The following is a 57,671-nucleotide window of genomic DNA, read 5'->3' as shown; positions in this document are numbered from 1 at the left end:
AACAAAAGAAAATATTTGAAGAGTTTAAAAGAGATTTAGAATCTGCTAAATTATCAGATGTAGAATTGTTTATAGATGGGAGAAATATAATAACAGGTGAGCCCGAGAGATATTAAGCACTTACTAGGTAAAACAGTAGGTGCTTTTATTATGTAAAAAATTAAGGAGGAATGATGTAAATGGAATTTAGAAAAGCTTATGAGTTATTAAAACAAGGTAAGCATGTTAAGAGAAAGCATTGGGGTGGATATTGGAATTGGGAGAACAATACTATAATGATGTATTGTAAAGATGGGAAAGTATTAGATATAAGAGATACAAAAGATGTTGATTTTACAATGTCTAATATGTTAGAAGAAGATTGGGAGGTTGTAGAGTAATGCCAAAATTAAGTGAAATATTAGGAGAACATTTTAAACAGATACCAGAGGATATTCAAAAGAAGTATAAGGACATAGACTTAGTGGACAGCTCTAACTATATAGAGAAAAAAGAGCTAGATACTGCAAATGAAACAATTAAACAGTATAAGAAAGACATAGCAAAGAGGGACAAGGATTTAGTAGATTTGCAAGGCAAGATTAAAGATAATGAGGAGCTAAATGCAGAGATAGAAAATTTAAAAGCTGCTAATAAAAAAGCAAGTGAGGATTATGAATCCAAGCTCAATCAAATAACATTTGAAACTAAGCTAGAGAAAAAGCTAGGAGAGTTTAAGCCTAAGAATTTAGGAATACTTAAGAAAGCTTTAGATATAGAAAAAATAAGTCTTGATGGAGATAACTTCTTAGGACTAGAGGATCAGATTAAGAATTTAAAAGAATCTGATCCTTATTTATTCGCTGAGGAAACTCCAGGAGGTACTGGCAATATAGGAGGTGGTCAATCCTCAATAATTGACGATAACAAAGATTCTAAAAGTATAGGTGAAGTTTTAGGGAAACAACAAGCTGACCAATTTAAAATAAATGAGACTATAGACAGTTTCTTTAAATAAGGGAGGAATGAAAAATGAGACAAAGTACAACTAAAATATTAGGAACTCAAAAGAACATTTTAGCATTAGCTGGAGCATTATTTCAAAACACTAACATTAAGGTAAGTAAGACAGTAGCAACATTAAAAGAAGGAATACTTGAAGCTGGAACAATAGTAGACAAAACAGGTAAAAAAGTAACTGATGGTACTGCTTTTGGAATTGTTTATGAGGATGTAGATTTTAATAATTCCAGTGGTACAGAAGTAGTTTCAGTGACCATTTTTGGTTTTATAAAAGAAAATGTATTACCACAAAAACCAGCTACAGAAGTAAAAGCAGCATTAAAAATGATTCAATTTTTATAATTAGGGGAGGAATAACAATATGAATTTACAAGATTTTATAAACGCAAATGAAATAGCATTATATATTAAAAATTTACCACTACAAGTTACACTAGATAAGGCTTTATTTCCAAATGATAAACAACTAGGAATGGAACTAGAGGTTGCTAAGGGTGCAAAACAAAGACCAGTAGCTTTAAGAATGAGCACATTTGATGTAGCAGTTAAACCAAGAACTTTAAAAGCTGACATAAACATTGAAAAGAAAGAAATGCCTTTCTTCAAAGAATCAGTTTTAATAAAAGAAAAGGATAGACAACAAATGCTTTTAGCAATGAAAGCTAATAACCAAGAACTAGTCAATCAAATATTAAATCAAATATTCGGTAATTATAAAGCTTTAGTTGATGGTGCAGAAGTGCAAGCAACTAGAATGAGAGCTCAACTACTTCAAAGTGGAGAAATAAAGATAATTACTGATGATGGTGATGTAGTTGTAGATTATGGAATTCCATCTGACCATAAAGAAGTGCTTGCTGGCACTGCTAAATGGAGTGATAAAACAGCTAATATAGTAGGAGACATTGAAAGATGGCAAAATACTTTAGTGGCAGAAGGTTATGCAAAACCTAATAGAATGTTAATGACACAAAAAACTTTCGGATATATAAGAGCAAATGCTGCTATAGAAAGTGAAATTAAAGGCATAAGCAATGTAGTAGTTACTGATAAGCTAGTAAAGAATTACTTAAAAGAAAAATTAGAAATAGAAGTGGGTATATTAAATGGTGTATTTACAGCCGAAGATGGTAGCACAATGAACCTTTACGAGGATAATAAAGTTACTTTAATTCCTCAAGGTGCACTAGGCAAAACAATGTATGGTACTACACCAGAAGAGGCTGACAAAATGTTTGGTTCATCTAAATTAGATACTCAAATAGTTAATACTGGTGTAGCAATAACTACTATGGCAAAAGAGGATCCTGTTACAGTAGAAACTAAGGTATCACAGTTAGTTCTACCTTCATTTGAAAGGGCAGATGAATGTTTTTTTGCTACAGTAGCTGAATAAGAGGGAAGGTGAAATACCTTCTCTTTTTAAATTAAAAATAGAAAGGGTGGGTAATATGGCTAAGAAAGCAGATGAAAAATTGAAGAAAGTAAAAGCTTTAGTAAATATAAAATATGATGAAAGCTGTTTTAAAATAGGTGATGAATTTGAGGTTAGATCAGAGGATAGTGAGGAAATGACCAAGAGAGGTTATGTTGAGTCTTTAGAGAAAATAGAAAAAGGAGAAACTAAGGAAGGAGAATAAGCATGACTATACCTTTGGAAATATTAAAATTTAATCTTCAGGAGCGAGAATATCCATATTTTGAAGATAATGACCTGAGTTTGTTATTGCAATCCAATGATAATAATATTAATAAGGCTAGTTATAAAGGTTGTTTATTAAAAGCTAACGCAGATGATAGGTTAGAGGTAGCAGGTGTAAAGTTAAGTTCTAATAGGCAATATTGGTTAGGATTAGCAGAGGAATATAAAAAAGCATATGAAGAAAGTTTGCAAGGGACTATAACAGGATATAAAACATCAATGAAAAGAGTTGATGGACAATGAGTAAAATTAATAGAGGAAAAATAAGCAGGCAGATATATAAGCAATTAGAGAAAAAAGGGTTATTAAAGGAAATTAAGATATTAAGAAATGGTAAAAATGCTTATGGAGAGAAATTGGAGGATTTATATGTAACAACTATTAAGGGTTATTACTACAGGGAAAAAAGTAAGATAAATATCAGTACAGATACAGGAGCAGCCATAAATACTGATTATCGTGAGAAACTATTAGTTACCTACAATGAAGAAAGTAAAAAGATAAAGCAAGACGATTATTTAACATCAGATGGCATTAAATACAAAGTAATTGATACAGGGAATGTAGAAAATATAGTCTTCGATATGTATTTGGATAGGATGTGATATTATGAGTTTTAAGTTTGATATAGAAAGTGTTATTAATGGATTATCTGAATTTGAAGTGAAAAGCAAAGCAGCCATAGGAGTTTACGCTGATACTGCAGGTAAAAAATTAGAAGAACATGCAAAGAAAAATGCATCCTGGACTGATAGAACTGGTTTAAGTAGAAAAACTATAGAAGGTGGAAAACAGTGGGAAGGAGATAAATGTAATGTTTATGTAGCTGGTAACACAGAACATTTTCCATACTTAGAATTGGCAATGGATAAGCAGTATAGCATTCTCAACCCTACTGTAAATAAACTAGGTGCTGAAATACTAAGTGGTATGAATAATTTGTTAGGAAAGTGATTAAATGAGTAGTTTTAATTATAAAGTTCCAGGAGATAAGTTACAGGAGGATTTAATAAATAGTGCAATCCCCCAAACGTTATGGCAGAAAATATATTTACACTTAAAAAAACTAGGATATAAAGTGTATTCTCCTGGACAAAAAAGAGATAAATGCACAGAACCATATCTAGTAATAAAAGAAAATGGAACCTATGCATTGAATAGCAATGTTAATGGTTATAAGCTATTTGATATTATTATTTATCATCCTATGTCTAATTATTCTACTATGGAGTTTTATGTGGAGAATATAAAACAAGCTATGAAAGATATAACAGAATTAAGACCTACAGGTAATGAAACACCAGCAATTATTGATGAAAAAATAGAAGCTTATACTGCTAGCATAGAGTACCAACAATTCAAGAGTTTAAGGAGGTAATAATATGGATGGTAAAACATTAGTTAATGTAATTAAGGTAAATTTTATTGATGAGGTTACAAATATAAAACATACAATTGAAACTTCTGATGAAATAGATATAGAACCTATTAAATCTGACGGTAAAAGAGATATATTAAGAGTTAAAAATACTATTTATGGGATTAATGAAACAGAAGATATTGTAATTGGTTATAAATTAAAACTTAAAGACAACTTATTTAATATGAAAACTATGTCCCTTATTGATGGTGGTAGTATAGAAGGTAATAAATATTGTGGTGCAGAAGCAGGAAAGGTAGCAGAAAGACATCCATTTACAATGGAAATATTTACAGAAGAAAAAGATTATAGTAGAACTACAGGTTATGCTAAATTTACTTACAAGCATTGTAAAGGTAAACCTGCTAAATATAAAGTTAAAGATGGTGAATTCTTAGTTCCAGAATATGAAGCAGAATCAATTCCATTTAGAGGAGAGAAACCAGTTGAAATAGAATTCTTGGATACTTTACCTAGCAAACCAGAAAAACCAGATCCACCAGTTGAAGATATAGGAGTTGAAGGTGGAACTGTAAAAGATACAAATACAGATGTTGGAGTAGAAATAACTAATAGGATAGTATGGACATTTAAAGAACAAATAAACCAAGATTATGTAACTAAGACTAATTTTAGCACAAGGAGAAAATCAGATAATAGCTTGGTTCAAGGTAATGTAACTATAGATGGAACTAAGAAAATAGTAACATTTGTACCTACAAGTTTAGCTGTGGACGTAGTGTATATAGCACAAGCTAAGCCAGTTGACAAGCTTAATGGTAGTGGTAAGACTGCAGCATTATCTACAGAGTTTAAGACAATAAAAATAAAATAGTAAGGGGAATGAATGATGAGTATACAAGTAACAAGTATAGAAGATTTAAAAAAGATGGCTGAATATGATTTAATTGAATTACCAAGGTTTAAAGCAGAGATACCTTTTGTAGCTAAGGTTAAGAGGGCATCCCTTTTAAATTTAGTTCGAAAGGGTGTAATACCTAATAAATTACTTAGTGCAGCAGAGGAATTATTCTATGGCAAAAGCTCCAATAAGGGTAATGTAGATATGAAAGCGTTGACAGATGTTATGTTTATTATGGCAGAAAATGCACTTATAGAACCTTCAGCTAGGGATTTGAAAGAAGTAGAGCTTGAATTAACAGATGAACAGATAGTAGCTTTATTTAATTATACACAAGAGGGGTTAAATGAGATAGAAAAATTTCCTGAAAAGCCAGAGAATACTGTCGGTGATAACAATGAGCAAACGGTATCAAATAAGACCAAGCCAGATAATAGCATTAACAAATGATTATGAAGCGTTTTGTTTTGATGAAGCTTGTACATATATACTAGCTGAAATGAGTAAAGAAAATGGCACAGAACCTAAATTCGAAGATAATAAGAACGTAAACAAACAAAACAATAGTGATGTAATAGATTGGTTGAATTCCAATAATAAATAGGGGGAATTAATTATGGCAACTTTTAAAAATCCAGTAGTAACTTGTGATAAATGCGGAAAAGATTTTAAATTAAAACAAAATAGATTAAAGAGTGAGATAGTAAAAGAAAATATAGAAAGAACTTATTTTAAGTGTCCAAAATGTAAGCATAAATTTATAGTTATGTATAAAGATCAAGAGATTAAAGAAAATCTAAAGAAAATGGACAACATAAAAGTGCAGATACAAAAATCAATAAATGAAAAGAAAAATACAAAAAAGTTAATAGGGAGATATGAAGAGTTATATTATAACAATTTAGAAATAAGTGAGAAATACAAAAGTTTATATGGAAGATAAAACTTAAAGGCATAGAAATATGTCTTTTTTATTCCCTAAAATGGGAGGTGAGAACACATGGCAATAAACGTAGGTACAGCTGTTGCTTACCTTACACTTGATAGAAGTGGATTTAAAAACAGTTTAAAAAGTGCAGGGGCAAATCTTAAAAACTTTGTTGCTGGTACAGGTGGAGCAGAGGATAGAGTTAAATCTTTAGGAAATGCTTTAACTAATACTGGTAAAAGTTTAGCCAAACCTTCTATTGCAGCAGGTGGATTTTTAGGAATGGCAACTAAGACGGCAATGGGTTTTGAAGAGCAGATGAGTAAAGTTCAAGCAATTTCAGGTGCAAATGCTAAAGAGATGGGAAAATTAACTGCATTAAGTAGAGAATGGGGTGCAAAATCTAAATTTAGTGCAATGGAATCTGGACAAGCTCTTGAATATATGGCTATGGCAGGATGGAAAACGCAAGAAATGATGGATGGTTTACCTGGTATTCTTAATCTTGCGGCAGCTTCAGGAGAAGAGCTTGGAACTACATCTGATATAGTAACTGATGCTTTGACTGCTTTTGGACTACAAGCTAAAGATAGTGCTTACCTTGCTGATTTATTAGCAAGTACTTCAAGTAACAGTAATACTAATGTGTCTATGCTTGGAGAATCATTTAAATATGTAGCACCAGTAGCAGGAGCATTAGGTATATCTGCTAAAGATACATCCTTTGCATTAGGATTAATGGCTAATGCAGGTATAAAAGGAAGTTCAGCAGGTACATCTTTAAGATATTCTTTAACTAACTTAGCTAATCCTTCTAAGAATATGAGAAAAGAGATGGAAAGGTTAGGAATTAGTTTAACAGATAGTAATGGAAAAGTTAAATCTGGAAAAGTATTATTTGACGAACTAAGACAAAAATTTAGTAAACTAACAGATGCACAAAAAGCACAATCTGCAAGTATAATTTTTGGTAAAGAAGCTATGTCTGGGATGTTGGCAGTAATCAATGCTAGTGATAAAGATTATAACAAACTTTATGGTAATTTGAATAAGGCAGAAGGTTCAGCTAAAAAGATGGCTGATACTATGCAAAACAATTTAAAAGGACAGTTAACGACATTAAAAAGTGCATTTGAAGAATTGCAAATATCTTTAGCCCAAGCAGTAGTGCCAATATTAAGCAAAGTAGTTAAATTAGTAACTAAACTAGTTAATGGATTCAATGGATTACCACAGCCGGTTAAATCTGCAATAGGAATAATAGTAGGTGCAATAGCATTATTAAGTCCCGTATTCTTAATACTTGGGAAACTTGTAAAAACAATAGGTAGTGTAATTGGGATGTTTGGGAAACTTAAAACAGCAACAGGTGTTTTTAAATTATTACCGACATTAATTACTCCGCACACACTTATTATTTTAGGTGCTATAGCAGCAATAGGATTTATAGTATACGAGGTTATAAAGCATTGGGATAAGCTAGTTGCAGCAGGAAAGAAAATGGGGAAAATTTTAGAGAAAATATTTAAAGGTATAGGAGATACAATTAAATGGGTAATAGGTGGATGGAAATTATTAATAGGACATTTCATTAATTGGGGAAAACAAAAAGTAAAAAATATAGTAGATGGATTTATAGGTGGAATTAATAAAGTAAAAGGATTATTTAAAGGTAAAGGCAAGGAACTTGGAAAAGGTGTAAAAGAAGGATTTGAGGAAGAACTACAAATACATTCGCCAAGTAGAGTTTTTGATGGATATGGTGGTTTTATAGGCGAAGGATTAATTCAAGGTATAGATGGACAAGAAGATAACATAGATACTAAATTTAGAGGATTAGGAAATAGGATTAAATCTTTAGGCAATATCAGACCAGAATTTAATGGATTAAATAATATGGCACTTAGTGGAGCGTATAGTGCTGATAGTGGGTTTAATTCTATAAGCAATAGTAATAAACAATTAAATTTTAATCCCACAATAAATATGTATATAACTGTAGCAGATATTGAGAATAAAGGAATAGAACAACTAACACAAGAAGTAAAATCAATGGGAGAAACAGCAATAAAGAATAGTATGGTAGATTTATTTATGAAAGATGCAATTAGAAATTAGGAGGTGTTATAGCTGGATTTTAATTTACAACTTAAATACGATAATGAAACAGATACAGGAGCAGTAATAACTAACTATAAGCCTCCTGTTCCTGTTACATTAAGAAAGGGTAATAAAAGTTTAACAGGTTATACAGTATTTCAAGATGCAGTTAAATCAGATTCATCAATAAAATTTTCCGTAGCATTTGAAACACATACACCAGAGCAAATATCAAAATTTAAAGAGTTTAGAAATAGATACAATGAAAGATTTATATTTATTGATGAATTTGGCACAGAATACAGAGGATATTTCCAAGGAAATTTTGATATAGATACTCCTATTGAAGGTGATATATACTACATGAGTTGTGAATTAATATGTCCTTGTGGAATTGAAGGTTGGAATGGTGATAGCAATGAATTATAGGGTAGAAATAATTGATAAAGGTGAAAAAAAAACAACCTTAAAAAGAATTGTATTAAATATAGTTATAGATAGAAGAATAGATATGCAAACTGCAAGTGCTACAGTAGTAGTGCAAGATGTGAAGAGTAAAGTACCTAGCTTATATAATTTTGGATATACAGATGGAATAATTGCCAATGGAAATCATATTAGAATTTATATAAGTGATAAAATACAATTTACAGGGATAATAAGGAACTTTGAAATAGATGATGAAGCAAAAACTATAAATATAAATTGTCATGATGTAGGTTGCAAAATATTAAGACCCATTGATGGAGGAGTTCCTTACCATGTATTTAATAATATTAATGCTACACAATTAATAAGCAATATGGCAATTAAAGCAGGTTTAGGAACTCCTATATTCAATATAATATCAAGCAACAATTACGCGATTAAAAATTTAAAAATGCAATATGATGTACAAATGAGTGATATTATAGATGAAGTTTTAAAGACATTAGAAGCCAGAGCTAGAGTATTAAAAGATGGTACATACAAAGTAGAAAAATTATACCCAGATTACAAGGCAAGTAATGTACAAAATAAAATAAACTATGATTTTTATTACGAGGATTTTATTATAATAGGTAAGGCAAATAGAAAAAGAGGTAGTGAAACCTTATATAATAGAGTTTTAGTTAGACATGCAAATGATAAATATAATGTATTTGAAGATCCCAGTATGGTTGCTTATTTAGGATATAAAAACTTTAAAGAAATTGAAAGTCCTTTAGGTGATACAGTAGATAAAAGACAAAAGGTAGCTAGTAGATTTTTCTTAGATTGTTGGAGAGAAAACTCTAATGTAGATATAGTAGCAACCAAAGGAAATCCTGATTTAGATTTAGGTAAAATAGTAAGAATAAAATTAAATGAAATGATTGGACATTATATCGTTACAGGAATAAGAACAGAATTAACACCAGATGGAAATTACATAGACCAAATATCACTTGATGGTATGAGAGAAGTAACTAATATAGCTAAATTAGGTAAAGGTAATTACACCTTAAAAGAAGGTGATAACTAATGAAACAGAATGATTTTAGAAAGCCAGTTGTTTATATTTTAGACCAAGAGCTTAGAAGAAGGGATTTAAAAAATAAAATAAAGTTTGAAGGTGGAGAAGAGTATAAAGGTGAGTTGCCTGAATATCCAGTAAGATTAGTAAGAGATACAAATAAAAAAGTGATAAAATGTATATATGCAGAAAATACAGAGTTAGAATGGTCAGAGGAACTTATAAGAAATACAGAGGGAAAGGTATATAAAATAAAGACTATATATCCAAATAAATCAGAGAAAGCAATAGAATTATTCAAAAATCCAGATAATAGAGTAGAATTAATAGATTATGTATAAGGGGATGATGATATGGGGCTACCAAGTTATGTGATTAACTGGGATGAATTATCCGATTTAATATCAGATTATTTAAAGAATGGTGTAAATGCAGATATAGGTAATATAACATTTAATACAGAAGATATAGAAAGATTGTTAAGTGAAATTAAAGATAAAATACAAGGCGTAGACTACAATGACTTAATTCAAGCCTTAAATGATTTAGGTGCAAAATTAGATGGATTAAGTGGTAATTTAGGAATATTAGGAACACAAAAGATACATGGAAAAATGTTAGAAGTACCAGCAATAGTAGGACAGCATACAATAGAATTTACTGCACCAGCTAACAGTAAGTTAACGGGTATAACTTATTCTCAATCTAGTTGGAGGTTTGAAGATAGTTGGGATTTAGTTGTAGAAGAAGAAAAACTATTCACAGAAACAAGAACTAAAGAATATGGTGAGCATAAGTATTTTAATGTATTTTATCCTGTAGATGGTACTATAAAATTTATTTATAACAATAATAGTGGATCTTCTAAAGTGGTATGGGTAGATTTTTGTATTCTTGAAGGTGGTTCAGAATGAGTTTATCAAAATATATAATTAATTTTGAGGAATTAGCAGATGAATTAAAAAAACGAATATTAAAGTTGATTGATGATGAATTGAGGAGCAAATATTCAAAGTTAAATACAAATGATATAGAAGGACTATTAGAGGATTTAAAAGAACTATTACCAAGTCTACAGTACAATATGTTAAAGAAAAAGATAGAGAATTTTATTTATTACAATTATAATGGTATGCAAAAAGTGGATAGTAAACTATTAGATATTCCTCCAATTATACAAGAAAATAAAGAGGATTTTATATTTGATAAAGATGTATATTTGACAGGATTACATTTTAATCAAACTGGATGGAAGAAAGAAGATACTTATACCTTAGAAATAAATAAAAATAGAATAATAAATAATGCAACTATAAAAGAAATAGGAGAGCATAAATACTTTAATACATTTTATAAAGTTAATGCTAATACACCTATTTCTTTTATTTTGCATAATAACAGTGGTAATAGTAGACAAACAATGGTAGATTTAGAATATTTAATAGGAGAAATAGTAACACCACCAGAACCACCAATTGAAGAACCGGAAACACCAACAATTGATGATATTTTAAATGACTGGGATATTGCGGTAGTAATGCAATGGGAAGCTAATACAATGGCAGATATAGATTTGCATGCAGTTATTGGAGATAAATACATCTATTTTGGAAATAAAGAGGAGTGGAATTTTTTCTTGAATTTTGATTTTAGGCAACATATGACTAATCAAAATCCTGAAATATTAAGTGTTAAAGGATATAAGAATAAAAAATTAGAGATATACATACACAACTTTGATGGGATTGGACTAAATGAACCTGTAAATTTAAAGATATATGAAAAAAGACCATATGGAAATAACTTGATAAAGGAACTAAATATAGATATAAGCCCAAGTAGGGATGTAATTAGAGAAACTATACAAATAAATCTAAACACTTTAGAAATAAAAGAAATAAATAGAGATATTAACTTAGAAAAATTTTTAGGAGGTAGATAAATATGGCAGAAGAAAAATTTTATTATGCAGAAGGAAGTTGCCAGGTTAAGGATTTAGTAAAAAATCTAGTAACGGAAATAACAAAAAATGCTGGAATATACAAATGGAATTTGGTTTATCCAAAAACACTAGATGAAATAGGAACATCAGGTGAAAATAAAGAAATAAATCTTATTACAGATGATTCTACAACAGATAAGGTGGATACTAAGTTTACAGTAACAGAACAAAATGATACCTGCATTATTAAGGCTACAACAACATATGGTAAAGAATTTTATGTAAAAATAGATAGAGAAAAAGCAGATTTAACAAAAGAGGAAAAGAAAGCATTAGTTGATTTTAAAAGTTTACATAGATATTGTATACGGGAATATTGTTATGATAGAACAGATGCGCAAGTATTAGAAATAATGGCAGGTGTAAATGATGAATCAAGTAAAAGTGGAGATTACAATGCTTACGTAAGTGCCATGACAAAATCTAATTCAATTAATAATATAAGATTACAAATATCAGATAAATTAAATAAAGAAGGTAATGATTTAGATATACCTAAAAATATGCAAAAGGAATATAATTATAGACTAGCTTGGTATAGAAAGTTACAACCAGAAATTAAGGACTTTTTACCAGTTCAATATTGGATCAATGTAACTAAAGATAGTATAAATTTAGTTTTGCGTGGAGATCCTTCGGCAGATGTGCATCCATATGAAAACTATTTAACATCCTATGCTTATATGGGAGCATTAAAACCAGTTGAAGATAGTGCTACAACAGATGATAAATATAATTTTGGTATAACTGTATCTTCTGATATAGAACCTAATTATACAAAGCTCTATGGAGAAAGAACAGCTACTGGAGTAACAGATATGTGTATGATAGCTAATAAAATAGGTATGCCTTATCAGCCACATTACCCTGCTTTCTATGCTACTAATCCATTTATGGACAAGTGTAATGTAGAAGGTTCGAGATGGAATCATAAGAAACATCAATTTAGCGATATTACTTTAGTACATCCAGTAGATATGGAAAGAGGAAAGATGATCAATGTACTTGCTGGAGATGCTAGTGCAATATATGATATGGATAAATTAGCATATAAGAAAGATACAGATGAAGAAGAATATTACAAGAAATTTAAACTCACAGCACCTTTTAATTTTCTTAATAATAGTGCAAATATTAATTATTGTATAGCTATAAGGTGTTATAAAACAACAGAATAGGAGGTTCTTTATATGCCCCTACATAAAATACCCCTATGTAGTCTTAAATATGTAGGGGATACTCATTCTGGTGCAACTTTTAAATATGATATTACAAGCAAAGTGTTAAAACATAAAGAAAAACTATTTTATAAGGATAAGATAGTTGAAATAGATAAGACTAGAGGAGATAAACTCTTATATAAGTATTTTTATAATATAGAAAAGAAGAATAATGAATATTTATATAAAGAAAATCCCATTATGGTAAAAGAATTTGAAAAAGAGCTAAAGTTGCATGACAGAGAAATAAATAAAGATAAAAGTATGCCTTTAGAAGATACAAACATTATAGAATTTAATAAAAAGAAAAGTATGCAACTAGGGCAAAAGGAATGTATAAATATAAACATAGAAGTAGATACAGAACTCCAACCTAGAGATAGTATAGATATACATGTAGAAACAGACAAGAATTTACTAGAGTTTAGAAATATACAATTAAATAAAGATAATAAGTGTATAAATCTAAATATAGATAGAGAAAATTTACAATTAGATAAATTTGAAAGTATATATACAAATAAAATAACAGAAAAAGGATTATCTAAATATCAATTTATACAAAGTTTAAAATTAGAGAAAAACACAGGCATGGAAAAACATGATTATAGATTTTTAAATAGGATTTATTTTAAGGAAATTGACATGTATAAATTAAAGTTTTTTGAAAAGTATAGGGATAAGTATATAGATAAAGATAAATATAATTTTGTAGACAGAGTGAATTTTAAAAAAATAGATACTATAGAAAATCCAGATATTTTAAAAAGAATTGGTATAACTAAAATATTAAAATCTAATATTGTAAATAATTTAGATAGTATAACCATAAGAAGAATTAGTAAAGATTACAATATTAGATTAATGCATAAGATACTACTTAAGAATATAGAAAAATACAAATATATAGATTGTTTAGATAGAATAAATATAAAATCTATAGATAAAGATAAGAATAAAAAGTATTTCTATAGAGAAGGGTTAAAGACTATAGATAAATATTATAATAGATATTTAGATAGGGAGGCTATAATATCTATACATAGAGATAATGATAAATATTTAGATTATATGCCTTTAATAAATGTCTATAAACAAATAGAAAAAGATTTATTAGATTTAACTATTTGGGATATATATAAAGAACATGATGAGCAATTACAAGGTACACTCATGAAAAACATATATAAAGTAGGCAATAATAATAAATTTATTGAGGTGGCCAAAAGATGGTGGTGGCTAAATCCCACAGATCCAATGGATAAATTAATTATTCCTAATAAAGACTATGAAAAAATGAAAGAGCTATTAGAAAATCCTAACTATGAATATCTAAGATATAATGACAATCCTATTGAATGGGGTAAATATTGGGGAATAGATTATAATATCCCACCTATGCCAGTATCAATAGAAATAATGGTAGATTTAATAAATATATTAATAATGGTATGGCATAAAAATGTACAAGCTTGGATGTGTTGTAGTGGTAAAGAAGCTGTACAATTTATTATGGAATTATTATATGATTGGTATTCTTTAGATACATCCAAACCTAATAAAGACTATATTAGAGCTTACAGGTGGGTTAGATGGGAAGCTGAAAAAGTATATTTCTTAAACGCTGAAAATGGATTACAAGCTATAGGAATATTAATAGCTAACTTAATAGATTATATGAAATACCATCATTTTGATTTAGTCCCATTATGGAGAAATCCAAAAGCTATGGATATAGAAAGAAACTTTAATAGGATAGTACAAAATGGAGATATTATGAAAGATTTAGACAAACTAAAGGGCAGTAGACACTATTGCATTGAAACGCAAAATTTTGAAAGAAAAAATATATTTGGAGAGTGATAATATGTTAGAAAGCACAATAGATTTTAAAAAACCAAGACAGAAGATGTGGGGAATATTAAAAGATAAACAACTAATATCTTTACCATATGGACATGAAACTAATGAAGAAGGAAAAGAATTAACCAGTTATGCAACTAATTGTTATGAAGATGCATTAGCAGAAGCACACACATTATTAGCACAGGGTACAGGAACCAAAAATATACAAGTGGTTGAATTTGTACCATATGATTATATTATGCAGCCCAGAGTTTAATTGAGGTGGTAGTTTATGAAATTAATAAAAGTGAAGGATGGAGTATTAGAGGTAGATAATTTTTATCTTACCTCTTTTTTTAATGACTTTGCAGGGAATTCAAATATAACTAGAGATATTAAAACAGGTAAGATAAAACTAATGAGTAATAATAAGATGGAAAGAAAATTCGATTATAATGAATTTGTTATAGAGCTAGAGAAAGAAAATTTCAAGCACATGAATGACTATGATTACTCTATGATTTACTTAGGAAATAATGAGTATACCTTTGGTATTAAAGATGAAGAATTAGATCAACAGAATAAATATTGGAAAATATTGAAGCAAGATAATTATATACAGGCTTATTCGAGTACAGATGGTATGAATTATAAAAATATAGGTGGTATGAAATTCGATGAAGCTATGACTAAACAAGGATTTATGAAATATAGTGCTGAAGATTTTATATTAAATAAATATAGTGTTTATGATAATCCTTATATAACTATTCAAAATTTCCCTGAAAATACTATTTGTGAATTGTATGATTTAAAAGGGAATTTATTAAAGACAAGGATATTTGATAAGAACTTAGAATGTAAAGTATTTATAGATGGTAATATGGTAGGATATTTTATATTTAAAGATCAAGATAATAATGAGATTTACACTACAAGTCATTTATCTTTACAGTATGGGGATGTTTATATATGTAGTCCTTACAATTTTGAAATTATATATCATGGTAATGTGGTTACTAATGTGAATCCTGCTACACTCCAAGATTTAGAGGAGCTTATAACTATTAAAAACATTGGAGATAAAGATTATACAAACATCAACATAGGCACTGAAACAAGCAGTAATGACCTGATACAATTGTCTTTTGATGGAGAAAATTATAAAGAATGTTTGGTTGTATATAGTATTGAACAAGGTGAAAGCAAAGATATATTTGTAAGAATAACTAAAAATGCAGAAAATCACAACTTTAATGTTAGGGATTTTCAATTAGTTATCAATGAATAGAGGTGATGATGTGAGCAAATTTTTTAATGTAACACATGACAAGGATATAGTTTTAGATGACAGTATAATATCCAATAAGACTGCATGGACAAGTAAAAAAATACATAAAGAGATAGTAGATAAAAGAATTACTAAATTTGAAGAACTTGAAGATGTAGATGTAGTAAACAAGCAGGACAAACAACTAGTAGCTTATTCAAAAGATACAGGTAAATTTACTACTATAAATGGAACAGAAGCAGGAGAAATTACAGGTGCAAGCATGAAGCAAATATCTAAGATGGGTGTTATAGGAAGTCCTGAAGAACCTAGAATAGTAAATATATCTGTTAATACAATAGATTTTAAAGTACCCCGTGTAAATGTGCTTAAATATGATTTAGGCACACAGAATATTATATTAACAAAGAATGAATTTACTAATGGTGAATCTAACGATTTTGAAAAAGATCCAATGATGGTGTTTGATGGTAAGGCACATCTAAAAACAGAACACACATCTAATTTCGCGTTCAATAGAGAAATGGATATTAAATCAGAGTATGTTGTTACTTTCAAAAAGTCCAATTTTAAAAAAGTAGAAAGTTTCAAAATTGGGGAAGATGGGGTTATAAAAACTTTAGTTACTACAGCTATACCCCATGATAGATTATTAATTCCAAAGTGTGATATGAATTTAAGTAATGTAGAAAATATAGACTATTTTAATCTTACTGCTACAGGTGAAAATATAAGGATAGTTTGTTCAGTTGATAGTGGACAAACATGGAAAGTATTTAAAAATGAGAAATGGGTAGATATTAATTTAGATGTAGAGGACATAAGAACTAACGGGATGACTATTGACTTATTTAACTCTATTAATGATGTATTTTGGAATGAGTTAGTAACTACTAAAAAGATAAGATTTGCCTATTTATTATCCATGAACAATATAGATAATATAGAAGAATTAAAAAACCTTGACCTTCAATATGACGGTGAGGGCAAATGGATACAAGCTAAAGAAGATACATTTGATGTTGTATATGCAAGTAATACATTATTACAAGTACATGTGAAGTTTAATGGTGATATAAAAATCAATTATTGAGTAGCCGATTTATTCGGTTGCTCTTTTCTTTAAAAGATAGATTCTAAATAAGATTTTATAGAAAGGAATGATAGCATGGATAAAAACTTATGTGTAAACGGTACAGTTATTGCATCGAATGATTATCAACCCTCATATCCTGAAAGAAAGAAGGAATGTGCATTTGATGGAAATTTAGATACAAATTGGGGTGGCATTACTGGACAAACAATAGATAAATCTTGGATAGGGTATGATTTTTTAAAACCAATAACAATAATAAAAATAAAACTGCATCAATCTAATAATAGTAATTCTTCTATAAATATAGTGTCAGTGCAAGGTTTCGATGATGAGATGCAATGGAAAGAAATTAAACAGTTTTCATTGATTCCTGGGTTAAATATATTAGATTTATCAACAAATAATAAAGCATTTAATAAATATAGATTAGTGGCAAAGACAGATGTAGGTATACCAACGTGGGCGTGGTTAGTAAAAGAAATAGAAATGTACGGGAATCTATATAAATTTTTACTTAAACAAAACTCTAACTATCATTCGATTAAAAACAATTTTTATAAACTTGGACAACCTAATGATAATGCACAATTAGAGCAATGGTATGATAAATATGGAACAAAAAACATTAATACTATACTAGAACCATTAGATTTTAAAGACGTTCCAATGAGTTTAGAGGAATCTACGGGAATATGGAAAACAGATTTTGAATTAGATGCTAATAAGATTCTAGGCAACATTAAGATGATAGAAGAAAGTATAAAAAACAAAGGAAATAAAGTAATTAGATATGAATGTGAACAATATAAAATTTATGATAAATTAGATAATGAATTTGAAATAATGATGGATGTGTAAAGAAAAACTTGATTAATAAACAAATTTTATTACGAAAGGATGATATAGTTTGAATAAAAAAAAATACTCTTTGAATTTTAAAAGTGATGGTTATATTTTTTTCGATAACTTTCCAAAGTTTGGAGATAACTACACCTTGCAAATTTGGATTAATAGCAATTCGAATTCTTTTAACGCTTGGTCAGGGTTATTTATGCGTGGTGACTTAAATACTTCTCAAGGATTATATTGGTACGGTAAAGACTTGTGTTTTACTAATGCTGTAAGTGGAAGAGTAGTAATAGATACTGTAGACAATTTTCCAATAGGAAGTTGGCACAATATAACAATTGCCCATGAGAAACAATTCATAAAATATTATAGAGATGGAAACTTTATTAGAAAATTTCAAGTTGGTAAATCTATTAATAGTTTAGATGATTTGTATATAGGTGTTTGGGACAATTATTCAAGATATAATGGAAAAGTATCCGAAGCTAGAGTATGGAGTAAAGCACTAAATGACCAAGAAGTATTATTTACTTATAATAAAGAACTAACAGGAAACAATAGACATTTAGTTGCTCATTGGGGAATAAACGAGGGTAATCTTACGGAGATATATGATTATTCTAATAATGGATATAACGGAAGGGTTTACGGTGGAGAATGGGTTGAAGATTCTCCAAGTATTTATTGTTATAAATATCTGATTAAACAAGATTCAAATTATTACTCAATTAAACCTGAATATATCCAAGAAGAAGTGTTTAAGTCTTTAATTTTAGATGGTGGTAAAAAACCTAATAGAGATGATTTTAATAAATATGGATTTAATAATTTAAATGATTTATTAATAGAATATAATTTAGAAAAGCTGTTTAAACCTGCAGATATATTAAAGAAGATCAATAGTGGCAAGTTTCATATAGTTATGATGGAGATGTAATAAATTAATCAATAAAAGTAGATTTAAAAAGAATACTAGACTAGAAAGAGTCTTTTTTCAATGCAAAAATAGGAGCAATGCTACGTTGCCATTGCTCTTTTATCTAGGAAAGGAATTTTAATATGAAACTATGACTATTAATAGTATAACCATAATATTACTTTTATACAATTATTTATTTTAATAAAAGGAGCAGTGTATTATATAGCACTGCTCTTTTTGAGTGGATTGAGGATAATTATTATCTATATGTTCGTGTTAAATGAAAGAGTTTATAGAAGAAAAACGGGAAGGAATTCTAGAAAGATAATTAATGTATAAAATCCACATTTTTCATTTTAGATTGACAGGTTTTCATATATCATCTATACTATATAAATGATGCAAATACTAAAAAGAAGGGTTTAAGGGGTTAGAACAGATATTAATTTTGAAGAATATAAAAATTTAATTGGAAAACTAAGTAGTCTAAAAGTAAGAGAGTGGTATATTTATCATGATAAAAACATTGTTAATAAAATAGATAAATCATTAGAAATAAAAGAGCAAGCAATAAAAGCTCATTTGCTAAGAAACAAATATAGAATGCAAGCCAGAAAACTAATGAAAGATAGAGAGTTAGCAGCATATTTGGATATTAATAATTCTAATTTACCATTTGAGTATTATGAAAATAAATATTTAAAACAAGGATACACTGGTAATTTACTTTATAGAAAAATATTAGAAGCTTCAAATAGAACAAATAAAGAAGTAAATAAACAATTAGGAATAATATAATAAGAACTAGAAGGCACTCAATAAGGTGTCTTTTTTATTGCAATAAAATAAAGAGTAATGATTGCCAATCACTACTCTTTTAAAATTATAAAGGAGATTTAATGTTTAAAAAAACTATTAGTATTATAGACACATCTTAAATTTAATATACAAGAAAAGTAATTAAAAATTTAAATAAAAATAAGAGCAATAATAACATAATATTGCTCTTATTTAAGTGAAGGAAAATACAGTATGAAACACATTCATTAAGAGTATAGACTAAATTTAATTTTTATATACAGTTATTGATTTTAATAAAAAAGAGCAATGTACTGAAACACTGCTCTTTTAATTGAAAGGCGGTAATGATTATGAATATGTTGATATTAGGATTATAGACAGATTAAAAAAATATTATACAATTTGGAGGTGCAATATGAATGAAGAATTAATAAGGGATAAACTTGGAACACATGATAAAAGACTTAATGATCATGCAGGGAGGCTAGATAAACTAGAACAAAATCAAAGCAGAGTAGATGTGAAAATAGAAAATTTATGTGATCAAATTAAACAATTAGTAAGTGTTATGAAATGGTATATTGGGTTGACAGTAGGAGCTTTAGTTAGCTTCTTTTTTTATGCAATTCAACACAATATTTTTAAATAGGAGGATGCTTTATGGAAATGAACATAATGGAATTTATTACAGAGCAGGCATTTATATTGGTACCTGCTTTATACGTTTTGGGACTAATGTTAAAGGGAACAGAAAAGATTAAAGACTGGACAATACCATGGATACTATTAATTATAGGTATATTAGGTTCTATAGCTTTAATTGGACTCAATGCAAATGCAGTAATACAGGGAATACTTACAGCAGGTGTTGCAGTATTTGGAAATCAATTAGTAAAACAAACTACAGTAAAAAGTAAGGAGGAGAAATAGTTGAGCTATACAACTAACTTTATAAATAGTGTTAAAGATGGGGCTATAGCTTCACAGAAGAAATATGGGGTATTAGCTTCAATTACTATTGCACAGGCAATATTAGAGAGTGGTTGGGGCAAAAGTAGTTTATCAAGAGATTGTAAAAATCTATTTGGAGTAAAAGCCATAGGTGGATGGAGAGGATGTAAAAAAAGTTATCCTACATATGAATATTATAATGGTAAGAAGACACTTATAAATGATTACTTTAGAGTTTATAATAGCTACGCAGAAAGTATAGAGGATCATGCTTTATTTCTAGTAAATAATTCTAGATATAAACAGCATGGTTTTTTTAATGAAAAAGATTATGTAGGACAGGCTAACGCTTTACAGAGAGCAGGATATGCAACATCTCCTATATATGCACAGCAATTAATCAATCTAATAAGGCAACACAATTTAAATGAGTATGATAATATAAATAATTCCTACATTAATATAGATGGTGGGGGATACGCCAGTTATCAAGGTGGTGCTCCAGGAATAAATCTAATAATTAGAGATTACAGCAAAGATATTAATAGAATATTCGCTTGGGTGGATAACGATAAAGGGGCAAGTTGGGCATTTGATTTAACACCACCTAATAGTAATTACACTAAGTTATTTAAAAACACGAGTAAGGTAATAACCAAGAGAAATGGCGGTTATACTTTTTCTAAGGGAAGTATTTATAAAATAAATGTTAAAGGATATGATAAGAAAGGTAAAGTTGTAGCAGAAAATCAAATAGTTCTTAAAGTACCGAAGTGTTAATTTATAGATAGTTCTTAGGCTAAGCTAAGAACTATCTATTTTTTTATTTTACATATAACTAATTTTATCTAATATTGTCGAATAGCTTGTACCAAATGTAGAAAAGTTTTACAATAAAGAAGAAACCACCGTGAATGGAACTAAAATGGTTTCTTAAAAATGATGGTATTTCATTGTTTATACTTCTATTATACTAGTATATTCTCTGAAATACAATATAATGGAGGATGTTATGAATAGAGAACTATATAAAAATTTAATCAATAATACAATTGAATATTATTTACCGGAATATAATTTGCAACAAATAATAAATAATTTAACAAAACAAAAAATAGCAAGTTATAAAGAAAAAGAAAATAGTGTTTTAATTAATACATCTGAATCAAAAAGCCAAAGGATTAAGAAATGTATTGATAATAATTCAGATACGTTTTACATAATAGAAAATATGCTTATAAATAAAGCATACAGATATGCTATTTACTATAAATGTGATAATTTTAACCTTAATGATAATATAGAAAATTATATTGATATTGAAAGTTTAAAATGTGAAAAATTTAATTTGATTGAAGAATTTGATAAACCTATATTTGTACAGACTGACGATTACATTGCATTTAAATTTTGTAAATCTATAAATCCTTTTATTATTAAATTAGATCAAACAAAAGATGTTTTTTATTCTACATTGTGGGTTTATCATAAAAAGATGAAAATATTAGAACATAGATTTGATATGATAGGGTTTAAATCTGATGATACTTTTTATGAGACTACATTTAAACCACAATTGTACAAAATATGTACAGATTTTAATTGTACTATTAATGAATTTAGAACAAGTAAAATAATAAAATGTATTGTACAGAATAAAAAAGATGAAGTAAATGAAATTTCACAATGTATGGGTTTAAAAGCTGATAGTTTGGCAAAACTAAAAGCAGGTAAAACTTTAGTAATGCCATTCATAGGAGATTTAGAAATTATTATGGAAGAGAGTAAAGAGCTATTTGACAAAACTAATGAAACAAAGTTAATAAAAAAAATGTTAGAGAAATATATTAACAATATAAAAGAAAATGCCAAATATAAATCAAGATTACTGTCTTGGTGTAAAGGAGAATATAATTCTCTTTGTGTAAATATATTATTTAGTTATAGAGATAAAAACTATGATTTGTTTAATTTCCAGGATCCTAAAAAAATTAATATGGAGTTGATGAATTATGCCATCGAATATATATGGGGGATTAGAGGGGATATTGAAAATATTAGATGACAAACAGATTGAAAGTTTGAAAAGCTTTTTAGAATATCAATATAAGAGTCATGTTTCTTGTAGCGATATAGCTAATAGACTTGATATTACATATGATAAAGCAAAAGAATTAATTAAAATTTTATTGAGAAATAATGTTTTGGAAATGAATTTTAAAATTTTTTGTGAAAATGAATTAGATACCAATATACAAGATACTTATGAAAATATAGAAGATATACCTGAAGAGCCATGTAGCAATTGCGAAAAAAAATGTTCTATTTTAAAAAATGTGATAGTTATATATAAAGTTATAAGTAGGGATATATATGAGTGAAGAAAAATATAAATTCCAAGAATGTGAGTACCTATTAGATAAATTTGAGGATTTTAATAAAGATGCTCCTGATATACTAGCAAAGGTTTTACAGAAAAGGAGTGGAATAAATTCTGAGGAATTTAACGAATTATATAAATTGCTTATAAATATGCACTCAAATGAAGAAAAATATAAAGGAGTAAAGGCAAAGACAAAAGGAAATATATTAGAAAAAATAATAGAGCTTATAACTATAAAAACAAAATTATTTAAATTGTTTACTAATGTAAGTAATAATTCAAATGAATATGATATTATAATTACTCCAAGTGAATTAGCTACAATGTCATATAATGCATTACCTGAGATCATATATCAGCCAATAATATGTGAGTGTAAAAATTATAAAAAACCTGTTGATGTAACTTGGATAGGAAAGTTTTATATGCTCTTATCTATTTCAAATATAAAATGTGGAATTATTTTCTCTTATGAAGGTATTACTAGTGGAAAAGGTGCAGGCAAAGATAAGGGACAAAATGATTCTGAAGAATGGAATAATGCTAAAGGATTGATAAAAAAGATTTTTCTTAAAGATGGGATAGTTATTATAGATATATCAAAAAAAGAATTGGATTCAATTAAAAATGGTAAAAGATTATATGACATAATACAATCGAAGTATGCAGATTTAATGTTTATGACTAATATTGAAAAATATAAAATAGAGCATATATCAAGTGAAAAAATTAAGGAAATAATTGAAGATGTTAATGAACAAGTAGAATTCTATGAAAGTAAAAAATTTAAAAAGTAGTAGGTAGATTAAATATAATTATCTTAAATCAAGCTACACTAGAGGACTTGGAAGAGTTAAAGCAACTAATAAAAGAAAGAGAAGAAAATTTAAATAGTAATAACATTTAGGTAGCTAGCTGCTACCTCTTTTTTTATTGTTGTAAAATGTCTAAATATGTAGTAAATATTTACATACAATCTCCTATTGTACTATAATGGAGTTAATTACAATAGGGGGGGGTATTGGAATGTCGGAGCTTAAATAAGCAAATAAAAAATATTTTATTTGTTTAATAACTTTTATTTTAACATTTGTAGTCGGATTAAAATCAGCTATATTTTTTTTAATATCATTAGGATTTTTAATAGCAATGTTTATTTATGCGTTTAAAATAAGTACTATTAAGAAAAATATAAAAGATCAATCTTCAAATAATGAAGTAGTTAATGAAAAAACAGAAGATAATCTCTTAAAGCAAACCGATTATTTAAGTAATATTCACGAATTAGAAGATGATAAAGGGAGAGAAGAAACATCAGACTTGTCTAGCGATGAATATTATAAAAAACTTTGTGGAAGAGACAAACATATTAATTATTCTAAAAGTGTTTTTGATGAATTTGTTGTAATAGATTTAGAAACTACTGGGCTATATCCAGTTACAGATAAAATTATAGAAATTACGGCAATTAAATATAAAAGTGGACAAATAGTAGAAAAGTATAATACTTTGATTAATCCTAAAATCAATATACCTAAAAGGGCTACGGAAATTAATAATATAACTAATAATATGGTTAAAGATAGCCCTGTAATAGAAGATGTCTTACCAGAGTTATTAAAATTTATAAAAGAGTACCCATTAGTTGCACATAACGCTAGCTTTGATATAAAATTTTTGAATGCAAATTTAGCTTTAATAAATAGAGAAATAAAAAATGTTGCAATTGATACCCTTCAATTAAGTAGAGCTATGTATACATTTTTACCGAATCATAAATTAACCACGATTAAAGAACATTTATGTATATCGGAAGACAATTCACATAGAGCTTTACCAGACTGTATTACAACTGCTGAAATATATTTAGATTATTGCTATAAAGCAAATAATAATTTAAAAGAATTTAATGAATTAGAAAAAGCATGTTTTAAGGTAATAAAAGATATGTTAAATAAAAATAATAGAGATACTGAATTTTTAAAACTAAAACACACAGGGAATTATACAGATATAGCATATTTTTATCCATTAGTTAGAATAAAAGTTGGTGATAGAAAACAATATTTTCTTACTAACATTCCACTTGAAGAATTAAAAGAACATGAAACAGAAAAACCTTCTAAATCTGAAAATTTTAAATCAAGAATACATTTAAAATCAGAAGAGGATTTAAAGCCATTTGAGGAATATATTATACAAATCTTTGATGAAAAAAAGAAAAGTTTTGAATGGTATAAAAACAACATTAAAAGTTCAGAAATTGAAATAGTTAAATATCTTGCAAATTAATATAAAAGAAGATCTAAAGTTTAAGCCTTAGATCTTCTCTTATTTTATGTCAAAAATAAGATGTATTAAAAATCCCTACTATTATATAATATATGTAATAACATTTTATAAATATATAACATGTAAGAGGTAATGAAATCTCTTTAATGGATGTTTTAGGTACAGATGAAGATGCTATAGTAGATATTGTGGAATATAGAATAAAACTAAAAAAACTTTATGAAAAAATAGATATTTGCCTTACTGAAAGGGAAAAAGCTGTTATAGAAATGAGATATGGTTTAGTTGACGGAGGAATAAAAACTCAAAGAGAAATTGCGGAGATATTAGGTATATCTAGATCTTATGTATCTAGAATAGAGAAAAGATCCTTAAAAAAACTATGCAAGGAAATGCAAAAACCATAAAGGCTTTGAATTAAGCTTAGATATGGTATAAAATATAGAGAGATTTTAAAACAGTATAAAGTGAGGAAAACATATGAAGTACACAGGATTATTAGGAAAAAATATATCTTACTCACAATCACCTAAGATTCATAATGAATATTATGAAAAAAACAATATTCCATTTAAATATAAAATATTTGATGTAAATGAAGATGAGCTATTTTACTTTATAGATACATTATACAGAAAAAACATAGTAGGATTTAATGTAACTATACCTTACAAAACTAAGATTTTAAAATATATAGAAAAGCTTGTATACCCAGCTGATAAAATAGGAGCAGTCAATACGGTTGTAGTGCTAAAAGACAAATTAATTGGATTTAATACTGATTACTATGGCTTTACTGAAAGTCTAAAAAGAAGAAATGTTGAATTAAGAGATAAGAATGCATTAATTATAGGAAATGGCGGTTCAGCTCTTTGTGTTTATTATGCATTAATGGACATAGGGTGTAAAAATTTAGATGTTTTATGTAGAAATAAAGATAAAAACATAGAAAAATTGAAAGAAATAAGATGTTTTTACGATTTTTATGATATTATAAAATATGAACAGTATGATATAATAATAAATTGTACTCCTTTGGGAGGAAACAACTATATAAAAAATCTTCCAATAAATTTAGAAAAAATTAAATTAAAAAAAGATGTGATAATATACGATTTAAATTATAAGACACAAGATACTATTTTTATAAATCAGGCAAAAAGTATGAATATAATGGCAATTAATGGAGAAGATATGTTAAGACTCCAGGCTTATAAGGCTATTGATATATGGGGAATATATATATATTAAACGGGGAGGATAAATAAAGTGGAAAGTTTAAGCAATTTGTTAGAAACAACATTACAACATAATGGTTCAGATTTACATCTTACAGTAGGTGTAGCTCCAACAATTAGAGTAAATGGGGAGCTAACTCAAATATCTAAAGATAAATTAAAACCTAAAGATTTAGAGAAATATGCAAAGGAGATTCTTGGAGAAGATTTTGAAGAATATTGTGAAAGAGGAGAAATAGACACTTCTTTTTCTATACCAGGATTAGGAAGATTCAGAGTTAATGTATTTAAACAAAGGGGTAGCCATGCTATTGCTATAAGAATTGTAGGGGTAAGGGTGCCGAGTTTAAATACTCTAAATTTCCCAGAAACCATAAAAGAGTTATCACTTATCAAAAGAGGACTTATATTAGTAACAGGACCTGCAGGAGCAGGTAAAAGTACTACTTTAGCAGCCATGATAAATGAAATTAATTCAAAAAGATCAGCACATATAATAACTTTAGAAGATCCAATAGAATATCTTCATAAACATAATAATTCTATTGTAAACCAAAGAGAAATAGGAAAGGATACCAAAAACTATACTCAAGCTCTTAGAGCAGTTTTAAGAGAAGATCCAGATGTTATATTAGTTGGAGAGATGAGGGATCTAGAAACTATATCAATAGCTTTAACAGCTGCAGAAACAGGTCACTTAGTATTATCTAGTTTACATACTATTGGAGCAGCTAAAACTATAGATAGAATAATAGATGTTTTCCATTCATCACAACAACAACAAATAAGAATACAGTTAGCCACTGTCTTAAAGGGTATAGTATCTCAACAGTTAGTTCCTAGAAAAGATGGAGAAGGTAGAGTAGCAGCCTTAGAAATTATGATTGCTACTCATGGAATACAAAATATGATAAGAGAAGGTAAGGTTCATCAAATAGAATCTTCTATGCAAACAGGAATTAAATATGGAATGAAAACTATGGATATGGCTTTAGCAGAATTATATAAAAAAGAATTGATATCTTATGATAAGGCAATAGCCTACTCTACAGATAGGGAAATTATTAAAAAAATGATATCCATATAAAAAATAGGAGTATTAATACTCCTATTTTTTATATATGTAATAAATGGTGTATAATATATATAGGATAAATTCATAAAAATTCATCAGAATGCAAATAATTTAAAATAATATAGTAATTATGTTTTAATTATGATAAAATAACCATGAATTAGGGGGGATAATTTTGGAAGTCCTTAGTAATATTACACATGAAATTACTAAAATTATAACGTGGATTGTCTTTGTTATATCTATGTATTATTTAATTATATCTTTCTTTGGAATATGGATTAAAAAAGATGAAGAAAAGTGTAAACCTAAAAATAAATTTGCCTTAGTAGTTGCTGCTCACAATGAGGAAATTGTTATTGAAAATATAGTTCATAGCTTAAAAAAACTAGATTATCCAGAAGAGCTTTATGATATATTTGTTATTGCAGATAATTGCACAGATAGAACAGCAGAAAGAGCTAGAAAAGAAGGTGCGATTGTGTATGAAAGATTTAATAAAGAAAAAAGAGGTAAAGGTTACGCCTTAGAATGGATGTTTAGTAAAATATTTAAAATGACAAAAGGGCATAATGCTGTAGTTGTATTTGATGCTGATAATTTAGTTCACAAGAACTTTCTTAATGAAATGAATAAGAAAATGCTTAGAGGAGATAAAGTGATTCAAGGCTATTTAGACAGTAAAAATCCTGAGGATACTTGGATTACAGGAAGCTATTCTATATCCTTTTGGACTTCAAACAGGATGTTTCAATTATCTAGAAGTAATTTAGGATTATCCAATCAATTAGGTGGTACTGGGTTTTGTATAGACATAGATGTATTGAAAGAAATTGGATGGGGAGCTACTTGTCTTACTGAAGACTTAGAATTTTCTTGTAAACTAGTTTTAAATGGTTATAAAGTATCTTGGGCACATAAGGCTATAATATATGATGAGAAACCTTTAACACTTAAACAGTCTTGGTCGCAGAGAAGAAGATGGATGCAGGGGTTTGCTGATGTTTCTCATAGATATTTTTTTAAGTTGATAAAAAAATCTGTAAAGGATTTAGACTTTAAAGCCTTAGATTGTGCTCTTTATAGTATTCAACCTATAATAATATTATTATTTGGTTTTTCTATGGCTATGGGTACAATAAATTATATAAATAAAGCATTAAATATGATTTTAAATATAGATGAAGTATTATCAATGTATGTTATGAATTTTAATATGATAACTTTTTCAGCAATAATGATTTCTATATTTCAGTTTATCTATACTCCATTTATATTGATATTAGAAAGTAAATTAGATTTAAAGATATTTTTTTACTACATAATATATCCCATATATGCTATAACCTGGATACCTATATCTATTCAAGGAATATTAAGAAAAGATGATAAAGAATGGAGTCATACAACTCATACAAGAAATGTTAAAATAAATGATTTAAAAAAAGTTAACTAAAAAGAAAGATATTTATCTTTCTTTTTTTATAGAGTTTAAAAATATTATGTAACATAGAGGAAAAAAAACATTTATGTTGAATATATAAATTAGTGATTCCTTTATAGGAGGGGAAATTTATGGATGAATACATAGTAGGATTGAATATAGGTTCGTCATCTGTTTGTACTGCCGCAGGAAAACTTGATAAGTATGGAAAAATTCAAATAGTAGGAATCAATTATGTTCCCTGTACTGGTATAAAAAAGGGAGTTGTAATAGATATAGATGAGACTTCTGAGGGTATAAAAACCTCAATCTATCAGCTACAGACAATGATTGATGCAAAAGTAACAGAAGTTTACTTATCAATTCCAGCAGAAATATGTGAAATAATCCTAAATAAAGGAGTGGTGGCAGTATCATCTGACGATAGAGAAATAAAGAAAAATGATGTTAGTAGAGCGTTAAATGCATCAAGAATTATAACAATACCATCAAATAAAGAAATTATAGGAGTAATTCCAGAAGAATATATAGTAGATGGATACAACAATATAAAGGATCCTATAGGTATGAGTGGTGTAAGATTAGAAGTAGATGCTCAAATAATATTAAGTGAATCCACAATAATAAGCAATTTATTAAAATGCATAAAAAAATCAGGATTAATTGTTAAAGGTATGGTTTTCCAACCTATGGCAAATGCTGTATCTGTTCTAAAGGAAGAGGAAACAGAAACAGGAGTTCTCTTGCTAGATGTAGGTGCAGAAACAACAAATATGACAGTTTTTAAAGAGGGAAAAGTAATTTATCAAGATAAGATATCAATAGGTGGGAATATGATAACCAACGATATTTCACTATGTTTAAACATACCTATGTCTGAGGCTGAAAAAGTTAAATTAAAGTATGGAAAAATCAATCTTCAAAAAGAAGAGGATTTTAAAATAAAAGTTAATGCAAGCTATGACAACACAGTTGAAATTAGTTATAATATACTAAATGAAATAATAAGTTTCAGGGTAGAAGAATTACTTTCTTTAGTAAAAAAGAAGCTAGTAAAAAATGAACAAATGACAAATATATCAAGTATAGTTATTGTAGGAGGAGGTATAGCATTACTAAAAGGAGTTAATGAGATTGGAAAAGACATAATGGATAAATCCACCAGAATAGGAATGCCAGAATATATAGGTACAGCTAGTCCATTATATTCTTCAGCTGTTGGAGTAGTAGAAGATGTCCTAAACACTTTAAAAGCTAATCCAATAGATGAGGATAATAAGGAATTTAACAAAAAAAGAGAGAAATATAACAGAAATGAAGAAGAAATTTTTTATGAAGAAGAAAAAGAGGGAATCATATCAAAGATAAAAGAGTTTTTTTTAGACTTTTTCTAATAAGGAGGTATTATAGTGCTAGATTTTGATGTAGATGAAAAACAATTTGCTCAGATAAAAGTTATTGGTTGTGGCGGCGGTGGAAATAACGCTGTAAACAGAATGATCGAAGAAGGATTAAAAAATGTTGAATTTATTGCAGTAAATACAGATAAACAAGCATTGATGCTTTCAAAAGCATCTCAAAAAATACAGATAGGAGATAAACTAACTAAAGGATTAGGGGCTGGTGCAAATCCTGAAATTGGACAAAAAGCTGCTGAAGAAAGTGGCGAGGAAATATCTCAAGCTATAAAAGGTGCAGATATGGTATTTATAACTGCTGGTATGGGAGGCGGAACCGGTACAGGAGCTGCTCCAGTTATTGCAGAAATAGCTAAGTCTATGGATATATTAACTGTAGGCGTAGTAACTAAACCTTTCCCTTTTGAAGGAAGAAAGAGAATGCTTCATGCTGAAATGGGAGTACAAAATTTAAAAGATAGTGTGGACACACTTGTTACAATACCAAATGAAAGATTACTTAATATAGTAGATAAAAAAACTACTCTAATGGATTCTTTTAAATTAGCAGATGATGTTTTAAGACAAGGTGTACAAGGTATATCAGACTTAATAACCATCCCTGGTCTTGTAAACTTAGATTTTGCAGACGTAAAAACTATTATGACAGATAGAGGTCTAGCCCACATGGGTGTAGGAAGAGGTAGTGGCGATAATAGGGCACAGGAAGCTGCTAAACAGGCTATATCCAGTCCCCTTTTAGAAACATCTATTGTAGGAGCAACTGGAGTATTACTTAACATAACAGGTGGAGCAGATCTTGGTTTGCTTGAAATAAATGAAGCTGCAGAAGTAGTTCAACAAGCTGCAGATCCAGATGCAAATATTATATTTGGAGCCGTTATAGATGAAAATTTAAAAGATGAGATAAGAATAACAGTAATAGCTACAGGTTTTGAAAAGGAATATGAAAAAGAACCAAGAGAAAAATTTTCAGAAAGTGAAATTGTAAAAAATAAAGACAAAGAAGGAATGTCTTCAGAAGTAGCTGCATCTAAAGAAGAATATGACAATTATACCGAAAATGACTTAGAAATACCTACTTTTTTAAGAAGACAAAGAAAATAATAGTTTATATAAAAAAATCTGACCCAATTATAAAAAGGGCAGATTTTTTTATGTTTATTATCAAAATAAGGGGAATAAAAAGAAGGAATACATACCAAAAAATAACAAAATTTTAAAATATTAAGATATATAATAATAAACAGGAGGGATTTTAATGCATATATACCTTGATATTTTATTTCTTGAAAACTTTATAATAAATAGGTTTCTTCTTTCTTTAACAGCAAAGACTGTTAAGGAAAAGGTAAATTCTATTTTTTTAAGTTTAGCTTCAATAATAGGTAGTTCATATCTTTTATTTATATTAATAGGGAAAAAAACTTATGCAAATAATATTTTTTTCAAACTTTTAGTTGCTTTTTGCATGGTATTTACAATTTTTAGAAAGAAGAATATAATTTTTAAATTAAAAACTACTTTTATATTCATCTTATATTCAATATTATTGGCAGGAATATGTATTTTTATGCAAATCGCTAATGGCAATGGACTTAAAAGCAATGTAGCAATTGTAAATTTTCCATATAAAAAACTTTTAATGGCGATAATACTACTGTATTTACTATTAGAGAGAATAGTTAGCTTTATAAGGGATAGAATTGTTTTAGACAAGCTTATATATAAAATAGATATAGATCTAAAGAACTCCAAAAAAAGTATAAATGCATTTTTGGATACAGGAAACGAATTAGTTGAGCCAGTGACTAATTTGCCAGTTATCGTTGTAGAAAAAGACATATTTCAAAAAAATGAAATAGAAGATTATGATACTGTATACATTCCTTTTTCAGTAGTTAATGGAGATAGAGGAATGCTTAAGGCAATAAAGCCTGAGATGGTATCAATATATAAAAAAAGAGAAATAGAAAAAAAAGAAGTGTTAATAGCTTTTTCAGATAAGAAATTAAGTTCTTCTGGAGACTATAGAGCATTATTATCAAGGGGCATTATTTTCTAGTGAGCAACTAACAATGAACAATGGTGAATATCTAGGTTTTATATAATTAAAAACTTTTCGTAATATCAATGGAAAAAACTATTAATAATTGTTCATTATTCATTATTAGTGATAAATGGTTGTTAACTATATATTGGAGGGATATTATGTTTAAATTAAAAGTATTTCTAAACAAAATATTATCTAAGTTAAAAATATTTGCAAGAAATATATATTATATAGGTGGTAGCGATGTTTTACCTCCACCTTTAACAAGAGAAGAAGAGGAAAACTTAGTAGAAAAACTTAACTATGGTGATGAGAGTATAAGATCTATCTTAATAGAAAGAAATTTAAGACTTGTAGTTTATATTGCAAGGAAATTTGAAAATACCGGTATAGGAATCGAAGATTTAGTATCTGTAGGAACTATAGGTTTAATTAAAGCTGTAAATACCTTTGATCCAAGCAAAAAAATAAAATTGGCAACCTATGCTTCAAGATGTATTGAAAATGAAATACTTATGTATCTGAGAAGAAATAATAAGATAAAATCTGAAATATCCTTTTATGAACCATTAAATGTAGATTGGGATGGCAATGAGTTATTGCTTTCGGATATACTAGGAACTGATACTGATATTGTTTATGATTATATAGAAGAAGAAGTAGATAAAGAATTACTTTTAATAGCTATGGATAAATTAAATAATAGGGAAAAACAAATAGTTAATTTAAGGTTTGGACTAGGAGGGAAAACTGAAAAAACTCAAAAGGAAGTAGCAGATATGTTGGGCATATCTCAATCCTATATATCTAGATTAGAAAAGCGAATAATTAAAAGATTAAAAAAGGAAATAAATAAAATGATATGATTTTATTATGTATAAAAGTCGGCTTCTAAGGAAATAATTATAATGCAATTATACTAAAGGGGCTGATTTACTTATGATAATAAATAAAGTAGAAATATGCGGAGTAAACACATCAAAATTGCCAGTATTAAAAGGAAAAGAAATGAGAGAATTATTAATAAAAACCCAAGAGGGAGATTTAGAGGCAAGAGAAAGATTTATAAAATGCAATTTAAGACTTGTTTTAAGTGTTATACAAAGATTTAATAATAGAGGAGAAAATCCAGATGATCTTTTCCAAGTAGGATGTATAGGGCTTATTAAAGCTATAGATAACTTTGATTTAAGCCACAATGTTAGATTCTCAACATATGCAGTACCTATGATAATAGGAGAAATAAGAAGATATTTAAGGGACAATAATTCCATAAGGGTTAGTAGGTCTTTAAGGGATATAGCTTATAAAGCTTTACAAGTTAGAGATAAATTAATAGCTAAAAATGATAAAGAGCCTACTGTAAGTGAAATAGCAAAGGAATTAGATATACCTAGGGAAGATGTAGTTTTTGCTTTGGATGCTATACAAGATCCTCTATCATTATTTGAACCAATATATCAAGATGGAGGAGATTCTATATATGTTATGGATCAAATAAGCGATACTAAAAATTTAGATGATAGTTGGATAGAGAATATAGCCATAAAAGAAGCTATGAGAAATCTAAATAAGAGAGAGAAGCTGATATTGAGTCTAAGATTTTTTGATGGAAGAACTCAGATGGAAGTAGCGGATGAAATAGGTATATCCCAAGCACAGGTATCAAGATTAGAGAAAACCGCACTCAAACATATGAGAAAATTTGTTTAATATTTATAGTAAAGAAAGATTGAGAAACAAAATTTAAATTAATGTTTTTCAATCTTTTACTGGTTTTAAGTATAAATCTTTATAAAATTTATATAAATATATTAATGAATTTAAAATAGTAGGGGGAATGGATGTGGAATATACTTTTTACTCTTTAAATAGTATGAAAACCATGGAAGTTGTAGAAGTAAATTCAGGAACTAGACTTGGATTTATAAAGGATTTTAAAGTTGATACAGAAAACTATAAAATAACATCAATACTGATGCCAAACGAAAAGATATCCATTTTTGGAAAGACAAATGATATAGAAATACCCTGGCATAGAATAAAAAAAATAGGGGTAGATGTAATATTAGTGGATGCAGAAGATATATTTGAAAGTCAAATTCAGTAGAATTAAGGGGAAAAATGTGTATAATATAAGTAGAGAAATACACATGTAAAAGGTGGGGAAGCATAGTATGAAATGTCCGTATTGTTCATATAATGAAAGTAAGGTAGTAGATTCTAGATCCACAGAAGATAGCATATCTATAAGGAGAAGAAGAGAATGTTTAGAATGTGGTAAAAGGTATACCACCTATGAAAAGATAGAAAGTGTGCCCATACTGGTTATTAAGAAAAATTTAAATAGAGAATATTTCGATAGAGATAAAATAGTTAATGGAATGATAAAAGCTTGCCAAAAAAGACCAGTATCAAGACAGCAAATTGAAGAAATAGTGGATGAAATAGAAAAAAAGATTAATAATTCTATGATAACTGAAGTAAAGTCAGAATATATAGGAGAACTTATTATGGAAAAACTAAAGGACATAGATGAAGTATCCTATGTAAGATTTGCTTCTGTATATAGGCAGTTTAAAGATATAAATACCTTCATGGAAGAAATAAAAAAACTTAAAGATAGGGAACTTTAATTCATAAAATAAAAAAGTGTTACACACTTTTTTATTTTATGAATAATGAACAACTAACAATGAATAATTTAAGTGGATTTTCTTCCGCTTACTACAGAAAATCTTAAATCTTATTAGATAACGCATATAGTTAGTCTATGAATTAATTCGTTTAGCAAAGCTAAACATCAAGTCTTTATATAATTAAAATTTTTTCGTAATGTCAATGAAGAAAAGGTATCCATAATTGTTCATTATTAATTATTCATTAAAAAAACTGTGTCGTATTTTTTTATGTTAAGAATATGTTAGATATGTTAAATGTATTTTGAATATGTAAATTAATATATTTAAATATGTTAGAATTAAATTAGACAAAATAAATAGCCATGGAGGGTATAGTATGTCACAAGATAAGATTTTAATAGTGGATGATGAAGAGCATATTAGAGAACTTCTTAGATATAATTTAGAAAAAGAAGGCTATAAAATTTTTTGTGCTGAAAATGGAAAAGAAGCTTTAGAAATAGCTAAAGAAAAAAAACCTACACTAATTTTACTGGATGTCATGTTACCACAAATGGATGGGTATGACGTATGCAAAGAAATAAGAAAAGATAATTCTATATCCACTACACCCATTATAATGATAACTGCTAAAGGTGAAGAATTAGATAAGGTGTTAGGATTAGAACTTGGTGCAGATGATTATATAACAAAACCCTTTTCCATTAGGGAATTGATTGCCAGAATAAAAGCTGTACTGAGAAGAACTTTATTAAAGAGTACAGAGGAACCTTTTAAATTTGAAGGTTTAAAAATGGATTTTGAAAAACATGAAGTAATGAAAGACGGGGAAAAAGTTGATTTAACCCTTAAAGAATTTCAATTGTTAGAAATACTTATTAAAAATAAAGGAAGAGTATTAACTAGAGAATATTTATTAGATAAAATATGGGGATATGAATATATAGGAGAAACTAGGACAGTAGACGTACATATAAGACATTTAAGACAGAAGGTAGAGGATGATGATAAAAACCCTAAGTATATAGAAACTATTAGAGGAGTGGGATATAGGTTCAATCTAAATATAAATTAAGGGTGGTAAAATGAAAAAAAGATTAATGAGGCATATGTTAGCTACATTAACTTTTAGCATGATTTTTGTTATTACTTTTTTTGCAGTTATAACAAATTATAAATACATGGAAAATAGTAAAGCTATGTTAAAAGTCAATAACGAAATTGTAGTGAAAATGTTGAAGTCCAATGATGTAAAAGATAAAAAGACTATTGTACCCTATATATTTAATGATAGTGATATAAGGATAAGTTGTGTAGATCAAAATGATAAATTAATATTTGATTCACATTTGAAAAATCATGATGGAGAGTTCTATGGTAAAAGAGAGGAGATAATAGAGGCTAGGGAAAAGGGAGAAGGATTTAAAATTAGATACAGTCAAAGTGAAAATATGAATACTATGTATTTTGCCAAGCTATTAGAAAATGGATTCATAATTAGAACTTCCACAAGTCTTGGTGATGTTAGTATTTTACGAGGAAAATACTTTATATATTATTTAATTATAATCATACTTTCTACTCTAGGAGCTTTCATTTTTGCATCAAAATTATCTTCAAGCATTGTTAATCCTATAAAAAAATTAGAATTTATAACTTCTAGAATAGCAGCAGGAGAATTAGATAGAAGAGTAAATATAAATTCTAAGGATGAAATAGGTCAGTTAAGTAATACTTTTAACAATATGGCAGATAAACTTCAATACACAATAAATGATAGTATAGAAAAACAAAATAAACTAGAAGCTATTTTAAAAAGTATGGATAATGGAGTAATTGCTGTAGATAAAGATTTTAAAATTATAATGATAAATCCCTATGCTAAAGAAATCTTTAGCATAGAACAAGATATTATAGGAGAAAATCTACTAGATAAAATAAAAAGTTATGAATTAAAAGAGATATTTAAAGAAGATAATATAGAGGACTATAGAGAAGTAAAAATCCTTTCGCCAAAAGAAAAGAATTTGAGAGTAAAAACTACAGACATAAAAATAGGAAAACAGTTAATAGGTACAGTAGCAGTAGTACAAGATGTTACAGAAATAAAAAAGCTAGAGAATATAAGATCTCAGTTTGTGGCAAATGTTACTCATGAATTAAAAACACCTCTAACATCTATAAGGGGTTTTGCTGAAACCTTAAAATATGTAGAAGATAGGGAAACTAAGGATAAGTTTTTAAATATAATAAATGATGAATCAGATAGGCTTACAAGACTTATAAATGATATACTAGCCCTTTCCCATATAGAAAATAGTAATAGTATGAAGCTAGAAAATATATCTATAAATGAAATGCTAGAGGATATAGTATATTTAATGGAGAATTCAGCAAAGGACAAAAATATAGAACTATTTATTGTAGGAGACAAGATGCAGCCTATAAAAGGAGATAGAGATAGATTTAAACAAATGATGATAAACCTAGTGGATAATGGTATTAAATATACTGAAGAAGGCGGTAAGGTTTATATAGGAGCCAAAAAAGAAGATAATAATTGTATTGTATGGGTAGAAGACACAGGAGTAGGAATTTCTAAAGAACATGTAGAAAGACTATTCGAAAGATTCTATAGGGTAGATAAAGCCAGAAGTAGAAGTCAAGGAGGTACGGGTTTAGGCTTAGCCATAGTTAAACACATAGTTTTAGGCTTTGGCGGAACTATTAATATAGAAAGTGAAGAGGGAAAAGGAAGTAAATTTATTATAAGAATACCTATAAAATCAAATTTAGTTTAGAGGTTGCAAAAAGCAGCCTCTTTTTAATTTGTAAAAATGGAGTTAATTTATTTTAACAGAGGAGTAATATGTATTTAACTTAAGTTTATTATAATTTACGTAGAAAGAAAAAAATTAGTAAATGGAGGGTTTTCATATGAAAAAAAACAACCTAAAATTTTTGATTGTAACTCTATTAATTATAACAACATCAATAGTATTTGCAGCCTGTAGTGGAAAAAATAATTCTTCTAAAGGAGAAAAAATAGGAACTATTACTTCTTTAGGTTCCACAGCATTAAAACCGTTAGTAGAAGAATCAGCTAAAAAATTCAAAGAAAAAAATCCAAAGGTTAATATAAATGTTCAAGGAGGAGGAAGTGGTGCTGGAATTAGCCAAGTATCTGAAGGAACGGTAGAAATAGGAAATTCTGATGTTCCAGCAGAAACAAAGTTAAAAGATAAGGAGAAATTAAAGCAATTAGTAGACCATAAAGTATGTGCTATAGGCTTTTCTGTTGTGACTCATAAAGATGTAAAAGTGGACAACTTAACAAAGGAGCAAATACAGGGTATATTTACAGGAAAATATACTAACTGGAAAGAAGTAGGGGGAGAAGACTTACAAATAAATGTAGTGAATAGACCAAAATCTTCAGGAACAAGAGCTACTTTTAAAGATACAATAATGGGAGATGAGAATGAAAAGGAAGGGCTTGGAATAGTTCAGGACTCAAGTGATGCAGTTTCTAAATCAATACAAAGCACTAAAGGCTCAATAAGTTATCTTGCTTTATCCTATTTAACAGAAGAAAAATCACAAGAATTAAAATTATTAAAAATTGATAATATGGAAGCTTCAAAGGAAAATATAATAAATAAAAAATATCCTTTTTGGTCCTATGAACACATGTACACAAAAGGGGAAGCACAAGGTTTAGTAAAAGAATTTCTTGATTATATGACAAGTGATGACAATAAAGCAGTAGTTGAAAAATTAGGCTATATTCCTATGGGAAATTTAAAATAAAGGGAAGTAGGTAATTATATGGAGGAGAGCTTAACAAAGAAGAAACTAAACATAAATAAAAGAAATATATTGAAAAAATTTATAAATGAATATATAGGAAGAACATTTTCTACATTATGTGGGATTTTTATAGTAATATTAACTTTTTTAATCATATGCTTTATATTTTTAAAGGGCATAAATATATTCCTAAAAGATGGATATTCCTTAAAAGAGTTTATATTTTCTTCTAGTTGGAATCCTGATGGGGAAAATCCAACATTTGGATCTAAAATATTTATATTAGGATCAATTTTAGTATCTCTAGGTGCGCTTTTAATATCTACCCCAATTAGTATAGCGTTAGCTGTTTTTATGAATCATATATCTCCTAAATTAGGTCAGAAATTTCTTCAACCAGCATTAGAATTATTTGTAGGAATACCCTCAGTAGTATATGGATGGATAGGGATAGTTCTATTCATCCCCATTATTAAAAGAAGCTTTGGAGGACTAGGATTTAGTTTACTTGCAGGAATGATTGTTTTATCAATAATGATACTTCCGACTATAGTTAATATATCCTCTGATGCTATAAAATCCATACCTAAAGATTATGTAGAGGCATCCTTAGCGTTGGGAGCAACTAGATGGCAAACTATTATAAAGGTTGTATTACCTTCTGCTAAAAGTGGAATACTTACATCCATAGTTTTAGGATTAGCAAGAGCTTTTGGAGAAGCTCTTGCAGTACAAATGGTTATAGGTAATACCATTAAGCTACCAAGAGGAGTATTAGATCCTACTGCTACCTTAACATCTATACTAACTATGGATATGGCAAATACAGTATCAGGAACTCCTTGGAACGATGCACTATGGGCATTAGCATCTATATTATTATTTATTTCTTTTATGTTTATTATAACTATAAGATTTATAGCTGGAAGGGGGAGATAAAATAATGAATGTTAAAATACAGGATAAAATTTGGACTACAATATTGTATTTTATATCGGCCTTTATGATGTTTTTATTAATTTATTTAATAGGATATATACTGATAGAAGGTATAGGACATATAAGCCTCTCTTTTCTCACCACAGATCCTTTAATAGGGGAAGTTGGTGGAGGAATTGCACCTCAGTTATTTAATTCTTTTTACATGCTTATAATTTCATTATTAATGACAATACCTATAAGTATTGGAGCAGGTATTTATTTAGCAGAATATGCGCAGGAAGGACCTATATTAAACATAATAAGGCTTAGTATAGAAACCATGGCATCCCTTCCATCCATTGTAGTAGGTCTTTTTGGATTACTTATATTTGTAAAAGCTACAGGTTGGGGATTTACCTTATTATCTGGTGCATTAGCTATAAGCATATTAAATCTTCCATCTATGACTAGAATTTCTGAAAATGCCATAAGAATTTCTTCAAAGGGACTAAAAGAGGGTAGTATTGCCTTAGGAGCAACTAGGTGGCAAACTATGAAGAATGTTATACTTCCTGTAGCTACCCCTCAAATACTTACAGGAATAATACTTGCAGGGGGAAGAATATTTGGAGAAGCAGCAGCATTATTATATACATCTGGAATGAGTGCACCACCATTATCATTCTCTTTGGAAAATATTTTTTCTGTTAATTCTCCCTTCAATCCTATGAGACCAGCAGAAACATTAGCAGTGTATATTTGGCAGGTGAATTCGGAGGGAATGATACCAGATGCTACAAAGGTTGGAAGTGCATCTTCAGCAATACTTATAATAATGGTTCTAATATTTAATATAATGGCAAGAATTATAGGAAATTTAATACACAGAAAGTATGTAGGGGAAAAGTAAGGGGGATAATATGAACATAGTAAAAATAAAGGATTTAAGTTTGTTTTATGGAAAAACTCATGCTTTAAAAAACATAAATATGAATATAGAAAAAAATAAAGTAACAGCACTTATAGGCCCTTCAGGTTGTGGAAAGTCTACTTTTTTAAGAAGTATAAATAGAATGAATGATTTTATAGAAAATGTGAATATAGATGGAGAAGTGATTTTTCATGGAAAGGATATTTATAAAGAGTTTGATGAAATAGATTTAAGAAAAAGAGTAGGTATGGTTTTTCAAAAGGCAAATCCCTTTCCTATGTCTATATATGACAATGTAGCCTATGGTCCTAGAATACATGGAATAAAAAATAAAAATGAATTGGATATAATAGTAGAAAAGAGTTTAAAAAAAGCTGCTCTTTGGGATGAAATTAAAGACAGACTTAACAAAAATGCACAAGGATTATCTGGTGGGCAACAACAAAGGCTCTGTATAGCAAGAACATTAGCTGTAGAACCTGAACTTATATTAATGGATGAACCAACTTCAGCACTGGATCCCATATCTACATCTAAAATAGAGGAATTAATGCATACTTTGAAAAAAGATTATTCAGTTATAATAGTTACTCATAATATGCAGCAAGCTGGAAGGATATCCGATGATACAGCCTTTTTCTTATCAGGTGAGGTAATAGAATTCGGAAAAACTTCAAATATATTTTACAATCCTCAAGATAAAAGAACAGAAGATTATATATCAGGAAGATTTGGGTAATAGATGCTTTCTTTTTTATATCTAACCCCTCTAATGATAATAATTGACTAAATAAAAATATTAATGTAATATAACTAAAGACAGATAATATTGCTGAAAACTGTTTATCAGGAGATGAATATATGAAAAATAAAGTAAAAAAAGTATTACCCTATAGTATAGGAGAAGAAGTGGGAGTTGAACCAGGAGATATAGTAAACTCCATAAATGGTGAAGCTATTAAGGATATATTAGATTATAAATTTCATATGGGCGATGATTTCATAGTATTGCAAGTTCAAAAGCCCTGTGGTGAAATATGGGATATAGAAATAGAAAAAGAATTTGGAGAAGATTTAGGAATAGAGTTTGAAGAAGGTATAATGGATGAGGCCAGAAGCTGTCATAATAACTGCATGTTTTGCTTTATAGATCAGTTACCAGGAGGCATGAGAAAATCTTTATACTTTAAAGATGATGACTCTAGACTTTCTTTTCTACAGGGTAATTTTGTTACCTTAACTAATATGAAGGATGAAGATATAGATAGAATAATAAGGTATAGAATAAGTCCTATAAATGTATCTGTACATACAACGGATGGAGAACTAAGAAAAAAGATGCTAAACAATAGATTTGCAGATAATATATGGGAAAGACTTAAAAAACTTGCAGATGCGTCCATAACTTTAAATTGCCAAATAGTTCTTTGTCCTGGAGTAAATGATGGAGATAATTTAAGGAAAACAGTAGAAGATCTTTATACACTATATCCTTCTGTAGAGAATATAGCAGTGGTTCCTATTGGAATAACCAAATATAGAGAGGGATTAGCTAAATTTAGTCCTTACAATGAAGATGGGGCAAGAGAACAGTTAAATACAGTAAAAAAACTTCAAGAAAAATATATAAAAGAAATAAGCACTCCTTTTGTTAGACTTTCCGATGAATTCTATGTAGTAGGAAAAGAAAACATACCTGACAAAGATTTTTACCAAGGTTTTGATCAAATTGAAGATGGTGTTGGAATGATTAGAATGTTAAGGGAAGAATTTAAAGAAACTCTTTCTAATCTAAATAGAAATTCAAAAGGTAGCTTTACAATAGTAACAGGAGAGCTAGCTTTTAAAGAATTTTTAACAATAAAGGATGAAATAAAAAAAGTAAATGATAAAATAGAGATAGGGGTTAAAAAAATTATTAATAATTTTTTTGGAGAAACTATAACTGTAGCAGGATTAATTACGGGAAGTGATATAAAAGAACAGTTGAAAAAAGAAGAAGTAAAAGACTATATATTAATACCTAGAAATATGTTAAAAGCTGATGAGGATATTTTCTTAGATGATGTAACTGTTAAAGAATTAGAAGAGTTTTATGGTAAAAGTATAATTATATGTGAGTATACAGGAGAGGATTTTATAGAAATACTAAATGAATACAGCAAGGAGGAAAATTAAATGGGAAAACCAATAGTTGCAATAGTAGGAAGACCAAATGTAGGAAAATCTACACTATTTAATAAACTAGCAGGAAAAAGAATTGCTATAGTAGAGGATACACCAGGAGTTACAAGAGATAGAATATATGCTCAAGCGGAGTGGTTAAATCACAATTTTACAATAATAGATACAGGTGGTATAGAGCCAGAAAGCGAAGATATAATAGTAGCTCAAATGAGAAGACAGGCAGAAATGGCAATAGAAATGGCAGATGTAATAATGTTTATAGTAGACGGTAAAGAAGGATTAACACCGGCTGATAATGAAGTAGCCCTAATGCTTAGAAAAAGTAAAAAACCAATAGTATTAGTAGTAAATAAAATAGACAGAATAGAAGAAGAAGATAATATGTATGAATTCTATAATTTAGGTATAGGAGAACCTACAACTATTTCAGCTTCTCAAGCTTTAGGACTAGGAGATATGCTAGATAAAATAGTAGAAAATTTTCCAAAAGGTTATCAAGATGAAGAAGAGGATGAGTATATTAGAATAGCCTTTGTTGGAAAACCAAATGTAGGAAAGTCTTCTCTTATAAATAAGATATTAGGAGAGGAAAGAAATATAGTAAGTAATATACCAGGAACTACAAGAGATGCTATAGATAGTTTTCTAGAAAGAGATGAAGATAAATTTATATTAATAGATACAGCAGGGCTTAGAAGAAGAAGTAAGGTAAAGGATCAAATAGAAAGATATAGTACAGTAAGAACCTATGCTGCTATAGATAGAGCAGATGTATGTATACTTTTAATAGATGCAGAAGAGGGAATAAGTGAACAAGATAAAAAAATAATAGGATATGCACATGAATTGAATAAAGCATTAATGGTAGTTGTAAATAAGTGGGATTTAATAGAAAAAGAAACAAATACCATGAATAGATTTAAAAAAGAACTTCAAAGTGAGCTTTCTTTTATGAGTTATGCTCCTTATATTTTCATATCAGCTAAAACAGGACAGAGAGTAGGAAAGGTTTTAGATTTAGCTAAAGAATGTTATACCAATTATAGTAAAAGAATAAGTACGGGCGTTTTAAATGATGTTATAAGTAAGGCAGTAATGATGAAGGAACCACCAATAGTTGCCATGAATAGATTAAAAATATATTATGTTACTCAAGTTGCTACAAAAGCACCAACTTTTGTATTCTTCGTAAATGATCCTAGAACATTACATTTCTCCTATGAAAGGTATTTAGAAAATCAACTAAGACAAAGCTTTGATTTTACAGGAACAGGAATTAAAATGGAGTTTAGAGAAAGGAAAGAGTAATATGACAATTAAAGGTATAACTTTTATTGGAGGAGGAAGTTTTGGTACTGCTTTAGGTATTATGTTAGCCAAAAAGGGTTATAACATAAATATATGGGATAGAAAACCCCATGTGATAGCAGATATAAACGAAAAAAAAGAAAATATAAAATATCTTCCCAATGTGGTTATTCCATCAAATGTAAAAGCCTATAAAGGTATGAAAGAGGCTTTAGTGGGAATTAAATATGTAGTTATTTCTGTACCATCTCATGCTATAAGAGAAATATGCAGAAATATGAAAGATTACTTAAAAGAAGATGCTATTATAATAAGTGTGGCAAAGGGTATAGAAGAACATAGTGGAAAAAGGTTATCTCAAATTATAAAAGAAGAATTACCTAAAAATCCTGTGGTAATACTTTCAGGACCAAGTCATGCAGAAGAAGTAGCACAAGATATACCAACTACTGTAGTAGTTACATCAGAAGATGTTAAGGCATCTTTAGAAGTACAGAATTTATTTAGTACAAATAAATTTAGAGTATACACTAATGATGATATAATAGGTGTTGAAATAGGAGGGGCAGTGAAGAATATAATTGCTTTAGCTGCTGGTATCTCCGATGGAATAGGATATGGAGATAATACAAAAGCTGCTCTTATGACTAGAGGAATAAATGAGATAATAAGAATTGGAGAAAAGTTAGGAGGACAAAGGGAAACCTTTTGGGGGCTAACAGGTATGGGGGATATGATAGTAACCTGTACTAGTATGCATAGTAGAAATAGAAGAGCTGGTCTTTTAATAGGAAAAGGTTTATCTATGGAAGAGGCTATAGAAGAAGTAGGCATGGTGGTAGAAGGTATAAAAGCTTGTAAAGCCTTTTATGAATTAAAGGAAAAGTTAAAAGTATCTATGCCCATAACGGATGCTTTATATAGAGTTCTATTTCAAGGGGAAGATGCTAAATACTGTGTATATGAATTGATGACTAGAGACAAAAAAGATGAATAAATTTAATCTTATATTTTAAAGTAATCTGTAGAAATTAAAATTTCTACAGATTACTTTTTTTATATGTAATATTTAAGGGGGAAGCAAAATATATATATACTGTTAATATTAGTTTATAGGAGGGTAAGTAAACTTGGAAAATTTTGATATATACAAAGATATAGCAGAGAGAACTCAAGGGGACATATATGTAGGAGTAGTTGGACCTGTAAGAACTGGCAAATCCACTTTTATTAAAAAGTTTATGGAACTTATGGTTATACCTAACATAGATAATGAATATAAGAAAAAGAGAGCTCAAGATGAGTTGCCACAAAGTTCTTCAGGTAAGTCTATTCATACTACAGAGCCTAAATTTGTACCAAATGAAGCGGTAGAAATTAATTTAAATGAAGGTACTAAATTTAAGGTAAGAATGGTGGATTGTGTAGGATATATTGTAAAAGGTGCCCAAGGACACATGGAAGAAGGAAAAGCTAAAATGGTATCCACACCTTGGTATGATTATGAAATTCCATTTGAAGAAGCAGCAGAGATTGGCACTAAAAAGGTTATAAATGAACATTCAACTATAGGAATTTTAGTAACTACTGATGGAACTATTGCAGACATAAATAGAGAAGATTATGTGGAAACAGAAGAAAGGGTAGTAGAGGAATTAAAAGAAATAAACAAACCATTTATAATATTACTTAACTCTAGAAATCCATTAAGTCCTGAAACCATAGAGTTAAGAAAGGAAATGGAAGAGAAATATGATGTTCCAGTACAAATTATGGACATATTAAATATGAAGGAACAAGATATAATAAGTGTATTTAGTAGGGTACTTAAAGAGTTTCCAATACAGGAAATAAATATAGACATGCCAGGCTGGATAGAAAAATTAGATAGAAGTCATTGGTTAAAATTAAACTTTATAAATTTAGTAAAAGATATGAGTAAAAATGTTTATAAAGTAAGAGATGTAGCTAAAGTAGTTGAGGAAATAAAGGAAGCGGAATTTTTGGAAAAGTCCATATTAGATGAAATGAATATGGGGGAAGGTACTGCTAGAGTGGTTTTAAGCCCTAAAAATGGATTGTTCTATAAAATTTTAGGAGAAATATGCAATAGGGAAATAGAAGATGAAAATCATCTAATGGATATAATGAAGGATATGAATAAGGCAAAATTAGAATATGATAAAATCGAAGGTGCCCTAGTAGATGTAAAAGAATTAGGTTATGGATTAGTAGCACCTGAATTATCAGAGATGAAGCTAGAAGAACCTGAAATAGTAAAACAGGGTAATAGATATGGAGTTAAATTAAAGGCTAGTGCTCCATCATTACACTTTATAAAGGCAGACATAGAAACAGAAATATCACCTATAATGGGTACTGAAAGAGAAAGTGAAGAACTAGTTAAAAATCTATTGGAACAATTTGAAAGTGATCCATCAAAGATTTGGGAAAGTAATATGTTTGGTAAATCCTTAGAAGTATTAGTAAAGGAAGGATTACAAAGTAAACTTTATAAAATGCCAGAAGATGTTCAAGTAAAAATACAGAAAACTCTACAAAAGATCATAAACGAAGGCAATGGTGGATTAATTTGCATTATTTTATAGTTTAAATAGCTACTTTATTATATAATAAAATTAAAGCTCTTCTGACGATAGGAAGAAGAGCCTCCTTAATTATTCATTGTTCATTAAACAACGTTGAGTTTATTTAAAATTATGATATAATAAAGGTATTATCTGGGTATAGCGCAGATGGTAGCGCGCATGCATGGGGTGCATGAGGTCGCAGGTTCAAGTCCTGTTACTCAGACCAGTAATATCAAGGGTTGTAGAAATACAACCCTTTTATTTTTGGATTTGGTGGGGGAATTTGGTGGGGAATGAGAGTCAAAATAAAAACCTAACCAAAATATATGGCTAAGAATTAACTAATCAAAGTGAATAACGGATTGACCCCTTCAAGATGGACAATATTAACTTATTTTAAACTTAACTTACATTTTTAATATAATAGTCATGAGGAGAATAGTATCCTATAGAGGAATGTATTCTCTCATGATTATACCTATAAACATAATCCTCAACATCAATTTTTAAATCTTCCAATGTCATATATATCTTTCCTGTAAGACATTCATCTTGTAAATATCTATGAAAAGATTCAATATAAGCATTATAATTTGGACTTCTCACAGGAATTCTCTCATGTATAACTTCTTCTCTTAAACAGGCTTTTTCAAAGACACCACTAATAAATTGGCTTCCATTATCGGTACGTATAATCAGCCCGTTAGGGCTATCTTTAAGACCACGACAATATAGTCTCTTTAAAAGTACACTTTTAGCAACATTACCAGTAGCAGACAAATCTATGGATTGAGAAACTATAGATCTGTCAAAAACATCTATTATAGATGTTATATATGCTGTTTTTCTTGTGCCAGTAATAAAGCAATATTTTATATCCATTTGCCATAACTGATTTGATCCAGCAACTCTAATACTTTCACAAATCCTTGATATACGTGGTTTACGGTACTTTGTACTATCACCTAATAAATTTAATGAAGACATAAGTCTATACACTTTTTTTACTTATTTGTATATTATAGTCCCTTCTTAAAAGCACAGTAACCTTTCTATATCATAAAATTTACTAGTTTTGCTCGTTTTTATATTTGCAATTAGGTTTTCAATTTCAGAATCATTTACTTTTCTTCCACCAAAAGTATAACTAAATCCAGGTGTCTTACGTCCTACATTATCGTATTTACGTTCTTTTTTATCAGAAGAAATATAATTATAATAGGTGGATTTAGCTACTTTTACAACTCTTAATACAAATACAATGCTAACTCCACTTTCGATCCATTTGCTTGCAATATGCAGCCTATCGGCTAAAGTCGGTTCTTTTTTTTTAATAAGTCCTTCAAAATTGCTATTTCAAGCTCTTTTTCTTTAAGTTGCTCTACTACCTTTTTATATTCCTTTTTATAATTAGGTATTATATCAACATCTTTCGGTTTTTTTGGAGTTAATGTTTGAGAATATCTACGATAATTATTAACCCATGTACTTAATTGAACTTGATTTATATCATATTTTTTAGCTACTAAAATATTACTGCCACATTCCAAAACTTCCTTAACATAAGAAATTCTATCTTCTTCTGTAAATGTTCTTTTAAATTTAACCTTACTCATAATTTAGGCCTCCTAATTGATATATTATTATTTTAATATATTTAAGTTAAGAATGTCCATTTCAATTAGGGGGGCCTATAGGATAATAGTATTTAATTTTTCAATTGCATCTTGTTGCATATCAGCCAGAATATGAGAGTAAGTATTTAATGTCATTTTTATGCTAGAATGTCCTAACCTATTTCTTAAGCCCATAAACATATTTGGACAATATTCTAGAAGTTAAGGTGAAAATAAATTTTTGTAATTAAAGTTTTTAAGCTTTGATATAAAGAAAGTTATTAATCGAAAATGGATAACAGATATTATTTATATTCAAAATACAAAGAAATTATTAAAAGAATCTAGTATCAAAACAGAAAATCTGCAAGAAGGTATGTAAAGACATAATTTAAAGCTTAATTTCAGTTAAATTTAATTGGGATTAAGCTTTTCTGATTATTATATATCCTAATAATAGAAAATTTTTATATAAATATAAAAAGCTGCAATAAATAAATGTATTTAACATAATTTGAAGAATATATGAAGTATAATAGAGATCTTTCAGCACTTAAAGTTGCAAAAATTGTAATAATAGAACAAGTTTTTTATTAAGTTTTTTTTGAAAAGTGAGATAATTGTCGTGTAAGGTGTTTCAAAAACAGTAAAAATAATGTAAAATATAGTTATAGAATTGATAATTTAAGATTTTAATGATAATTAAGGAGAGAGAAAATGAGGTTTTGTCTAACATTACATCTAAAAGAGAAAATTTTCCTAATAGAATACAGAAAAGTTATATTAAGTTATATTAAAAATGCAATATCAAAATGTAATAATGGAAAATATTATGAATGCTTTTTTAAAGACACAAAACAAAAAGATTATTGCTTTTCAGTAATATTACCTAATCCTACATTTACTAAAAATGAAATAATACTAAATGGAAATGAAATAAAAGTGCTTTTTTCAACTAATAATAATTCCAAGATAGGTTTTATATTGTTTAGTGCATTTATAGCTCAGAAAAATAAACCATATCCATTGCCAAATAACAATTCTATGATATTAAAAAATATAAATAATAAAAAACAAGAAGAAATATTTAATTCTAAAGCTATATTCAAAACAACATTAGGTAGTGGGCTATGTGTAAGAGATCATGATAAAGAGGAAAATAAAGATACTTATTATGTATATACTGATGAAAAATTTAGAGAAAAGTTAAAAGTAGTACTAATTAAACAAATATTAAAGGCAGGATTTACTGAAGAGGAGGCAAATGATATAAAGGTAAATCCAATACAGTGTAAAAAGGTTGTAGTAAAACACTACAGAAGATATATAGACACTACAACTGGACTTTTTGAAATACAAGCAAATAATAAAATATTGCAACATTTTTATGATGTAGGCATAGGAAGCCGTAAATCAATGGGATTTGGAATGATAGATTTAGTAACACAAGATTTACTATAAGAAAGGAGGAAATTATGAAGACAAGCATACAAAATGAAAAATATGATACTATGCTAGAACCATCAGATTGGAGATTTTCAGCAACTATAGTAGGACTTTTACAATATTTAAATTATCATGATTTAGATTATAAACTGGAAGAAGATTATATTTTGTATAATAGTTCTGGTATTAATGAAGAGAGATATTTAGACTTTGTAGAATATAAGTATGGAGAAGAACTCCACCATAGATTAGTTGAAAATATACTTTCTAACGAAGAAATAACAGAGGAGCAATTAAAGCTAATAAATGAAAAGTTAGTAGCAAATACCATAATGAAAAAGACCTTTGGCAAAATAAAGTTTGACAATACAAATAAAAAAGAAATATTAGATATTATTAATAAAAATAGATATGAATTAATAAGGGAAACCTTCAGAAGAAAAAGTAATATGTATGCTAATTATGGAAATACAAATCAGTTGTTTAATGATTCGCAAGATCATTGTAGGTTACTAGGATATTGTATAGATACAGGTAAAAAGGGGAAATCAACAGGTTTTAATTTTATGATGAGCACATTTGTTGGATCTGATATAAAAGAATTTGATTTTATTCCATTTGCTTTTGAGGGGAGTAGAGAGGCTTTTTTTATAAATGATAATTACACAATACAAAGACTAAAAATCTCCAACGAAATTTTAAGTAAAAAGATAGAGGATGATTTAGAAGGAGAAAATAAAAGAAAAGATGCAAGACAAACTTTGTTTAAAGCTATTATGGAAACATCAGATTTTATAAAAAGAGATGTAGAGGTAATATTAAAAGATATATCTAAAGAGTATTTTGAAACTTTATACATAAGAAAAGAAAGTATAGATATATTTAAAGAATTCATAAATGAAAAAATAGAATATAAGTCCTTTTGTTTTTCTCATAAAGTAACAGATAAATACTATATAAATATACAAAAAAAAGTCACAGAAAGTATTTTAAACAATGTGTTATTAGATGAATTAATAGAAATTTTTTTAAAAGAAAAAAATAGAAGTTACTTAGTATTACAATTAATAAAAATTAATGTATTAATAAGGAGGGATAAAACAATGAAAGATAGATTAAAAGGTGCTTTTGCTTGTGCAAAGCAAGTATCAAAAGCTATAGAAAGTAATAAATTAGATAGCTATAAACAAAAGCTTACAAGTTCAATAATATTTAAAGATTATGATAGAGTATGTCAAATATTACTACAACTATCAAACTACTCAGGAATAGAGTTTGGATTTGTATATGATTTATATGATGATTTTGAAGAAAACAAAGACTTAGCATATACATTTATTAATGCATTATCAAAGAAAAGTGAAAATAACTAATAAGAGGTGGAAAAAATGAAAGATAAAAAAGCATTAACTTTAACAGTAGTAGCAAATATGACTTCAAACTATTCAGAAGGATTAGGGAATATAGCAAGTGTACAAAAGGTATTTAAAAATAGAAAAGTATATACTATAAGAAGTAGAGAAAGCTTAAAAAATGCCATTATGGTTCAAAGTGGAATGTATGATGATTTGCAAACAGAAGTGGATGGAGCAACTCAAAAGTTGGCAAATAAAGAGTTAAATGCATCTAATTGTAGAGCTCTTGAAGGAGGATATATGAGTACAAAGGGGACTACAAATATTAGAAAGAGTTCTTTTTATTTAACAGATGCAATATCTTGTGAAAGCTTTGTAAATGAAACAAGGTTTCATAATAATCTATATTTAGCTAATAATGCAGCACAAGCTAAAAATATAAATTTACAAGAGAAGTCTAGTGAAGCTGGACTTATGCCTTATCAATATGAATATGATAAATCTTTAAAAATATATAGCATAACTATTGATTTAGAGATGATAGGAAAGGATGAGAATTTTCAGCAGGAAGAAGATTATAAAGAAGCTGATAACAAGGAAAAAGCAGATAGAGTAAATTCTATATTAAATGCAATAGAAAATTTAAGTTTAACAGTAAAAGGTAACTTAGACAATGCAGAACCAGTATTTGTAGTTGGAGGTTTATCAAATAGAAAGACACATTATTTTGAAAATGTTGTAAAGGTGGAAGAAGAAAAATTAATAATATCAGAAGACTTAAAAGATAAGATAGAAAAAGGATATCATGTAGGACTTTTAGAAGGAAAGACATTACAAAATGAAAAGGAAATAAAAGAACAGTTAAATCCTATATCTATAACTAAATTTTTTGATATGATTAGACATGAAGTAAATACTTACTTTGGTATATAACTAGAATAGAAGAAAGTAGGTAAAGATATGAAAGCATTAAGAATAGTGCTTACTCAAAGTAGTGCTAATTATAAAAAAGAAGAAACTATAGATAATAAGATGACTTACCCACTTCCACCAATATCAACAATAATAGGAGCTATCCATGATGCATGTGGTTATAAAGATTATCATCCCATAGACATAAGTGTACAAGGAAAATTTGAATCCATGCATAAAGAGCCATATACCGATTATTGTTTTTTAAACTCCGTTATGGATGATAGAGGTATATTAATTAAAATGAAAAATGAAAGCCTTTTATCAAATGCCTTTGATAAGGTGGCAAGTGCTAAAAAATCACAGGGGAACAGTTTTAGGAAAGGTATAACAATACAGGTATACAATGAAGAATTGTTAAAGGAATATAGAGATTTAAAAGATTTAAATGATAAGATAGCTCATTATAAAAAAAATGAATTTAAAGAAAAATTAGATTCTATAAAAGCTGCAAAGACTAAGTTAGCAGAAGATAAAAAGAAATTAGATAAAAAGTCAAAAGAATTTGAAGATATTATTAAAAGAGAAAAAGAGGTTAAATTAAAAGAAAAAAATTTTAAACAAAAAGTTAAAGAATTTGAATTGGAGAAATATACTAAGCCAATATCTAAGTTTAGATCATTAACTACATCATTAAAATACTATGAAATTTTAAATAATGTAGAACTTGTTATTCATATAAGAAGTGATGAAAAAACTTTGAATGAAATAGAAGAGAATATCTATAATTTAAAATCAATAGGTAGAAGTGAAGATTTTGTGAATATAATAGAAGCCAAGATTGTTACTTTAACAGAAAGTGATGATTATGAGATTAAAAGTAATTATTCAGCATACTTAAATTATGATGATGTAAAAAATGAAAAAGTGTGGTTTGAAAATACAAAAGCAGATCGAAAGGTTAGTGGGACAAAGTACTATATAAATAAAAACTATATTATAAAAGATGATAAAAGGTTCTTTGAGAAAAAGAAAGTTATATACGGATCACAATATTTTATAGAAGAAACTAGTGAAAATATATTTATAGATAATGAAGAAAACAAAGAATATATTGTTAACTTTATATAATGAAAGGCAGTAGGAATTTTTCCTGCTGCTTTATAGTTAGGAGAAGGATTATGGAAAATAAATTAAACATATTAGATGATGATATATTAAAGCTAATTGAAGAGAAAAAAGCAAAGCCAGATAAAACAATAAAAGAGCATACATTAGAATTAATAGAGGTTTTAAATCTATTACGTGAGCTTGGCTATATAAAAAATGATAAGATATATAATTTAGTAGAAAAAGCGTGTATATATCATGATTTAGGTAAATTAAATAAAGAGTTTCAAAAAAGAGTTAATGGTAAAAATGTGAAATTTAATGAAACTAAAGAGGTAGTACACAATATATTATCTTTATATTTTATAAATAGTAAGAATTTTGAAAGTAAAGAAAATTACTTAAAGGTAGCTCATAGTGTACTAAATCATCATAATTATTGTAATAACTTTGATGAAATAAGTGAAAAAGAAGAGTTAATAAAAAGTTTAATAGAAGGATTTAAAACTTATAAAGTAAAGAGGTCTACAATATCAAAATTAAAATCAATAGTAAGTGATATAGATAGCATAAAAGTAAAGGGATACTTACATAAATGCGATTATAGTGCAAGTTCAGGAAATAAAGCTGAATATCCCAATAATTTTTTAGAAAATGGATTAAATAATCTTTTAATAAAGTGGAAAAAGGGTACTAAAGAAGCAACATGGAATGAACTTCAAAATTTCTGTATAGAAAATAAAGATGAAAATATAATAGCAATAGCACAAACAGGCATGGGTAAGACTGAAGCGGGGTTACTATGGATAGGAAATACAAAAGGTTTTTTTGTACTCCCTATAAGAACAGCTATAAATGCAATATACGATAGAGTGAGAAAAGACATATTAAATAATAAAGGTATAGATGAAAAAATAGCAATACTTCATTCAAGCTCTTTAGAGTATTATATAAGAAACATTACAGGTGATACTAATGAAAAAGAAGAAATTGACTTAATGAATTATCATAAGATAGGAAAACAATTATCTATTCCAATAAATATATCAACAATGGATCAAATATTTGATTTTGTATATAAATACCCAGGATATGAACTAAAATTAACTACATTATCCTATTCAAAGATAGTAATAGATGAAATACAAGCTTATGGACCGGATTTATTAGCATATCTGATATGTGGATTAGAAAAGATAGCAGAATTGGGGGGAAGAATAGCAATACTTACAGCAACATTGCCACCATTTATAAAAGATTTATTACAAAAAAACATAAAATTTATAGAAAACTCCACTGCATTTACTAATGATATGAAAAGGCATAATTTAAAGATAATAGATGAGAGAATAAACTCAGAAGATATTTACAATAAATATGTAGAAAATAAAAAATTAAATAAAAATAATAAAATATTAGTGGTATGTAACACAATAAAGGAAGCGCAAAAGCTTTATGAAGAATTAAAGATATTAATCAATAATGAAGAGTTGCATATATTACACAGTAAATTTATAAGAAAAGATAGGCTTAAAAAAGAAAGTGAGATTATAGAGTTTGGAAAAACCTATGATGAAAACAAAAATATAGATAAGAAAAATGGAATTTGGATATCAACGTCAATAGTAGAGGCTAGCTTAGACATAGACTTTGATTGTCTTTTTACAGAGCTGCAAGACTTAAATTCATTATTTCAAAGATTAGGTAGATGCAATAGAAAAGGAAAGAAAGACAGCAGTAATTACAATTGTTATATATATACAGAAATAGATACTGCCAATTTAATTAATGGAGATAAAGGCTTTATTGACAAAAGGTTATTTGATTTATCAAAAAAAGCAATAATATCATGTGATGGACAAATATCGGAGAGGGATAAAATAAATTTAATAGATTCATACCTTACAACAGAAAATCTAAAAGGTAGTGACTATATGAGAAAATATAAGGAGATATATAATTTCATAAAGGATATACCTTCATATGAATTTGATTTAAATCAAATAGATTTAAGAAATATTCTTTCAGAAGAAATAATACCAAGTCCTGTATATGAAGAATTTTTAGAAGAAATAAAAGAAATTGAATGTAAATTAGCAAATGAAAATATTAGTTATTATGAAAAGATAATATTAAAAGATGAGATAAGAAAATATACAGTATCCGTTCATCCAAATGATATTAGAAACTATGACAGAGCAAAGCAGAAAGGAGCAGCTATAAATTATAATAAAATTTTATTAAGTAAGTATAAAAATGAGTACATTAAGGTTATTGAATGTAAATATGATGAAGCTGGATATAAAAGAATTAAATATGGTGAAACAACAAGAAGTTCAAATATATGGTAATAGATTAGAATTAAGTGGGGGTGAAAAAGTGAAAAAGGAAATTACAGGGGTAATGATTTATTACTATAAGGTTTGCAAAAGAAAGTTGTGGTATTTTTATAATGAAATACAGATGGAACAAGGAAATGAAAGTGTTGAGATAGGTAAAGCGATAGATGAAGAAACTTATAGGCGAGATAAAAAGCACATAAATATAGATAACATAATAAATATTGATTTTATACGTTCTAAAGGAATATTACATGAAGTTAAGAAAAGTAATAAAATAGAAGAAGCAAGTATATTACAAGTAAAATATTATTTATATTTTCTTAATAAAAGAGGTATAGAAAATATAAAAGGCAAAATAGATTATCCACTACTTAAACAAAACATAGATGTTGAGTTAACAAGAGAAGATGTTACTATTATAGAAGGAATTTTAGATGATATACAAAATATAGTTAAAGCTAGTAATCCTCCAAATTTAGAAAAAAAGAGGATATGTAAATCTTGTGCTTATTATGATCTATGCTTTATATAATAGGAAGGTGAAATTTTATGAAAAGAAGCTATTATATTTATAATAATGGGATACTAAAAAGAAAAGATAACTCTATGGCATTTATAGATGAGTTAGGGGAAAGACGATATATACCAATAGAGACCGCAAATGAAATATATGTAATGTCTGAAATGGATTTTAATACAAGTTTAATAAATTATTTATCACAATATGATGTTATAATACATTTTTTTAATTACTATAGTTTTTATACTGGTAGCTTTCAGCCAAGGAAAAAATTAGTATCTGGGAACTTATTAGTTAATCAAGTAAATCATTATAGTGATAACAGCAAGAGATTAGAAATAGCTAAAAAATTTGTAGATGGAGCAAGTTATAATATTTATAGAAATTTAAGGTATTATAACGGAAGAGGAAAAGATGTCCAAATATATATGGATAAAATAGAAGCTTTAAGAAAACAAATATATGTAAGTACTAATATAAATGAATTAATGGGATATGAAGGTAATATTAGAAAGATATATTATGAAGCTTGGAATATAATAATAGATCAAAAAATAGATTTTACAAAAAGAGTTAAAAATCCACCGGATAATATGATAAATACATTAATATCCTTTGTAAATACATTAATATACACAAAGGTAGTAGGAGCTATATATCACACACAATTAAATCCTACAGTTAGTTATCTTCATGAGCCGGGAGTACGAAGATTTTCATTAAGTTTAGATATAGCAGAGATATTTAAACCAATATTGGCTGATAGGCTTATATTTTCACTTTTAAATAAAAAGCAAATAACTAAAAAAAGTTTTACCAAAGAGTTAAATTATTTACACCTTACAAAAGACGCATCAAAAATAATAGTAGGAGAGTTAGACCAGAAAATACAGACAACTATAAAACATAAAGATTTAAATAAAAATGTATCATATGAATATTTAATGAGGCTTGAATGTTATAAATTAATAAAGCATTTATTAGGAGAAAAAGAATATGAACCATTTAAAATATGGTGGTAGGAGAGATTTAAATGTATGTTATATTAGTTTATGATATAAAAAGTGGTGAGGAGGGGCAGAGAGTTTTAAATAGAACTTTTAAGGTATGTAAAAAATATTTGTCCCATATTCAAAACTCAGTATTTGAAGGAGAATTAGCAGAGTCACAAATAATTAAACTAAAATATGAATTAGATGATATAATAAGAAAAGATAAAGATTCTGTAATATTATTCAAAAGTAGAAATAAAAGATGGTTAACTAAAGATATGTGGGGTAAAAAAGAAGATAGAACCAGTAACTTTATTTGATTGTCTACCTAAGATGATGTTAAAATATAAGGGAGTAGACAATTATAGTTATATTAATGGTTTATAAATTATTTAACATAACTTGTATTATAATAATAGACTATAAGAAATCCCAACTTAGTAGGTAGACAGAAATAGAAGTTATACTATAGACATATAGTGCATCATAGATGAACGCGTATTAGTAGCACCATATTGGAATGTAAATAGAAGACTGGGGTGGAGATACTATTACTGTGCCAGTATCGTATTAGTAGCACCATATTGGAATGTAAATTTAAA

General features: G+C 27.9%; 64 protein-coding genes, 1 tRNA gene and 1 pseudogene (1 of these 66 only partly in view). 64 read left to right on the top strand and 2 right to left on the bottom strand.

Annotated features, from left to right (window positions below; genetic code table 11):
- The 56 genes and pseudogenes from B5D21_RS08410 to B5D21_RS08130 all read left to right on the top strand — a co-directional run.
- On the top strand, positions 1–116 hold the 3' portion of the coding sequence (locus tag B5D21_RS08410) for a hypothetical protein (RefSeq protein ID WP_035124918.1). The gene continues 85 nt to the left of window position 1, outside the view; 116 of the gene's 201 nt are visible here — the last part of the coding sequence; its start codon lies beyond the left edge, outside the window; it ends in the stop codon at positions 114–116.
- A gap of 63 nt (positions 117–179) precedes the next feature.
- A complete protein-coding gene (locus B5D21_RS08405; RefSeq protein ID WP_035124916.1) occupies positions 180–380 on the top strand; it encodes a Thoeris anti-defense Tad2 family protein in 201 nt (66 codons plus the stop codon).
- Complete coding sequence (locus B5D21_RS08400; protein WP_035124914.1) at positions 380–997, top strand: phage scaffolding protein; 618 nt, start codon at positions 380–382, stop codon at positions 995–997. Before B5D21_RS08405 ends, B5D21_RS08400 begins: the two co-directional genes overlap by 1 nt.
- Before the next feature lie 14 nt (positions 998–1,011).
- Positions 1,012–1,344, top strand: coding sequence for a hypothetical protein (locus B5D21_RS08395; protein WP_011099335.1), 333 nt, complete (start codon positions 1,012–1,014; stop codon positions 1,342–1,344).
- A gap of 19 nt (positions 1,345–1,363) precedes the next feature.
- Positions 1,364–2,398, top strand: coding sequence for a major capsid protein (locus B5D21_RS08390; protein WP_011099336.1), 1,035 nt, complete (start codon positions 1,364–1,366; stop codon positions 2,396–2,398).
- A 55-nt stretch (positions 2,399–2,453) separates the two neighbouring features.
- Positions 2,454–2,642 (top strand): DUF7210 family protein, encoded by a 189-nt coding sequence (locus B5D21_RS08385; RefSeq protein WP_035124911.1) that lies wholly within the window; start codon positions 2,454–2,456, stop codon positions 2,640–2,642.
- A gap of 2 nt (positions 2,643–2,644) precedes the next feature.
- Positions 2,645–2,947, top strand: coding sequence for a hypothetical protein (locus B5D21_RS08380; protein WP_035124909.1), 303 nt, complete (start codon positions 2,645–2,647; stop codon positions 2,945–2,947).
- Positions 2,944–3,309 carry a hypothetical protein gene (locus B5D21_RS08375; protein WP_011099337.1) on the top strand — a complete coding sequence of 122 codons (366 nt, stop codon included), beginning with the start codon at positions 2,944–2,946 and terminating at the stop codon, positions 3,307–3,309. Before B5D21_RS08380 ends, B5D21_RS08375 begins: the two co-directional genes overlap by 4 nt.
- 4 nt (positions 3,310–3,313) lie before the next feature.
- Positions 3,314–3,658 carry a hypothetical protein gene (locus B5D21_RS08370; protein ID WP_011099338.1) on the top strand — a complete coding sequence of 115 codons (345 nt, stop codon included), beginning with the start codon at positions 3,314–3,316 and terminating at the stop codon, positions 3,656–3,658.
- 4 nt (positions 3,659–3,662) lie between these two features.
- Complete coding sequence (locus B5D21_RS08365) at positions 3,663–4,082, top strand: hypothetical protein (RefSeq protein WP_011099339.1); 420 nt, start codon at positions 3,663–3,665, stop codon at positions 4,080–4,082.
- A gap of 4 nt (positions 4,083–4,086) precedes the next feature.
- A complete protein-coding gene (locus tag B5D21_RS08360) occupies positions 4,087–4,959 on the top strand; it encodes an Ig-like domain-containing domain (RefSeq protein ID WP_011099340.1) in 873 nt (290 codons plus the stop codon).
- 15 nt (positions 4,960–4,974) lie between these two features.
- The gene (locus B5D21_RS08355) at positions 4,975–5,436 is read left to right on the top strand and encodes a hypothetical protein (RefSeq protein WP_052042375.1); all 462 of its coding nucleotides are present in this window, start codon (positions 4,975–4,977) and stop codon (positions 5,434–5,436) included.
- The gene (locus B5D21_RS08350) at positions 5,384–5,590 is read left to right on the top strand and encodes a hypothetical protein (protein WP_078688091.1); all 207 of its coding nucleotides are present in this window, start codon (positions 5,384–5,386) and stop codon (positions 5,588–5,590) included. Before B5D21_RS08355 ends, B5D21_RS08350 begins: the two co-directional genes overlap by 53 nt.
- A gap of 12 nt (positions 5,591–5,602) precedes the next feature.
- Entirely contained in the window at positions 5,603–5,929 is a 327-nt protein-coding gene (locus tag B5D21_RS08345) for a hypothetical protein (protein WP_011099342.1), read from the top strand.
- Between the two features lie 57 nt (positions 5,930–5,986).
- Positions 5,987–8,032, top strand: coding sequence for a phage tail tape measure protein (locus tag B5D21_RS08340; protein WP_011099343.1), 2,046 nt, complete (start codon positions 5,987–5,989; stop codon positions 8,030–8,032).
- A gap of 388 nt (positions 8,033–8,420) precedes the next feature.
- A complete protein-coding gene (locus B5D21_RS08330) occupies positions 8,421–9,518 on the top strand; it encodes an XkdQ/YqbQ family protein (RefSeq protein ID WP_035124907.1) in 1,098 nt (365 codons plus the stop codon).
- Positions 9,518–9,850 carry a hypothetical protein gene (locus B5D21_RS08325; protein WP_011099345.1) on the top strand — a complete coding sequence of 111 codons (333 nt, stop codon included), beginning with the start codon at positions 9,518–9,520 and terminating at the stop codon, positions 9,848–9,850. The genes B5D21_RS08330 and B5D21_RS08325 overlap by 1 nt, the downstream gene beginning before the upstream one ends.
- Before the next feature lie 12 nt (positions 9,851–9,862).
- Positions 9,863–10,423, top strand: coding sequence for a hypothetical protein (locus B5D21_RS08320; protein ID WP_011099346.1), 561 nt, complete (start codon positions 9,863–9,865; stop codon positions 10,421–10,423).
- Positions 10,420–11,451 (top strand): hypothetical protein, encoded by a 1,032-nt coding sequence (locus B5D21_RS08315; protein WP_011099347.1) that lies wholly within the window; start codon positions 10,420–10,422, stop codon positions 11,449–11,451. The genes B5D21_RS08320 and B5D21_RS08315 overlap by 4 nt, the downstream gene beginning before the upstream one ends.
- Before the next feature lie 2 nt (positions 11,452–11,453).
- Positions 11,454–12,689, top strand: a complete 1,236-nt coding sequence (locus tag B5D21_RS08310; RefSeq protein ID WP_011099348.1) for a hypothetical protein — start codon at positions 11,454–11,456, stop codon at positions 12,687–12,689.
- 12 nt (positions 12,690–12,701) lie between these two features.
- Positions 12,702–14,594, top strand: a complete 1,893-nt coding sequence (locus B5D21_RS08305; protein WP_011099349.1) for a hypothetical protein — start codon at positions 12,702–12,704, stop codon at positions 14,592–14,594.
- Positions 14,595–14,598: 4 nt separating this feature from the next.
- On the top strand, positions 14,599–14,853 hold the full coding sequence (locus B5D21_RS08300; RefSeq protein ID WP_023437986.1) for a hypothetical protein: 255 nt from the start codon (positions 14,599–14,601) through the stop codon (positions 14,851–14,853).
- A 15-nt stretch (positions 14,854–14,868) separates the two neighbouring features.
- Positions 14,869–15,867, top strand: a complete 999-nt coding sequence (locus B5D21_RS08295; RefSeq protein ID WP_011099350.1) for a hypothetical protein — start codon at positions 14,869–14,871, stop codon at positions 15,865–15,867.
- A 10-nt stretch (positions 15,868–15,877) separates the two neighbouring features.
- Positions 15,878–16,960, top strand: a complete 1,083-nt coding sequence (locus tag B5D21_RS08290) for a hypothetical protein (protein ID WP_035124965.1) — start codon at positions 15,878–15,880, stop codon at positions 16,958–16,960.
- Positions 16,961–17,035: 75 nt separating this feature from the next.
- Positions 17,036–17,821: a discoidin domain-containing protein gene (locus tag B5D21_RS08285; RefSeq protein WP_011099352.1), complete on the top strand. Its 786-nt coding sequence runs from the start codon at positions 17,036–17,038 to the stop codon at positions 17,819–17,821.
- Positions 17,822–17,870: 49 nt separating this feature from the next.
- Positions 17,871–18,749 carry a LamG domain-containing protein gene (locus B5D21_RS08280; protein ID WP_011099353.1) on the top strand — a complete coding sequence of 293 codons (879 nt, stop codon included), beginning with the start codon at positions 17,871–17,873 and terminating at the stop codon, positions 18,747–18,749.
- Positions 18,750–19,334: 585 nt separating this feature from the next.
- Positions 19,335–19,529: a hypothetical protein gene (locus tag B5D21_RS08275; RefSeq protein ID WP_012047659.1), complete on the top strand. Its 195-nt coding sequence runs from the start codon at positions 19,335–19,337 to the stop codon at positions 19,527–19,529.
- Between the two features lie 418 nt (positions 19,530–19,947).
- Positions 19,948–20,181, top strand: coding sequence for a hemolysin XhlA family protein (locus B5D21_RS08270; protein ID WP_035109991.1), 234 nt, complete (start codon positions 19,948–19,950; stop codon positions 20,179–20,181).
- Between the two features lie 11 nt (positions 20,182–20,192).
- Positions 20,193–20,462: a phage holin family protein gene (locus tag B5D21_RS08265; RefSeq protein WP_414646498.1), complete on the top strand. Its 270-nt coding sequence runs from the start codon at positions 20,193–20,195 to the stop codon at positions 20,460–20,462.
- Positions 20,463–21,263, top strand: coding sequence for a glycoside hydrolase family 73 protein (locus B5D21_RS08260; protein ID WP_011099354.1), 801 nt, complete (start codon positions 20,463–20,465; stop codon positions 21,261–21,263).
- A gap of 232 nt (positions 21,264–21,495) precedes the next feature.
- A complete protein-coding gene (locus B5D21_RS08255; protein ID WP_035109989.1) occupies positions 21,496–22,548 on the top strand; it encodes a hypothetical protein in 1,053 nt (350 codons plus the stop codon).
- Positions 22,532–22,864, top strand: coding sequence for a hypothetical protein (locus B5D21_RS08250; protein WP_035109987.1), 333 nt, complete (start codon positions 22,532–22,534; stop codon positions 22,862–22,864). The genes B5D21_RS08255 and B5D21_RS08250 overlap by 17 nt, the downstream gene beginning before the upstream one ends.
- Entirely contained in the window at positions 22,857–23,663 is an 807-nt protein-coding gene (locus tag B5D21_RS08245; RefSeq protein WP_011099356.1) for a hypothetical protein, read from the top strand. Before B5D21_RS08250 ends, B5D21_RS08245 begins: the two co-directional genes overlap by 8 nt.
- Positions 23,664–24,015: 352 nt before the next feature.
- Complete coding sequence (locus tag B5D21_RS08240; protein WP_011099357.1) at positions 24,016–25,158, top strand: 3'-5' exonuclease; 1,143 nt, start codon at positions 24,016–24,018, stop codon at positions 25,156–25,158.
- A gap of 128 nt (positions 25,159–25,286) precedes the next feature.
- Positions 25,287–25,565, top strand: a pseudogene (locus tag B5D21_RS08235) (sigma-70 family RNA polymerase sigma factor); the annotation flags it as partial.
- A gap of 73 nt (positions 25,566–25,638) precedes the next feature.
- Entirely contained in the window at positions 25,639–26,409 is a 771-nt protein-coding gene (locus tag B5D21_RS08230; protein WP_011099358.1) for a shikimate dehydrogenase family protein, read from the top strand.
- A gap of 18 nt (positions 26,410–26,427) precedes the next feature.
- Positions 26,428–27,483 (top strand): type IV pilus twitching motility protein PilT, encoded by a 1,056-nt coding sequence (locus B5D21_RS08225; protein WP_011099359.1) that lies wholly within the window; start codon positions 26,428–26,430, stop codon positions 27,481–27,483.
- A 163-nt stretch (positions 27,484–27,646) separates the two neighbouring features.
- On the top strand, positions 27,647–28,927 hold the full coding sequence (locus tag B5D21_RS08220) for a glycosyltransferase family 2 protein (protein WP_011099360.1): 1,281 nt from the start codon (positions 27,647–27,649) through the stop codon (positions 28,925–28,927).
- Positions 28,928–29,046: 119 nt separating this feature from the next.
- Positions 29,047–30,309 carry a cell division protein FtsA gene (gene ftsA, locus B5D21_RS08215; RefSeq protein WP_011099361.1) on the top strand — a complete coding sequence of 421 codons (1,263 nt, stop codon included), beginning with the start codon at positions 29,047–29,049 and terminating at the stop codon, positions 30,307–30,309.
- A gap of 15 nt (positions 30,310–30,324) precedes the next feature.
- Positions 30,325–31,440 carry a cell division protein FtsZ gene (ftsZ, locus tag B5D21_RS08210; protein ID WP_011099362.1) on the top strand — a complete coding sequence of 372 codons (1,116 nt, stop codon included), beginning with the start codon at positions 30,325–30,327 and terminating at the stop codon, positions 31,438–31,440.
- A 154-nt stretch (positions 31,441–31,594) separates the two neighbouring features.
- Complete coding sequence (spoIIGA, locus tag B5D21_RS08205; protein WP_011099363.1) at positions 31,595–32,398, top strand: sigma-E processing peptidase SpoIIGA; 804 nt, start codon at positions 31,595–31,597, stop codon at positions 32,396–32,398.
- A gap of 146 nt (positions 32,399–32,544) precedes the next feature.
- The gene (gene sigE, locus B5D21_RS08200) at positions 32,545–33,252 is read left to right on the top strand and encodes an RNA polymerase sporulation sigma factor SigE (protein WP_011099364.1); all 708 of its coding nucleotides are present in this window, start codon (positions 32,545–32,547) and stop codon (positions 33,250–33,252) included.
- 73 nt (positions 33,253–33,325) lie between these two features.
- Positions 33,326–34,099, top strand: a complete 774-nt coding sequence (gene sigG, locus B5D21_RS08195; protein WP_023438007.1) for an RNA polymerase sporulation sigma factor SigG — start codon at positions 33,326–33,328, stop codon at positions 34,097–34,099.
- A gap of 127 nt (positions 34,100–34,226) precedes the next feature.
- Positions 34,227–34,496, top strand: coding sequence for a YlmC/YmxH family sporulation protein (locus B5D21_RS08190; RefSeq protein ID WP_035109984.1), 270 nt, complete (start codon positions 34,227–34,229; stop codon positions 34,494–34,496).
- A 67-nt stretch (positions 34,497–34,563) separates the two neighbouring features.
- Complete coding sequence (nrdR, locus tag B5D21_RS08185) at positions 34,564–35,022, top strand: transcriptional regulator NrdR (RefSeq protein ID WP_011099366.1); 459 nt, start codon at positions 34,564–34,566, stop codon at positions 35,020–35,022.
- Between the two features lie 382 nt (positions 35,023–35,404).
- Positions 35,405–36,103 (top strand): response regulator, encoded by a 699-nt coding sequence (locus B5D21_RS08180; RefSeq protein WP_011099367.1) that lies wholly within the window; start codon positions 35,405–35,407, stop codon positions 36,101–36,103.
- Positions 36,104–36,113: 10 nt separating this feature from the next.
- Entirely contained in the window at positions 36,114–37,829 is a 1,716-nt protein-coding gene (gene pnpS / locus B5D21_RS08175; protein WP_011099368.1) for a two-component system histidine kinase PnpS, read from the top strand.
- A gap of 136 nt (positions 37,830–37,965) precedes the next feature.
- The gene (locus tag B5D21_RS08170; protein ID WP_035109983.1) at positions 37,966–38,838 is read left to right on the top strand and encodes a phosphate ABC transporter substrate-binding protein; all 873 of its coding nucleotides are present in this window, start codon (positions 37,966–37,968) and stop codon (positions 38,836–38,838) included.
- 18 nt (positions 38,839–38,856) lie between these two features.
- Positions 38,857–39,777 carry a phosphate ABC transporter permease subunit PstC gene (pstC, locus tag B5D21_RS08165; protein WP_011099370.1) on the top strand — a complete coding sequence of 307 codons (921 nt, stop codon included), beginning with the start codon at positions 38,857–38,859 and terminating at the stop codon, positions 39,775–39,777.
- Positions 39,778–39,781: 4 nt separating this feature from the next.
- The gene (gene pstA / locus B5D21_RS08160) at positions 39,782–40,669 is read left to right on the top strand and encodes a phosphate ABC transporter permease PstA (protein ID WP_011099371.1); all 888 of its coding nucleotides are present in this window, start codon (positions 39,782–39,784) and stop codon (positions 40,667–40,669) included.
- A 10-nt stretch (positions 40,670–40,679) separates the two neighbouring features.
- On the top strand, positions 40,680–41,429 hold the full coding sequence (gene pstB / locus B5D21_RS08155) for a phosphate ABC transporter ATP-binding protein PstB (protein ID WP_035109982.1): 750 nt from the start codon (positions 40,680–40,682) through the stop codon (positions 41,427–41,429).
- A 122-nt stretch (positions 41,430–41,551) separates the two neighbouring features.
- Positions 41,552–42,868, top strand: coding sequence for a radical SAM protein (locus tag B5D21_RS08150; protein ID WP_011099373.1), 1,317 nt, complete (start codon positions 41,552–41,554; stop codon positions 42,866–42,868).
- On the top strand, positions 42,869–44,185 hold the full coding sequence (gene der, locus B5D21_RS08145; RefSeq protein ID WP_011099374.1) for a ribosome biogenesis GTPase Der: 1,317 nt from the start codon (positions 42,869–42,871) through the stop codon (positions 44,183–44,185).
- 7 nt (positions 44,186–44,192) lie between these two features.
- Positions 44,193–45,182: an NAD(P)H-dependent glycerol-3-phosphate dehydrogenase gene (locus B5D21_RS08140; RefSeq protein ID WP_171816086.1), complete on the top strand. Its 990-nt coding sequence runs from the start codon at positions 44,193–44,195 to the stop codon at positions 45,180–45,182.
- Between the two features lie 133 nt (positions 45,183–45,315).
- Positions 45,316–46,794, top strand: coding sequence for a stage IV sporulation protein A (gene spoIVA, locus B5D21_RS08135; RefSeq protein ID WP_011099376.1), 1,479 nt, complete (start codon positions 45,316–45,318; stop codon positions 46,792–46,794).
- A 132-nt stretch (positions 46,795–46,926) separates the two neighbouring features.
- A tRNA-Pro gene (locus B5D21_RS08130) sits at positions 46,927–47,002 on the top strand.
- Positions 47,003–47,178: 176 nt separating this feature from the next.
- Here B5D21_RS08130 and B5D21_RS08125 read toward each other — a convergent pair.
- Entirely contained in the window at positions 47,179–47,775 is a 597-nt protein-coding gene (locus B5D21_RS08125; protein WP_011099377.1) for an integrase core domain-containing protein, read from the bottom strand.
- Positions 47,776–48,086: 311 nt separating this feature from the next.
- Entirely contained in the window at positions 48,087–48,392 is a 306-nt protein-coding gene (locus B5D21_RS08120) for a transposase (protein ID WP_035109981.1), read from the bottom strand.
- Between the two features lie 717 nt (positions 48,393–49,109).
- On the opposite strand from B5D21_RS08120, the gene cas6 reads away from it, so the two are divergent.
- From cas6 to cas2, 8 genes are read left to right on the top strand one after another with little or no spacing between them, the layout of a single operon-like run.
- On the top strand, positions 49,110–49,853 hold the full coding sequence (gene cas6 / locus B5D21_RS08115) for a CRISPR-associated endoribonuclease Cas6 (protein WP_011099378.1): 744 nt from the start codon (positions 49,110–49,112) through the stop codon (positions 49,851–49,853).
- A gap of 14 nt (positions 49,854–49,867) precedes the next feature.
- Complete coding sequence (gene cas8a1, locus B5D21_RS08110; protein ID WP_011099379.1) at positions 49,868–51,211, top strand: type I CRISPR-associated protein Cas8a1/Csx8; 1,344 nt, start codon at positions 49,868–49,870, stop codon at positions 51,209–51,211.
- 15 nt (positions 51,212–51,226) lie between these two features.
- Positions 51,227–52,126 (top strand): type I-B CRISPR-associated protein Cas7/Cst2/DevR, encoded by a 900-nt coding sequence (gene cas7i / locus B5D21_RS08105; protein WP_035109979.1) that lies wholly within the window; start codon positions 51,227–51,229, stop codon positions 52,124–52,126.
- A gap of 27 nt (positions 52,127–52,153) precedes the next feature.
- Positions 52,154–53,236: a CRISPR-associated protein Cas5 gene (cas5, locus tag B5D21_RS08100; RefSeq protein ID WP_011099381.1), complete on the top strand. Its 1,083-nt coding sequence runs from the start codon at positions 52,154–52,156 to the stop codon at positions 53,234–53,236.
- 50 nt (positions 53,237–53,286) lie between these two features.
- The gene (locus tag B5D21_RS08095) at positions 53,287–55,566 is read left to right on the top strand and encodes a CRISPR-associated helicase/endonuclease Cas3 (protein WP_052040366.1); all 2,280 of its coding nucleotides are present in this window, start codon (positions 53,287–53,289) and stop codon (positions 55,564–55,566) included.
- 28 nt (positions 55,567–55,594) lie between these two features.
- Entirely contained in the window at positions 55,595–56,089 is a 495-nt protein-coding gene (cas4, locus tag B5D21_RS08090) for a CRISPR-associated protein Cas4 (RefSeq protein ID WP_035110461.1), read from the top strand.
- 17 nt (positions 56,090–56,106) lie between these two features.
- Positions 56,107–57,099: a type I-B CRISPR-associated endonuclease Cas1b gene (gene cas1b / locus B5D21_RS08085; protein WP_011099384.1), complete on the top strand. Its 993-nt coding sequence runs from the start codon at positions 56,107–56,109 to the stop codon at positions 57,097–57,099.
- Positions 57,100–57,110: 11 nt separating this feature from the next.
- The gene (cas2, locus tag B5D21_RS08080) at positions 57,111–57,389 is read left to right on the top strand and encodes a CRISPR-associated endonuclease Cas2 (protein ID WP_035109977.1); all 279 of its coding nucleotides are present in this window, start codon (positions 57,111–57,113) and stop codon (positions 57,387–57,389) included.
- The last annotated feature ends 282 nt before the right edge of the window (positions 57,390–57,671 follow it).

The sequence above is a fragment of the Clostridium tetani genome, from assembly GCF_900167265.1.
GTDB lineage: Bacteria > Bacillota > Clostridia > Clostridiales > Clostridiaceae > Clostridium_G > Clostridium_G tetani.
Note: the sequence above shows the minus strand (reverse complement) of the source record. Positions and strands in the feature narration are given on the sequence as shown.

What these genes read in the sequence shown, in the direction of transcription:
- nrdR (WP_011099366.1), top strand. Translation starts at nt 34,564, where the DNA reads ATGAAATGTCCGTATTGTTCATATAATGAAAGTAAGGTAGTAGATTCT.
- B5D21_RS08310 (WP_011099348.1), top strand. Translation starts at nt 11,454, where the DNA reads ATGGCAGAAGAAAAATTTTATTATGCAGAAGGAAGTTGCCAGGTTAAG.
- B5D21_RS08240 (WP_011099357.1), top strand. Translation starts at nt 24,016, where the DNA reads ATGTTTATTTATGCGTTTAAAATAAGTACTATTAAGAAAAATATAAAA.
- B5D21_RS08255 (WP_035109989.1), top strand. Translation starts at nt 21,496, where the DNA reads ATGAATAGAGAACTATATAAAAATTTAATCAATAATACAATTGAATAT.
- B5D21_RS08325 (WP_011099345.1), top strand. Translation starts at nt 9,518, where the DNA reads ATGAAACAGAATGATTTTAGAAAGCCAGTTGTTTATATTTTAGACCAA.
- B5D21_RS08375 (WP_011099337.1), top strand. Translation starts at nt 2,944, where the DNA reads ATGAGTAAAATTAATAGAGGAAAAATAAGCAGGCAGATATATAAGCAA.
- B5D21_RS08360 (WP_011099340.1), top strand. Translation starts at nt 4,087, where the DNA reads ATGGATGGTAAAACATTAGTTAATGTAATTAAGGTAAATTTTATTGAT.
- spoIIGA (WP_011099363.1), top strand. Translation starts at nt 31,595, where the DNA reads ATGCATATATACCTTGATATTTTATTTCTTGAAAACTTTATAATAAAT.
- cas6 (WP_011099378.1), top strand. Translation starts at nt 49,110, where the DNA reads ATGAGGTTTTGTCTAACATTACATCTAAAAGAGAAAATTTTCCTAATA.
- cas1b (WP_011099384.1), top strand. Translation starts at nt 56,107, where the DNA reads ATGAAAAGAAGCTATTATATTTATAATAATGGGATACTAAAAAGAAAA.
- ftsA (WP_011099361.1), top strand. Translation starts at nt 29,047, where the DNA reads ATGGATGAATACATAGTAGGATTGAATATAGGTTCGTCATCTGTTTGT.
- B5D21_RS08345 (WP_011099342.1), top strand. Translation starts at nt 5,603, where the DNA reads ATGGCAACTTTTAAAAATCCAGTAGTAACTTGTGATAAATGCGGAAAA.
- B5D21_RS08120 (WP_035109981.1), bottom strand. Translation starts at nt 48,392, where the DNA reads ATGAGTAAGGTTAAATTTAAAAGAACATTTACAGAAGAAGATAGAATT.
- B5D21_RS08270 (WP_035109991.1), top strand. Translation starts at nt 19,948, where the DNA reads ATGAATGAAGAATTAATAAGGGATAAACTTGGAACACATGATAAAAGA.
- B5D21_RS08400 (WP_035124914.1), top strand. Translation starts at nt 380, where the DNA reads ATGCCAAAATTAAGTGAAATATTAGGAGAACATTTTAAACAGATACCA.
- sigE (WP_011099364.1), top strand. Translation starts at nt 32,545, where the DNA reads ATGTTTAAATTAAAAGTATTTCTAAACAAAATATTATCTAAGTTAAAA.
- B5D21_RS08285 (WP_011099352.1), top strand. Translation starts at nt 17,036, where the DNA reads ATGGATAAAAACTTATGTGTAAACGGTACAGTTATTGCATCGAATGAT.
- B5D21_RS08405 (WP_035124916.1), top strand. Translation starts at nt 180, where the DNA reads ATGGAATTTAGAAAAGCTTATGAGTTATTAAAACAAGGTAAGCATGTT.
- B5D21_RS08150 (WP_011099373.1), top strand. Translation starts at nt 41,552, where the DNA reads ATGAAAAATAAAGTAAAAAAAGTATTACCCTATAGTATAGGAGAAGAA.
- cas2 (WP_035109977.1), top strand. Translation starts at nt 57,111, where the DNA reads ATGTATGTTATATTAGTTTATGATATAAAAAGTGGTGAGGAGGGGCAG.
- B5D21_RS08370 (WP_011099338.1), top strand. Translation starts at nt 3,314, where the DNA reads ATGAGTTTTAAGTTTGATATAGAAAGTGTTATTAATGGATTATCTGAA.
- B5D21_RS08300 (WP_023437986.1), top strand. Translation starts at nt 14,599, where the DNA reads ATGTTAGAAAGCACAATAGATTTTAAAAAACCAAGACAGAAGATGTGG.
- pnpS (WP_011099368.1), top strand. Translation starts at nt 36,114, where the DNA reads ATGAAAAAAAGATTAATGAGGCATATGTTAGCTACATTAACTTTTAGC.
- pstA (WP_011099371.1), top strand. Translation starts at nt 39,782, where the DNA reads ATGAATGTTAAAATACAGGATAAAATTTGGACTACAATATTGTATTTT.
- pstC (WP_011099370.1), top strand. Translation starts at nt 38,857, where the DNA reads ATGGAGGAGAGCTTAACAAAGAAGAAACTAAACATAAATAAAAGAAAT.
- B5D21_RS08385 (WP_035124911.1), top strand. Translation starts at nt 2,454, where the DNA reads ATGGCTAAGAAAGCAGATGAAAAATTGAAGAAAGTAAAAGCTTTAGTA.
- B5D21_RS08305 (WP_011099349.1), top strand. Translation starts at nt 12,702, where the DNA reads ATGCCCCTACATAAAATACCCCTATGTAGTCTTAAATATGTAGGGGAT.
- B5D21_RS08340 (WP_011099343.1), top strand. Translation starts at nt 5,987, where the DNA reads ATGGCAATAAACGTAGGTACAGCTGTTGCTTACCTTACACTTGATAGA.
- cas7i (WP_035109979.1), top strand. Translation starts at nt 51,227, where the DNA reads ATGAAAGATAAAAAAGCATTAACTTTAACAGTAGTAGCAAATATGACT.
- B5D21_RS08245 (WP_011099356.1), top strand. Translation starts at nt 22,857, where the DNA reads ATGAGTGAAGAAAAATATAAATTCCAAGAATGTGAGTACCTATTAGAT.
- B5D21_RS08350 (WP_078688091.1), top strand. Translation starts at nt 5,384, where the DNA reads ATGAGCAAACGGTATCAAATAAGACCAAGCCAGATAATAGCATTAACA.
- B5D21_RS08390 (WP_011099336.1), top strand. Translation starts at nt 1,364, where the DNA reads ATGAATTTACAAGATTTTATAAACGCAAATGAAATAGCATTATATATT.
- B5D21_RS08330 (WP_035124907.1), top strand. Translation starts at nt 8,421, where the DNA reads ATGGTGATAGCAATGAATTATAGGGTAGAAATAATTGATAAAGGTGAA.
- B5D21_RS08170 (WP_035109983.1), top strand. Translation starts at nt 37,966, where the DNA reads ATGAAAAAAAACAACCTAAAATTTTTGATTGTAACTCTATTAATTATA.
- B5D21_RS08315 (WP_011099347.1), top strand. Translation starts at nt 10,420, where the DNA reads ATGAGTTTATCAAAATATATAATTAATTTTGAGGAATTAGCAGATGAA.
- pstB (WP_035109982.1), top strand. Translation starts at nt 40,680, where the DNA reads ATGAACATAGTAAAAATAAAGGATTTAAGTTTGTTTTATGGAAAAACT.
- B5D21_RS08275 (WP_012047659.1), top strand. Translation starts at nt 19,335, where the DNA reads ATGCAAGCCAGAAAACTAATGAAAGATAGAGAGTTAGCAGCATATTTG.
- B5D21_RS08230 (WP_011099358.1), top strand. Translation starts at nt 25,639, where the DNA reads ATGAAGTACACAGGATTATTAGGAAAAAATATATCTTACTCACAATCA.
- B5D21_RS08320 (WP_011099346.1), top strand. Translation starts at nt 9,863, where the DNA reads ATGGGGCTACCAAGTTATGTGATTAACTGGGATGAATTATCCGATTTA.
- B5D21_RS08365 (WP_011099339.1), top strand. Translation starts at nt 3,663, where the DNA reads ATGAGTAGTTTTAATTATAAAGTTCCAGGAGATAAGTTACAGGAGGAT.
- B5D21_RS08180 (WP_011099367.1), top strand. Translation starts at nt 35,405, where the DNA reads ATGTCACAAGATAAGATTTTAATAGTGGATGATGAAGAGCATATTAGA.
- B5D21_RS08095 (WP_052040366.1), top strand. Translation starts at nt 53,287, where the DNA reads ATGGAAAATAAATTAAACATATTAGATGATGATATATTAAAGCTAATT.
- cas8a1 (WP_011099379.1), top strand. Translation starts at nt 49,868, where the DNA reads ATGAAGACAAGCATACAAAATGAAAAATATGATACTATGCTAGAACCA.
- B5D21_RS08295 (WP_011099350.1), top strand. Translation starts at nt 14,869, where the DNA reads ATGAAATTAATAAAAGTGAAGGATGGAGTATTAGAGGTAGATAATTTT.
- B5D21_RS08265 (WP_414646498.1), top strand. Translation starts at nt 20,193, where the DNA reads ATGGAAATGAACATAATGGAATTTATTACAGAGCAGGCATTTATATTG.
- der (WP_011099374.1), top strand. Translation starts at nt 42,869, where the DNA reads ATGGGAAAACCAATAGTTGCAATAGTAGGAAGACCAAATGTAGGAAAA.
- B5D21_RS08395 (WP_011099335.1), top strand. Translation starts at nt 1,012, where the DNA reads ATGAGACAAAGTACAACTAAAATATTAGGAACTCAAAAGAACATTTTA.
- cas5 (WP_011099381.1), top strand. Translation starts at nt 52,154, where the DNA reads ATGAAAGCATTAAGAATAGTGCTTACTCAAAGTAGTGCTAATTATAAA.
- B5D21_RS08380 (WP_035124909.1), top strand. Translation starts at nt 2,645, where the DNA reads ATGACTATACCTTTGGAAATATTAAAATTTAATCTTCAGGAGCGAGAA.
- B5D21_RS08355 (WP_052042375.1), top strand. Translation starts at nt 4,975, where the DNA reads ATGAGTATACAAGTAACAAGTATAGAAGATTTAAAAAAGATGGCTGAA.
- sigG (WP_023438007.1), top strand. Translation starts at nt 33,326, where the DNA reads ATGATAATAAATAAAGTAGAAATATGCGGAGTAAACACATCAAAATTG.
- B5D21_RS08190 (WP_035109984.1), top strand. Translation starts at nt 34,227, where the DNA reads ATGGATGTGGAATATACTTTTTACTCTTTAAATAGTATGAAAACCATG.